Raw genomic sequence first — 57,671 nt, 5'->3', positions numbered from 1 at the left:
AGGTAAAAGCCTGGTAATGGGTGAGTTACGTGAATTGACAGAGCTCTTACCAAAACATGGTTCATTTCGCTATCTGCTGACCCAGTCATTTCGGGAAAAACTGGGCTTAGGCAAAAAATACACGCCACAAATCAGTCATGATGCATCGTTATCCTTTAACATCCAGACCAAGGATGAAGATTTTGCCGTGGCGATTTTGATGCACCACCCCTTCTTGTACATCCATTTTGAAGAGTTGCGTGCCGTCATTGACCAGAATGAACTGCTGGCAAAAATTCTGGCTGCCTTGAATATTGTATTTGATGATTTGCCGGATGATCAGGAACTGGCAACCTATTATGTGCTGGGGGCATGCAGCAGCTATAGCCATGAACTGGCCGATATCATGCAGCGTACTAACATCCAGACCCTTACCCAGGCTCCGGAAATAGCAGATAAACTTGCCAAGGAATATGCCTTGGGCCTACAAGAAAAATATCTGCGCTTAAAGCTTAAATCGCCGATTTCCTTGGTTGAGTCACGCAATCTGCGACAACAGCTGAACGAACTGACCAAACAGATAAGCTTGCGTTTACTGTCCTAACTACTCTGCCTTACTGTCTTGGCTTGCGTTCATGCTCGAATACATCTTGCAGATGCTGCTGTAACCATTCAAAGTAGTCCGGATTTTCAGCTTTGGCGGCTTCTCTTAATAAAATTGAAGTCGGATGCATCAGCTTCTGTGTTAAGCGATGCGCAAACTCCTGTAATACCTGCTCTGCAGCATGGCCATGCTGTAACGACTCTAAGGCATGGGCCAGTTCTTTCTGGCTGATTTCTTCACTATGCTGACGATAAGCCTGAATGGTACCACTGGCCTCTTTCACTTTTTGCTGGGTCATCAACTGGGTGGCCAACTGATTCACCATGATCTCGGCTTCCACCGCGGCCTGACGGCGCTGCGCCAGATTTTCATCAATCACGCTTTGCAGGTCATCGACTCCGTACAGATAAACGTTGTCCAGAGACTCGACTTTCGGATCAATATCACGCGGCACCGCCAGATCGACCATCAGCATCTGTTGATAACGGCGCTTTTTCAAGGCGGCCTTGACATCTGAATACTCAATCACTTGATGCAAACTACCTGTACAGCTTGAGATGACATCTGCCCGATACAGATTTTCTGAAAGTGCAGCAAAAGGAATAATTTCTACCTCGACCTGATGTGCAATCTCCCGTGCCAGCAACTCTGCACGTTCACGGCTCCGGTTACAGATCAGGATTCTGGCCACGCCCATTTCAGCCAGATGCTTGGCCACCAGACTATTCATTTCTCCGGCAGCCACAACCATTACAGTCAGTTTTTCAGGACGGCTAAACACTTGCAATGCCAGTTGAGCAACAGCATAACCCATTGAAACTGCGTGACTTCCGACTGAAGTTTCAGACCGGACCCGTTTGGCGGCATAAAAGGCATACTCAAACACACTGTTCAGTTCTGGTGATACCGTGTCTGCTTCCTTTGACAGTGCCAAGGCACTTTTTACCTGCCCTAAAATCTGTGGCTCGCCCAGCATCAGCGAGTCCAGACCACTGGCAACGCGCATCAAATGTGTAACAGCCTGGGCATTCTCGTAACGATAAACATGATGAATTAACTGTTTTACATCAATATTATTCACTTGGGCCAGCCAGTTCAGGACGCTATCCGCATCTTCTGTCATGGCATACACTTCGGTACGGTTGCAGGTTGATACCACCACCAGATCATTCAGCGATGAATCCTGGTTTTGTTCAAGCAATAGCGCAGCTAATCGCTCTGCATTGAAAGCAATTTGTTCACGAAGTTCAACAGAAGCTGTTTGATGGTTGACACCCAATGCAAAGAAAGACATATCAGATCATCATTTCGCTAAATTTATGTTATTGTGCAACATCGGTGTCATAAAAAGCATTACTTTGGATCAATAAAAATTGCGTCAGCTATATCGCCGTACCCTTTTCAGCGGCAAGACGATTAGACGGTATTCTACCACAATCTTGTTGTTAGGTAGCATGAGCTCTTATGTCTCTGCACAAGCAATACACGACATGTATGCAGACAAGAGCTTTGAAAATGCTTTAAAACAAAGCATGATTGCTGAATTCTCGCTTGCTTATGACGATATTGCAACAGCACTGCATAATTATACGGTGCTTGCAATTCGTAGCAACTCAACCACAATCAAGCAACGCGCCCTGGATGTTGCCTTAGAATATAACGACTTACAATCGGCTTTAAATATTGCCACGCACTGGGTTGAACAGGAACCCAAAGACGTACCGGCATTATTTTATTTATCGCATATTGCCCTGAAAACCCATGAATACGAACTTGCGGCCAAAACGCTAGATAAAATCCTATATATTGATCCGACTGCAGATCTGGAAGAGATTCTGGCCGGTATCGCACCGGAACAGGCACAAGACCGTGAAGTCCTGTTAAACGCCCTGCGTGCCAGTGAAGAACGTAACAACCCTTCCATTCTGGCCCTGATTGCAGGTCTGGAAGCCCAGGATGGCCTATACGAGCAGGCTCTCGGCAATATTAACCGGGCTTTAAGAAAACGCTCGAAAACCACCAGTTTCATTTTAATGAAAGCCAACCTGCTCATGGCCCTGCAAAATGATGAAGAAACACAAAAATGGTTTGCCAAGGCCAGCAGGAAGAATAAAAACAATATTGACATCCGTCTGGCAGAAGCACGCTACTACATCCAGATCAATCAGCAGCAAGTCGCTTTAGACAAACTTGAAGACATCATTAAAGATCATCCGCAAGCTGAAGAAGCCCTGTTTATTGCCGGTCTGACCAGTATTGATTTAAAACAGTATGAAAAAGCCGAGCAATATCTGGTGGAGTTACGTTCTTCGGCCAAATATCAAAACGAGGCATATTACTATCTGGCGATCAATGCGCAGCGCAAACAGCATTATGAAACCGCCAAGGCTTATTACCGTCTGGTTGATGGCAGTCTTTACATCGTATCGCGTCGTAACATGATTGCGATTTTCGAAAAACAGGACCAGCTTAATGATGCCCTACGCTTCCTGACGCAGGAACGTGTCAACTATCCACAGCATGCCAGTTTCTTGTATCAGGCTCAGGCCGACATCTTGAAGAAGATGGATAACAAGAAAGCGGCTTTAGCCCTGCTGGATGAAGCAATCAAGAATTTGCCGGATGATCCGGAACTGATCTATGCCGAAGTCCTGTTACTTGATCCATATACAGACCGGGACAAATTAGACAAGACCCTAAAGCAGCTCTTGAGTATCGAACCGAACAGTCCGACCTACCTGAATGCCTACGCCTATACCCTGGCCTTGCAAAACCGTCGCCTGAAAGAAGCCCGCCGATATGCAGAGCTGGCGCTGGATTTTGCACCAGAACAGGCCTCTATCCTGGATACACTGGGCTACATCGCTTTCTTGCAAAACGATTTTGATACTGCTGCCAAAGTGTTAGGTCAGGCTTATTCCATCAGCCAGAATATCAATATCGGCATCCGCTATGCCAAGGCATTGTATATGCAAGGTGCACTCACGCAATTTAGCGAGGTGTTACAGCAATTGAAACAAAAACATGCCAATGCCCCACAATTACAGCAACTTGATAGCTTAATCTTACCCATCACTGTAAAAAAGAGTTAAATCCATGCGTGTGTTTTCAAAATTATGCTTCGCCGTGTGTAGCAGTAGCATTTTGTTTTTAACCGGCTGTCAAAGTCTGAGCCAGCCGAATAAAGTGATTGCCTCTCCACAAGTACAGGACGAAAATAATTTTAACCTGCAAGGTAAAATCGGCGTACGTACCCCGCAGCAGTCAGGCAGTGCATTTTTTACCTGGGTACAGCAACAGGACCAGTTTGATATTGAACTGACCGGCATTCTGGGGGTCGGCAAAACCCAGATTGAAGGAAAACCGGGACAGGTCAGCTTGAACAGTGCCAAAACCGGCCTGATTACAGCCTCTACGCCTGAAGAACTCCTTGAAAAAGCCACTGGTTGGCAGGCGCCGATTATGCATCTTGCCTACTGGATTCAAGCCAAACCGGCGACACCAAATGCCCAAAGCAGCAAAGATGAGCAAAATCGTCTGAAACAGCTGGTTGAAGATGGCTGGACCGTGAATTTCAGTTATCACGATGCCCAAACCCTGCCAAATAAACTGTTATTGACGCAAGCGCTTGCCGACGGCAAAGAAAACCGTATTACAATGGTGATTCAAAACCGATAATTTTTTAGATTATTTTTTATGATTAGAGTGCCTTCCCCAGCCAAGCTGAATTTATTTCTGCATATTACTGGTCGTCGTGACAATGGTTACCATGAATTACAAACCATTTTTCAGCTGATTGATTTATATGACTGGATGACTTTTGAACCGCATGCAGAGGAACATATTCAGATTGAAGGACTGGCAGAAGTACAGCTTGAACAGAATCTAATCTACCGGGCTGCCCAGCTGTTACGTCCGCATGCCAAAAAACCGTGCGGGCTGAATATCCGGATTGAAAAAAATATTCCGATGGGAGCCGGTCTTGGGGGCGGTTCATCCAATGCTGCAACAACACTGATCGTGTTAAATCAGCTATGGCAATGTGACCTCAATGAACAGCAACTTGCCGATTATGGCGTGCAACTCGGGGCAGATGTGCCGATCTTTGTTTTTGGCCGCAATGCATGGGCCGAAGGCATCGGTGAACATTTATCATTCATAGACTTAGCTCAAAAAAAATTCATAATCTTGAAACCTGACTGTTTTATCAGCACTCAACAGCTTTTTTCGCAAAAAACATTGACAAGAGATTCTAAGACCACTACATTTTGCGCCTATCAGATGGAACCTTCTAATTTTGGAAATAACTTTGAACCTCTGGCTCGACAGTTATACCCTGAAGTAGAAGAAGCAATGCAATATCTGGATCAGTTTGGTCTGGCAAAGCTTACAGGTACAGGTGCCTGTGTTTTTATCGAAGTAACCAGTGAAATGGATATAGCGTACATTTTGCAGAACTCGCCTTGTAAAGCTTACTTGGTTAACAGTTTGGCAGAATCACCTTTAAGACATTTTGCAGTTACACGCTAGGGGCGTCGCCAAGTGGTAAGGCAGCGGGTTTTGATCTCGCCATCCGTTGGTTCGAATCCAGCCGCCCCTGCCAGTTTTCACCTGTAGATGTAGATGTAATAGGGGCGTCGCCAAGTGGTAAGGCAGCGGGTTTTGATCTCGCCATCCGTTGGTTCGAATCCAGCCGCCCCTGCCATTACATAACATCAAATCTAGGGGCGTCGCCAAGTGGTAAGGCAGCGGGTTTTGATCTCGCCATCCGTTGGTTCGAATCCAGCCGCCCCTGCCATTTCTTTAGACAGACTTGTTTTTTATTGATATTTGCTCAAGTATATTGACATTATCTTATAAAAAGATTAAAGTTCTGCCGCATTAGGGGCGTCGCCAAGTGGTAAGGCAGCGGGTTTTGATCTCGCCATCCGTTGGTTCGAATCCAGCCGCCCCTGCCATATAATATATTGTTTCCAAATTACCCGTTGGAAAAATTAAAAATTTTTCCCTTGCGCTCGGTCGAAGCTTGGCTTCGCTTAACCCTCGCTCAGGTGCTTCATGCCCAATCTTGTCGTTTTCAGTGGAAGTGCTCATCCACAGTTCGCCCAAAAAGTCGTAAGCCATTTACATATTCCGCTCGGTGCTGCTTCTGTAAGCAAGTTTTCTGACGGTGAAATTTCAGTTGAAATTACTGAAAATGTTCGTGGTAAAGACGTTTTTATCGTTCAATCTACTTGCGCCCCTACCAATGATAACCTGATGGAAATCCTGGTAATGGCTGATGCTTTGCGTCGTGCAAGTGCTGGTCGTATCACCGCAGTGATTCCTTACTTCGGTTATGCACGTCAGGATCGTCGTCCACGTTCTGCGCGTGTGCCGATTACTGCAAAAGTTGTTGCAGATATGCTGACCACTGTTGGTATTGACCGTGTGGTCATGATTGACTTACACGCAGACCAAATTCAAGGTTTCTTCGATATTCCGGTTGACAACATTTACGGTACGCCAGCGTTACTGGCTGACTTACGTCAACAACAGCACCACAACCTGGTAGTGGTTTCACCTGACGTAGGTGGTGTTGTTCGTGCCCGTGCTGTTGCCAAGCAAATGGGTGATATCGATTTGGCCATCATCGATAAACGCCGCCAAAAAGCAAATGAATCACAAGTGATGCATTTGATTGGTGATGTAAAAGATCGTGACTGTGTCATTGTTGATGACATGGTCGATACAGCAGGTACGCTTTGCAAAGCTGCGGACGCATTGAAACAGTTCGGTGCCCGCCGTGTGGTAGCTTATGCGACCCACCCTGTTTTATCAGGCAAAGCCATTGATAACCTTCGTAACTCTGTAATTGATGAACTCGTTGTTACTGACACGATTCCACTTTCAGATGATGCAATGAGCCTAGGCAAAATTCGCCAGGTTTCTGTTGCCAGCATGGTTGCTGAAACAATTCGTCGTATCAATAACGAAGAATCTATTAGCGCTATGTTCGATAGTTATCTATAATAGCCCAGCTTTTTTTCTTAAACCCTAGCTCGCTAGGGTTTTTCTATCACTAAACTGGTCGCAAGTTTAGTTACTTAAACTCCAATGAGGATATGCCCATGGCAAACTTCGTATTAAACGCTCAAGCACGTGAAGTCGCACAACAAGGGAAAGGTTCGAGCCGCCGCCTTCGTCACGCTTCACAAATTCCAGCAATCATCTACGGTGGTAGCGCTGAGCCTGTAGCAATTACTTTAGAGCTTCGTGAAATCGTTAAAGCTTTAGAAAACAACGCTTTCTTCGAAGAAGTAATCGAAATCAAAATCGGTGACAAAGTTGAAAACGTTAAAATCCAAGCGTTACAACGTCACCCAGCAAAAAACACACCTATGCACGCTGACTTCAAACGCGCGTAAGTGTTAAAGGCGTAAATTAGTGTCAAATATTTCGCTAATTGTTGGTTTGGGCAATCCCGGAAAGGAATATGCCCAAACCCGCCATAATGCAGGGTTCTGGTTCGTAGAACAGCTTGCAGACCGTTATGGCATTTCTTTAAAAGCTGATCCAAAATTTCATGGATACAGCGGTCGTGGCCAGATTGAAGGTCATGACGTCCGTTTATTACTTCCTACCACTTTCATGAACCGTTCTGGTCAAAGTGTTGCCCCTTTCGCCAAATTTTACCAGATTGCACCTGAAGCAATGCTAATTGCCCATGATGAACTGGATATGAACCCTGGCGTTATCCGTCTAAAAACAGGCGGCGGACACGGCGGACATAATGGTCTTCGTGACATCGTCCCTCATCTGGGTGCTAATTTCCATCGCCTGCGCATCGGTATTGGACATCCCGGGTCAAAAGAACGTGTTTCTGGTCATGTGCTCGGCAAGGCTCCTAGCAGTGAACAAGCGCTAATGGACGCAGCCATTGATCATGCCTTATCCAAAGTGAACATGCTTGTTGATGGACAAGTGTCACAGGCAATGAATCAAATTAATGCTTATAAACCCGCTTAAACCGGATTGTTGATCAATCACGCTTGCCATATTGCTTTTTTAGGCGCAAAATGCGCATCGAACCGCCCATAGCCCGCGGAAAACGTGACAAGTCAACCATAAGATATTGATCTTAGGTCTTACTCAGGAGACGCTAGCCATGCTATCTCGTTTATTAAAATGTAAAATTCACCGTGCAGTTGTGACGCATGCCGAGCTTCATTATGAAGGTTCGTGTGCAATTGATGGCGTATTGATGGACTTGGCAGGGATTCGTGAATACGAAGAAATCCACGTATGGAACGTCACGAATGGCAAACGTTTCACCACTTATGCAATCCGTGGTGAAGACGATTCAGGCATTATCTCGGTCAATGGTGGCGCAGCCCATCAGGCTGATGTGGGTGATTTGGTGATTATTGCGACTTTTGGTGACTTTACAGAAGCCGAAGCCAATCTGCATAAACCACGTCTGGTTTATGCAAATCCGGACAATACCGTGAATCACACAGCAAACTGTATTCCGGTACAAATTGCATAAAGCATAAAAGATTCCTAAAAAGCCATGAGATACTTCAGATGCAGCTCATGGCTTTTTTATTGCTCCAGCTCAACCCGCCCTTCTGCACATACAAAAACACGTCAAAACAACTGCCGCTTTTACGCAACCCGGCTTGTAAAAAGCCCCCATAATTTATTCAATAAATAGAAAACAAGCATAATTTGAATTATATGGATATTGTGAACATTTTGAGCAAAAGTGCTCTTTTTGCCGAGTTAGATCCGTCCGCGCTTGAGACACTGGGATCGTCTTGTCATATACGCCATCTACAAACAGGACAACAGCTCTATTGCACGCATGATATTGCCGATCATGTGTATATTGTGGCCTATGGCCGGGTCAAACTCACCACACCTGAAGGCTCGGTCACCTATTATGGCCGTCATGAAATTGTGGGGGAAACCGGCGTCATTTCCAACCAGCCTCATCACTGTACAGTCAATGCTGTGCGGGACACGGCCTTATTGGGCATACCACGTCAGCCATTTTTAGATTTTATCCATCAACACCCTAAAGTGCTTTTTGCCTTATCACGACTCATCATTAACCGCTCTCAACCGGAACAACAGCACCTCCATGCCATGGGACATAGCCGGACCCTTTCCGTCATTCCGGTCTCTCTTCATATTCCAGCCATCCACCTGGCAGAAAAGCTGACAGAACACCTGCAACGCTGGCCACAGGTACGTCTGGTCACGGCAGCCCATGTCGATGCGTTATTTGGTAGCGGGTTTAGCCAGACCCCGCTGGACTATGGCATGGATGATATCAAGCTGCGGCAATGGCTTGCCAGCCTTGAAGAAAAACATTGCTATGTGCTGTATGCGGCAGATAATAGCGAAGATGAATGGGCCAAACGTTGCCTGCATCAGGCAGACCGGATTCTGATTCTGGCAGAAGCCAGCCAGATACCGACCCAGACCCCTCTCTCGCATGCTCTCAACCGGCATGACTGGCAAAGCCCGATTGAACTGGTGTTACTTCGCTCCGAGGGTGATCCTTCGCCCCATACCCTGCTCTGGAAGCAGCTGTATCAGGCCCGCGCCCATTATTTTATTCATCCATGGGCCCAAGCCGATATCTGTGCAGTGGCACGCCAGATTTCCAGTCAGGGGGTTGGCTTGGTTCTTGGCGGTGGCGGGGCACGGGGCTTTGCACATATTGGCCTGATTCGCGCACTGGAACAGTTACAGATTCCCATCGACATTGTCGGAGGCACCAGTATGGGGGCTTTTGTTGCCGCACTGGTGGCCTGTGGTTTTGACAGCGTAGAAATGACCCATATCGCCTATGAAACTTTTGTGGCGCGCAATTATCTCAACGATTACACCATGCCACGGGTTTCACTGATTCGTGGACAACGCTTCCATAGCCGTCTGCATGCCATTTTTGGGCAGCGCCGGATTGAAGAGTTACGACAGACCTATTACTGCATCTCTACCAATCTGACCACTGGACAGGCCGTCATTCATGATCAGGGGGAACTCGCCACCTGGGTCGGCACCAGCATGAGTGTGCCAGGCGTTGCCCCGCCCGTAGCCTGGCATGAAAACCTGCTCTGTGACGGAGGTGTGATTAATAACCTGCCCACCGATGTCATGCAGAATCTGGAACGAGGTACCATTATCGCTAGCAATGTCAGTTTGCATGATGATATCCGGGTACCCGGAATTGGCCTGGAGGAGCCAGATCAGAGTGCCCTGCTCAACTGGAACAAGCTGATCAAGGATAAACTGTTACATGCACCAAGATTGGCCGAGATCCTGATGCGCACGGCAACCCTTGCCAGCGATACCATGATTCAAAGTGCAGCGATTGAACGGGCCAATTTGCATATCCGTATGCCGATTGAGGGTATTGGCATGTTTGACTGGCATAAACTGGACGAACTGGTCGAACGGGGGTATGAGCATGCACTCGAAATGCTCATGCCTGTTCGGGACACCCTTCCCTATTCCTGACCTTGACTCTCCCTGCCAGTAAATGATGACTGAATCTGGTACCGCTCCAGCAAGGCATCAAGATATTGATAGGTTTCCGGATCTAGCTGCTGCATATAGCTATCCAGTATCCGGTGACATTGCTGCTGTTTCCCTGCAGGCATACGCCGCATAATGTCAAAGGTGACTTCCCACTGGGAACGCAATAACGAAGCATAAGCAATATGATGTAATACATGCTCATCAATTTGGGCAATTGCTGCTGCAACCACATCTCTTGCTTCATCCTGCATATAATTGACTATCACCAGCATATCTGCCCATAAGTCACAACGATCAGCAGCCTCGACAATACTCCGGATAATCTCTACACGTCTTAAAGCCGGCAAATTGGCAACAAAATTCTGTGCCTGTGCTGACAGGCAAGCCACCACAGGCAGCATATCTTCCCATAACTGGTCTTCCTGAGTGGCCTGAATAATCGCATTGATCACCGGTTCACCCTGCTGAACTGCCAGATCTCCCAGCTCTTGCTTCAATCCATAGCTGATATAGCTCATCAGCGCCAGAACTTTTGGCCACATCTGCCTTTGTTCTGGGTCACCAATAATTAGCAATGCCTTTTCGATTCGCGGCCTTGGCAAGACATGTACCAGATGATCAATCTGTTCTCTGGATTCAATATAAAAAGCAATTTCCAACAGGTCACTTTCATTTTCCACAATCAGTGCAACATCTTGTAAAACCGTGTCGGACAGCATACTGACAAAACGCCCCATAGTGACAAAATCACGCTGTTGCAGCAGAACCCGGCTAATATCTGTAATCTGGTGTGTAGTGAGGTAACCCAACAGCTCTCTGGCCAGTCGTGGGTCAAGATGCACGGCAATGGCTGCAATGGTTTTGGCAGGTAAATGCCGGGCTATGCGGTATGAACTCTCGGTTGAGAGATAGACTGCAATTTGCGCAACAATAAAAGGATCTAAAAAATGCTTTACCCAGAACACACTGATCCAGCGTGGCAGCCAGCTCACCCAGACAGCCAGAGAACGAAAGCGTTTTTTCTGCTGGTTTTGCAAACGCTCCAGAATCGCAAAACGAAACTGCCTTAAACTTTCAGGTTCCAGAAAATGCATAAAAGCCAGCTGTTGCTCGGGTACATGCAAAATACGCGCAAGTTTAATAATTTCGGCCTGTACGGCAAGTCGTGCCATCCGATTTCCCCATCAGGCCCGGGTTCTGATTAACCAGCGCAAAAAAAAGGGAGTCTGATAAAGCCCCTGTTTCAGTTTTTGTTCTTCAATTTGAATGGTTTTTTCTAATTGCTGATTTAACCAGGCCAAATCCTGTTTAGACAGCTGCGAAAACGCTTTCAGGCTCATCACAGGCCGATGTAATTGTTGTGCCAATTGTTCCAGTTCAGCAGGATAATGCTTGTCCATATCAGGCGTGCTCCACATTATTGTTGTTGTATCTTTTTAGTCTATGCCCAATTCAAATGGATTACCAGCTTCAGCGACAAGGTGCAAAACGTCTTCTTGAGGCAACGGCCTTCCTGTTTTTTATAGAACGATACATTCTATAAAAAGTTCCCTTTTCATTTAAAAATCTGGCTATAATCGAAGACATCGCTTCAGGGCGGGGTGAAATTCCCCACCGGTGGTAAGTCAGGCATCACATTTAAATGACCTGACCAGCCCACGAGCCTGTATATATTGATATATACTCGCAGATTTGGTGAGATGCTAAAGCCGACGGTATAGTCCGGATGAAAGAAGACGAAACCACAAAAACACGCTTGCGCGTTGTTTTGGTGTGCGCTTATTTTTACATCAGTCCTGAAATGTTCAACCGTATCCTATTTACGAGAGCGTTTCATTATGTCAAGTTTAATTCAATCCGAACTGTTCTTTTCAGCCCTCTCCCCCGCTGAACAACGTATTCAACAAGCTTTAGAAGATATCCGCCAAGGCAAGCCTGTGCTGGTAATGGATGATTTTGACCGCGAAAATGAAGCCGACCTGATTATTGCTGCCGAGACCTTGACGGTCGAAACCATGGCACAAATGATTCGAGATGGTTCCGGTATTGTATGTCTATGTCTGACCGAAGCACTGGCAGATCATTTAGAACTTCCACCGATGGTGGTGGATAATTCCAGCCAGTTTAAAACCGCGTTTACCGTCACGATTGAAGCAGCCCAGGGTGTGACCACTGGCGTATCAGCCAAAGACCGTGTGACTACAGTTTTGGCAGCCACCAAAGAAGGTGCTGTGGCCAGCGACCTGAACCGTCCGGGCCATGTTTTTCCGCTACGTGCCCGTGAAGGGGGGGTTCTGACCCGTCGTGGTCATACCGAAGGTACGATTGATCTGGCCCGTCTGGCTGGTTTAAAACCCTCTGGCGTATTATGTGAATTGACCAATCCTGATGGTTCAATGGCGTCAGGTATTCAGGTATTGGCTTATGCACAAACCCATGGCCTGACCGTGATCAGCATTGAAGAACTGGTGCAATACCGTCTCAAACATCATATTTAATTAAAATAAAAAGCCTCGATATTTCGAGGCTTTTTATGACTTGGTTTTTAAGACACTTTCCGTTCTGCATCCAGCTCAGCCACCGTTTCAATCAGCTGGCTAAATTGAGAAATCTGCGTCACGGGCTGTGCCTGAGCCAGTTCTTCTGCCCGGCCATAACCATAATTGACCGCAATGGTTTCAATCCCGTTGGCGCGTGCGCCCATAATGTCATATTGACGATCCCCCACCATGATACATTGCTGGGCATCAAGATGTTCCTGCTCCAGGATATAAGCAATCAAGTCCGCTTTATTGGTTCGCTCGCCAGTCAGCTCACTGCCATAGATGGCGGTAAAATACGAATCGAGTTTGAAATGAGCCAGAATTTGTTTGGCAAAAACCACTGGCTTGGCGGTAGCAAGAAATAGTCGATAACCCTCAGCCTGTAATTGCTGCAAGGTCTCTGCAACTGACGGATAAACTTCATTTTCAAATAAGCCCGTCACTGAAAAACGCTCACGGTAAGCCAGTAATGCCTGCTCGGCCAGCTCATCATCTTGCGTATCGAGCAATTTTGCCAGAGAAGCTTTCAATGGTGGCCCGATGGTCCAGTCCAGATCAACATCCTCAGCCAAAGGACGGCCTAACTTTGTCAAAGCATAACGAATTGAACCATGAATGCCTGTTTTGGGATCAGTTAAAGTCCCGTCCAAATCGATTAGAATATTTTTGATCGTCATTCGTTCAATCTCTTACAGCCTTACACAACACAGTCGAGAGTTTCTCGAAACTTCCCTATACTACCGTATATTGAACTCTAAAAGGAAATTGCAGTGCGTCCGACCGTGCTTTGTTTTTCAGGTTTAGATCCCTCTGGCGGGGCTGGCTTACAGGCAGATATTGAAGCCATTGGACAAAGTGGCGCACATGCAGCCATTGCCTGTACCGCTTTGACCATTCAAAACTCTCAACAGGTATTTGGCTTTGAAGCCACTTCCAGAGAACTCTTGCTGGCTCAGGCCAATGCCGTGGTCGGAGATTTGCCAATTAAATGTGTAAAGTCCGGCATGCTGGGCACCACCGATAATATTGCAGCACTGGCCGAATTCTTACGCGCCCATCCCGATTATCTGTATGTGCTTGACCCTGTACTGGTCGCCAATAGTGGCGGCTCACTGGGCGATCAGGCCACACTAGTGCAAGCCTTTGTTGAATTGATTCCCTTAGCGACAGTCATCACCCCCAATACGGTTGAATTAAGAGCGTTAACAGGTCTGGAAGATATTGAACAAGCCACGCAAAAACTGTTTGAAATGGGTGCCAAAGCCATTTTAGTCAAAGGGGGTCATGAAGATACACCAGATCATATCCGTAATGTGCTGTATGCAGATGGAAAAATGATAGCCGAAAGCCGTTGCCCGCGTCTGGAAGGACAATATCATGGCTCAGGTTGTTCTCTGGCCAGCTTCATTGCGGGTCGACTGGCACTCGGGGATACATTGAAAATTGCCGTCCAGCATGCCGAAACCTGGCTATTTGGCGTACTTAAACAGGCCGAAACCCCAGTACCGGATGGGCAAAAGATTCCAAAACGCTTTTAAATACCGTATCAGTCGATGGGCTTATGAGCTAAGTAGCAATAAAAAAGGCGCATTTCGCGCCTTTTTTAGATACAGGGATTATTGTGGAATACGCAATACCTGACCCGGGAAAATGTCATCAGCATTTTTAAGGAGTGGACGGTTTGCTTCAAAAATCTTGTTGTACTGGTTTGGATCACCATAATATTCTTTTGAAATCTTCGACAGGTTATCGCCCGATTTCACTGTATAGAATTTACTTTCAGGTTCAGGTGCTTCTACCGTCATTTGATCATCTACTTGCGCAACATGATCAATATTTCCGACAGCCAATACAATCTTTTCTTTATCTGCCTGGCTCTTGACCTGACCTTTAATGGTTGCCGTATCTGTCGTACCGTTATAAGTCACCGACAAACCTTCAACCCCTAACCCTAAACTTTTAATCAAACCTAATAATTTATTGGCAATCTCTTGAGCTGACGGTTCAGCTGGTGTTGCCGGTGCAGCTTGCGGTTCTGCCGGTGCTGTATTTTTTTTACCGATACCTTTAACAAAATCAAAAAGACCCATTGTTATTACCTCTGTAATTATTAATCACGCATCGTCAAAATAGACTTACTTTAGTTATACAGAAAAAAAAAGCGACACAAGTTTCAATTTAAGGATGTCTTGTAAATATATGTATATAGGCGAAAACTCCAGTAGTTCGTGTTATTTTTATGTTTCCTGTAACCATAAAAAAGCCACCTGACGGTGGCTTTTTTATCATGCAAGATAATTAACCAAGTTTCTTGGTTACGTAATCGATTGCAGACTGAACTGTTGTGATTTCATTTGAATCTTCATCTGGAATCGTGATGTCGAAATCGTTTTCGAAAGACATTACAAGTTCAACCAGATCCAAAGAGTCAGCACCTAAGTCATCCATGAAAGATGCTTCGTTTTTAATCTCTTCAGCACGCATACCTAATTGTTCAGCTACTGCTTGTTTGATGCGTTGTTCGATATCGCTCACAGGAATTCTCCTCATTGCTTGTGGCGTTTTAATTTGCCACTAGTTTAATTGAATATAAAAATTTTTAAAAGTTTATACATCGCCAGTTAAGCCATGTATAGACCACCATTTACGTGTAAAACTGTACCAGTAATGTAACTCGCCTTATCGCTGGCAAGAAAACTCACCGCATCCGCAATATCTTGAGGTTCACCTAAACGATTTAAAGCAACTTGATCAGTCATTTTTTTACGAATCTCTTCGCTTAACTGTTCAGTCATTTCAGTGGCAATAAAGCCTGGGGCTACACTGTTCACTGTAATCTGACGGCTCCCCATCTCTTTGGCCAGGCTACGGCTGAATGCTTCAATGCCTGCTTTTGCTGCCGAGTAGTTCGCCTGTCCAGGGTTGGCAAAATGGGCAACCACTGAACTGATATTGATAATGCGGCCAAAACGCGCTTTGGTCATGCCTTTCAAGACACGCTTAGAGAGACGGTAAACGGCTTTCAGATGAATATTGAGAATGTCGTCCCAGTCATCTTCCGACATACGGAGCAGCAGGTTGTCTTTGGTAATGCCGGCATTGTTGACCAATACCAGTACCGAACCATATTTTTGCTCGATATCGGAAACCAGTGCGTCAATCGCAGCGCCATCACGAACATCAAGTACAGCACCTGCACCTTGTTCAGCAAAGCTTTCTGTCAGCTTTTGCGCGCCTGACTCAGAAGTTGCGGTACCCACCACAAAAAAACCGTCTTGAATGAGTTGCTGTGCAATCGCTGCGCCAATACCACGGCTCGCTCCTGTCACTAACGCAACTTTTCGTTGTTGTGTCATGCAATTTTTCCTTCTGCCACTAAAACTGCGTTCAGGGCATCTTCCATACGTGCTTTGCTATCAATGGCAAATGCTTTTTCTATGTTCGGTAATCGCTTGGCAAGATTGCTGAGTACAGTCCCCGGTCCACATTCAACCATGTACTGGATTCCCTGATCTTGCAGATATTGCATGGTACGTGTCCATTGAACCGACTGGTACAACTGGGCTGTTAATGCCTGACGTAACTGGGCAACATCTGTCGCGATTTCCGCGTTGACATTTTGTATTACAGGAAGGCATGGTAGCTCAATGGCAGTTTGTTCCAAAGCTTCAGCAAACTTCTCTGCGGCCGGCTTCATTAATGAGCAGTGCGACGGTACAGAGACAGGTAATGCAATGGCTTTACCAGATTGTTCCTTTGCCGCTGCCATCACCTGCTGAACCAGTGCTGCACTGCCGGCAATCACGACCTGCCCCTGGGCATTATAGTTTGCAGCTTCAACCGAGCCTGCTCCAGCCGCTGATGCCTGTTCACACAGCTCAACCACTTTTTCATCTGCCAGCCCAAGAATGGCGGCCATCGCGCCTTCACCTTGCGGAACAGCGCTCTGCATCAGCTTGCCACGTAAATGAACCAGCTTGACTGCATCTGCCAGCGTCATCGCATTTGCAGCAACAAGCGCACTGTATTCCCCTAAAGAGTGACCTGCCAGGTATTTAGGTGCAATTCCGCCCAGTTCCAGCCATACACGCCACAACGCAATGCTGGCAGTCAATAATACCGGTTGGGTATTTTCAGTCTGGTCTAAACCTTCACCGCTTTGGGCAATATGCCAAAGATCAAAACCCAGTGCTGCCGATGCTTCTGCAAATGTATCTTGAACGACACTAAACTGCTCTGCAAGTTCAGCCAGCATACCCGCTTTCTGTGAGCCCTGACCTGGAAAAACAAAAGCTGTTTTTGTTGCTTGAGCAGCCTGCTCAAGTCGTTTAGTCGACATATAAAAATCCTTAAAATGGTCTATCGCCAATTTGATCAACACGCATGATTTTACATGAGAATGACCACAGACTCTTTTCCGATGCGGCAATTTACCATTGATTAAATCGTTTTTTAATTGCGAAAAACAACAAAAAAGGGAGCTTTCGCTCCCATTTTTTCTATACTTTAAGCTAACGCTTAATGCATATGGTTCAATTATTCAGCATCAGCTGCTTTAGCGAATAATTGACGACCACGGTAAATACCGTCTTTAGTCACGTGGTGACGACGATGAGTTTCACCAGTAGTTTGGTCTACAGATAATGCATTCTCGGTTAAAGCGTCATGTGAACGGCGCATGTCACGGCGAGAGCGACTTTTACGGTTTTGCTGAACGGCCATGATGGCTCCTTACAAAGATCGAAAAAATGGATCAGAACAAATTCAGTTGTCTTAACTCAACATTATATCACAAATTATGAGTTAAGTTTACCCTTCAAACTTGCCAAAACATCAAACGGGTTATCCCGTTTCTCTTCGACAACGTCCTGAATGGCAGGTCGATGCTTATGCTCACAAACATCATGCTTGGGAGATAAAGGCATCAACAATAACAGTTCATCTTCTAGTAGTGCGAGCAAATCAATCGAAGCAGGTGTATCAAAATCACCTTTTTTCGAAGACTCGCTTTCACCTAGAACGATGAAATCAGCATCCTCATCCAAGCGCTCTATCAGTGACTCATCATCGATCAAGGCTAAATGAAAATCTGAAACAAGTTCGGTTTCAACGGTATCCAGACAGCGCTGGCATTCCATTGGTACCTTTGTTTCAATATGTCCATCTAGCCATACAATGCGATGATAGGCATCCATTGATAGCTTACAGTCTATGTTGATCAATTGATCATTAATTGATCCAACAGCTTCACGGGCAATACGAGCAAAGCGAGACAATGGCAGTGTACCTGACCATGTAAAGCCTTGTTCAGCCCATTTAAACGGCTCAATCTGTGCCGGAAAGGTATTTGCTGACATAATTAAGGCGGCAATTCTACAAATTCATCGGTACTCTGTCAAAGATTAAGATACAATTTTGTACTTCTTTAGACAGAACTCGGGGTAAATTAAGCAATGCACCTGTTGCAGCCGCAACTTGAAGTAACAACTTCATCACTTGTTAGCACCCATTCAACCTCTGTTCCCGTGTTAGCGCCAGATCAAGTGCAACGTTCATCTTGGCAAAAGTTAACTTCGGAACCAGAACAGGTCGATTGGCTTATTTTACACTTTAATCACTGGTTTTCCCACCATAATGTCATACTTGTTAAAGGTGATTTTGAACCAGAATATTTCCCGGCCTCAGCACAACAGCCTGCCCGTATCCAGTTTGCCCACGGTTTCTTCAATAGCGCACTGCATGAAATTAGCCACTGGAGCATCGCCGGTGAACAGCGTCGCCAGCAACCTGATCTGGGTTACTGGTATGCCCCTGATGGCCGCAGCGCAGAACAGCAATCCCTGTTTGAACAGGTTGAGATCAAGCCACAGGCAATTGAATGGTTATTTGCTACGGCTTTCGGACGCAAGTTCCGTGTTTCACTGGACAACCTGACTGGCGAAGGCGGAAATGGCCAGCAGTTTAAGGACAATGTCTTTGCCCAGGTCCAACGTTATTTTTCCGGTGAAGCCAGATTGCCACGTGATGCAGCGCTTTTCATTGACTATATCTGTATCTGCACACGTCACGGCCAGCCCTTACAGCTGGACGAATTTAAACGTGAAGACCTTGATTAAGGGACAAAAATATCACATGCAGTGCTTGCAACTTGACCTAAACCCGCTTCATACTCAATTTAGCCATATAGATCAGGGAGTTCTAAGATGTTGCATTTACATATTCATCCTGAAAATCCGCAGGCTCGCTTAATTAACCAGGCCGTTGAACGTATTCGTGCGGGTGATGTGGTGGTTTACCCGACCGATGCAGCCTACGCCATTGGCTGCCAGATCGGCAACAAAAATGCCATGGAGCGGATTGCCCAGATTCGTGGACTTGGCCCGAAACACCAGTATGCGATTATGTGCTGTGATTTATCTGATATTGCCACCTATGCCAAAGTCGATAATGCCATGTATCGCTTATTGAAAAATAATACCCCGGCAGTCACCACCTTTATTTTGCCAGCGACCAGCGAAGTTCCCAAGCGTCTAATGCATCCGAAGAAAAAAACCATCGGCTTGCGCATTCCAAGTAATCCTGTTGCTCAGGCGTTGCTAAAAGAACTTGGTGAACCGTTACTGACCAGTACCTTGATCTTGCCCGAACACAAAGATCCGCTAGATGATCCATACGATATTGAAAACCAGTTGGGTAAACGCATTGATGTGTTTATTGACAGTGGTTTCGGAACCTTATCAACCACCAGTATTGTCGACCTGTCCGGAGAAAATCCTGAAATCGTGCGTCGTGGTGTGGGCGATGTCAGTGCTTTTGAGTAAGTACTGACCTCTGTTTTTCATCTCCGCAGCTCAGGCATAGGGAAAGTGTGGGCATTCTGCCAGCACCTGCTGGGTACTTTGTATTTTCTGGCCAGCCCCATTAAAAATTTCAATTTCAAAGCTAAGCCGGTCTTCAATTAAAAGACCATACACCTTGGTTCTTGTGCTTTGTTTAAGCGTTTGAAAGTTTTTCAGAAAGATACAGCTTTGCTGCTGGAGCTGCGCAACACTGACCCCGTTACCCACGGGCTGGCCACGTAATTTCATCTTTACCCGGATCTTTGGATAATGATTGACGGCATGAATGTCCATATTCCATTTAAAAGCTGTCGGGTTGGCATGATGATTGATTTTGCTGACAATCATTCTGCCCAGATATTGCCTTAAAAGATCTTTTTGAACTGCCGGATTATTCCAGATCAAAAAACTCCCGATCAAGGCAAACAGCAAGGTCAGCCCGAGCACTACAATTATTTTTCTTTTCATTTAAATGTATTACCGCGATTTTTCTCACACAAGAATTATGCCTGAAACCCGGTTCAGCTTTCAAAGAATTCTGTCAGGCGCTGTTTTTGCAACCCTTGGGCATTAAAGTTCTCCGGCTTTAGCCATTGCTGATAACTCTGCATCAAAGCAGGCCACTCTTCATCCAGCATGGAAAACCATGCAGTATTGCGATTACGCCCCTTGGTGATACGGTCCTGCCGGAACAGACCTTCATACTGAAAACCAAAGCGTAAGGCCGCAGCTTTAGAAGGTGCATTGCAGTCATCGCATTTCCATTCTATCCGTCTAAAACCATGCTTAAAACATTGCTGCAAGAGCAGAAATATGGTCTCTGTCGAAGCTCGGGATTGTTTCATCTTATGTGAATAGTACACATTGCCGATTTCTATTGCGCCATATTCGAGCCGTGGATGCAATAATGCAATCCAGCCCTGCACTTGCCCTTCCACCTCAATCAGAAAATGCGCCCCCTCCCGAAAACCAAAAGTGTTGTCCAGAGTTTCTCTTAACTGTTCTTTGCTCGGTGGCGCAGGATAAGGTAAATATGTCCAGCAGCCTGCATTCGGTTCAGTGGCGACCGCTTGCCAGATCTCGGAGGCGGCCTGATCGGAAATCGGACCGGCAATATGGATCAGTTTTACATATTGTCCTGTCAGGTTTTGTTCAACAGGCTGACATGGTGGTTGATCAACACTAAAGCCTATCATTTGTCCAAACGGGTTCTGTTGCGTTTTTAAATATTGTTTCATAGCAGTTTATAATTGGGCAGCAGTTATGATTTTCGTTGCTCATTTAAGCACAAGTCTTTTCTATGGCCTAGCTGATCGTACAGAAATCAGAAAATACCCTGAGAAGTTTAAGGTTTTTGTAAGTCAGCAATTTATTAAATGGGGGAATTCGATTAGAATAGCCCTGCTCCTGTTAGCATGTGCTTTTTTCTGCACAAAAATTATATCTTTCATGCTTTTGAAAATTCGCGTGGCTTATAACGGTAATGAACCAAATTCTCCCCTCTCCACTGGAGTCCACTCCTTCCATTCGCGTGCTTGACGAGTGGCAGGAAGTCATACCTGAAGATTTGTATATTCCGCCGGCCGCGTTTGAAATTTTACTGGAACAGTTTGAAGGTCCGCTGGACTTCCTGATTTATCTGATCCAAAAAAACGGCTTTGACCTGTTACAGCTGGATATTTCTCCGATTGCCACCCAATATCTGTCTTATATGGACAGCATGAAGTCCTTGAATATTGAACTGACGGCGGATTATATGGTGATGGCGGCACTGCTGGCTGACCTGAAATCGCGCCTGTTACTGCCTAAACCGGCCTCTGTAGAGCAGTTTGAAAAAGATCCTAAACAGGAACTGATTGACCGGCTGGAAACGTATTTACGGATCAAGCAGGCGGCAGAACGTCTGGGACAAATGCCGATCTTCGAGCGCGACACCTTTAGCACCAATGTCAGTATTGGCCATATTGCCCCGGTGTATGAAGGCTATGATGTTAACACCTTACGTGACGCCATGTTTTGCGTATTTAACCGTCCTGAGCCGGTTACGCATGTGGTCGCACAAGAACCGGTCTTGCTCGAAGAACGGATTGCTTTTATTGAAAGCCAGCTTGCTTCAGGAGAAGCTTTGAGTTTTATTGAACTGTTAAATCCCAAGCAAGGCCGGATGGGAATGGTGGTGACATTTATGGCGGTACTTGAGCTTACCCGTCAGCAAAAAATCCAGATCATCCACACCGGAGTGGAAGCACCTTTAACCATTCAGGGAGCCGCCGCATGAGCCTAGACCCGCTGGAACAGAATGAAAACATTTCTCTGGAAGACATTCATCATGATGTTTTATTGCAGATTGAAGCAATCCTGTTTGCCAGTGACTCACCAGTCTCGCTTGCACGTTTAAAAGAAGCCTTTCAAAACCAATATAATAAGCAACAATTGCGTACCTTTGTGCAGCAACTCGCCATGTTGCAGCATGGCCGTTCGATTGAATTAATTGAAACCGCACAAGGTTTTCGTTTTCAGGTGCGCGCCAAATATCGCAATATCATTGCACAGGTCTGGCCGGAACGTCCGACCAAGTTATCGCCATCTTTACTCGAAACTGTCGCAGTGATTGCCTACCATCAGCCTGTAACCCGGGCAGATATCGAGCAGATTCGTGGTGTTTCAAACAATAGCCAGATTTTGAGAACGCTTTTTGACTGGAACTGGATCAAAGAAGCCGGTTTCAGAGATTTACCCGGAAGACCTGCGTTGCTGATTACAACGCCCCAGTTTTTAAATGCATTTGGTTTAGCCTCGCTAGGCCAGTTGCCTCCCCTGCAGAACGCCAAGGAAGCATTCATGGCTCTCGATGCACATGCACCGAAGTCTTGAGAGGTGAACTGTTGATCATTATGTCTAAGGTTGTGCTGTCATGAGTGAAAAATTACAAAAGGTTTTAGCGAGAGTCGGGTTAGGCTCGCGTCGCTATATGGAGGAGGTCATTGCTGCTGGTCGTGTCAGCATTAATGGCCGTATTGCCCAGGTCGGTGAACGGATCGAACCGGGTGATGAACTGCGTATTGATGGACGTAAAATACAGTTCCAGATTGAAGACGAAATCCGTCGTCGTGTATTAATTTACTATAAGCCGGAAGGTGAAATCTGCTCGCGCAATGATCCGGAAAAACGTCCGACCGTATTTGACCATTTACCACAAATTGCCAATGACCGCTGGGTCATGGTCGGTCGTCTGGATATTAACAGTACGGGCCTGTTGTTGTTTACCAACGATGGCGAGCTGGCCAACCGTTTAATGCACCCTTCAAATGAAGTGGAGCGTGAGTATGCCGTTCGCGTGATGGGCGAAGTGACTCCGCAAATTCGCAATAACATGCTCAAAGGGGTTGAGCTTGAAGACGGGCCAGCCAAATTCGAATCTTTCTCCGAAATTGGTGGTGACGGGATCAACCGCTGGTATCAGGTTGTGGTGAAAGAAGGACGGAATCGCGAAGTGCGCCGTATTTTTGAATCACAAGGCCTCAAAGTTAGCCGCCTGTTACGTACCCGTTATGGCACGGTGATTTTACCGCGTGAATTGCGTACTGGTCGCTGGATGGAACTGGATAAAACCGACATCGATAATCTGGCCAAATCTGTCGAGCTAAAACCGCGTCAGGGTACCGGCCTGTTCGGTATGGCAAAACGCCGTACCGAGCGTATGGCAGACAAGCCGATGACTGCACGCCGTGGCGGTTATTTACGTCAGCAACGCCGTGATGATGAACAGCAAGACCAACGTTCAGGTGGTCAGGGCGCCAATGGTCGTAAAACCATCGGCTTCAACAAGGGCTTCAAGAAGTTTTAAAGCTTTCGCCTGACAATAAAAAACGCCCGGCTCCGGGCGTTTTTTTATGCCTTGACCGAATGATGAGAGGCAACGCCTTGCGGAATGGCATTCAGCAGTTTTCGGGTATATTCGTGTTGTGGATGTAAATACAGCTGGTCTGAATTGGCAATTTCAACCAGTTCACCATGATTCATCACCATCACCTGATCTGAAATATATTTCACCACAGATAAATCATGGGAAATAAAGATATAGCTCAGTCCATATTCATCCTGTAGATCTTGCAGTAAGTTCAGAACCTGTGCCTGCACCGACACATCCAGCGCTGATACGGATTCATCACAAATCAGGATTTCGGGCTTTAAGGTCAGGCACCGTGCAATTGCAATCCGCTGCCGTTGTCCTCCAGAAAATTCATGCGGATAACGATCATAGGCATGTGCAGGCAGACTGACCCGCTCCAATAGTTCCAGCGCAATTTTTTTACGCTCGGCTTCATTGTCACCAATGCCATGTATCCGCATGGGCTCCAGCAAGATCTGTCCGACGGTAAAACGCGGGTTGAGTGAGGCATAAGGATTCTGGAAAATGATCTGGATCTTGCGTTGATACTGGCAAAACTCTTTCTCACTCATGGCCAGAATATCTTTTCCTCCCATCAGCGCCTGCCCACCGGTCGCTTCGTGCAAGCGCATCAACAGCAGTCCGATGGTGGTTTTTCCGGAGCCCGACTCACCGACCAGTGCCAGTGTCTTGCCTTTTGCAAGCTGAAAAGATACTCCCTTGACCGCCTGAAACTCCTCACGTCCCCATAATCCTTTACGGCTATAAAACGACTTTTTCAGGTCTTTGACTTCCAGAACAATCTGTTCATCGCCATTTAGACCACGAGAACGTTGCTTCAGGTTCAACTCGGACAAGTTGCTCACTTCAACCAGCTGGCCGTGTTCCTGCTTCATGAAATCGCTGGTCACAGGCAGGCGGTAAGGACGTGATGCCAGCTGCGGACGACACAGCAGCAAGGCTTTGGTATATACATCTTGTGGTCGTTCCAGCACTTGCCCAGCAGGGCCACATTCGCGAATTTCGCCGTGGCGCATGACAATCACCTCATCGGCAATTTCTCCCACCAGCGCCAGATCATGAGTAATAAACAACATCGACATTTCATGACGTTGCCGTAATGATTCCAGCAAGTCAATGATCTGCTTTTGAATGGTGACATCCAGCGCCGTGGTGGGTTCATCGGCAATCAGGAGCTTCGGCTCACAGGCAATCGCCATGGCGATCATGACCCGTTGCTGCTGCCCGCCAGAAAGCTGGCTGGGATAAGCATCTATTTTGGTTTCAGGAGCAGGAATACCGACTTCCTGAAGCAACTCCAGTACCCGTGCCCTCGCTTGCTTGCGCCCCATTCCCAGATGAATGCGCAAAACCTCGGCAATCTGGTCGCCGACAGTAAACACCGGATTTAATGAGGACATCGGCTCCTGAAAGATCATGGCGATGTCTTTACCACAAATCTTGCGGATTTCTCTGGCAGACAAGTTAAGCAGGTCTTTGCCTTCAAAGCAGATCTGGCTATGTGCTGCAATCTGGCTTTGTCCTTTGGGTAACAGCCCCATCACGGCCAGGGAAGTAACCGACTTACCGCTGCCAGACTCGCCGACCAGCGCGACGGTCCTGTTTTTAGGAATGGAAAATGAAATTCCCTTAACCGTCTCAATCCATTGTTTATTTTCACCCTTAAAGCTGACACGAAGATTGTCGACACGTAATAGCGCGGTTTCATTGTGTTGCTGCATTTTTTTCTCTCCGCTATTTCAACTTGGGATCAAGGGCATCACGTAATGCATCGGTAAACATTGAAAATGCCGTGACCAGAACAGCCATGGCAATCGACGCCGCTGCCAGTTGCCACCATTTCCCCAAAATCAGTTCACTTTGCGCTTCATTGAGCATACTGCCCCAAGACACCACACCGACCGGTACACCAAAACCAAGGAAGCTGAGGATCACTTCAGATTTGATAAATGACACCACCAGAATCGAGATCTGAACCAGCGCAATATGGCTGACATTAGGAAAAATATGCACGAACATACGGCGTAAGTGACTGACACCGATGGCTTTGGCAGCCAGCACATATTCACGCGACTTGTGTTTCATATATTCGGCACGAATCAGACGGAATACCCCGGTCCAGCCCGTCAGACCAAGAATGAGTACAATCGATAAAATCCCTTTTTGCTGCAATACCGCAGCAATTGCCAGCACCAGCAACAAATAGGGAATCGAGGTAAAAATGTTATAAAACCAGTTCAGGATGTCATCGACCCAGCCACCGAAATAACCGGCAATCGCACCGAGAACCGTCCCGATTACCACCGCCAGCACCGCCGACAGCAATCCCACCAGAATTGAAGTTTCAGCGCCCTTGATGGTTTTTAACAGGATATCCTGTCCCCATTTATCGGCACCAAAGGGTAACGTGGTTTTTAATTGCTGTTGTTGATCCAGCAGGTGGCCGCCCAGTTGCTGGTCAATCTGTTTCATGTCCTCCGCCAATGGATCAACCACGCCATAATGATCCACATAGCCGCCTTGCTGTTCGCTCTGGATCTCGCTATTGAGCTGGTGGATTACCTCTTTTAATGGATCAACCGGATTTTCCGGCAGCGTTTGCGTAAGCTCTGCTACTTTCTGCGCTTGTGAAGCCTCAGTATCGGCACCTAAAAACGTGGGAGGTGCATAACTGACCGCCACTTCCTTATTCCAGCTGGAGGCGATGACGCCGCTCATGGATAAAGCCAGCAAGATGAAATAGCACAGCACCACCAGAAATGAAATGACTGCTATGCGGTCCGATTTCAGTCGCTTTAATGCCAGTTGCCATAACCCTGTGGCTGCAGCGGGTTGTGCCGGGGAGCTTTTGCCTTTAAAAATTGTACTTAACATGGTGATTTCCCCTACTTCAACTGAACACGAGGATCAAGCAGCTTATAGATCAGATCGGCGATCAGGTTAAATATCATGGTCAAGGCCGCAATATAGACGGTGATGGCCTTGATCACGGGGAAATCACTGCGCTCAACCGCAATAATAATTTCACGTCCAATCCCGGGAATGCCAAAGAAACGCTCGATCAGGAATGCACCGATCAACAAGGCAGGCAAGCTGGCCATCACTTCGGTCACAATCGGAATCGCGGCATTACGCAACACATGTACGCCCAGCACCCTTGACTCTCCTACGCCTTTGGCCCGGGCCGTACGTACATAGTCCTGATTAATCTCATCCAGCACAAAACTACGATACAGCCGTAAGGTCGGGGCAATACTCACCACCAGCATGATCAGGATCGGTAGCAAGGCATACTGAAACAGGTTTTCTCTAAAACTGTCACTCCAGCCCTGCACCGGAAACCAGCTGAGCTGATAGGCCAGAACATACTGAAAAACAATGATATACACCAAAATACTAATCGACATGCCAATGGTACATAGCATCATCACCATACGGTCTGTCAGTGAGCCCCGCACCGAAGCAACCGCCAGAGCCAGGATGATTGAAATCACCGTTTGCAAGATTGTAAGCGGGATCAACAGGGTCAGTGACGGGCCTAAACGGGTCAAGATAATCTGTGAGACCGACTCGCCGGTACTCCAGCTTGCGCCATAGTCAAAGCTGAGAATCTGCTTGATAAAAATCCACAGCTGCACGTAATAAGGTTGATCTACGCCCAGCTGCTTGCGGATGTTTTCAATTTGCTCCGGGTTCGACATTTTGCCTGCCAGGATATATGCAGGATCGCCCCCCACCCAGTTAAATAAAAAGAAAATGAGCAAAATAACACCCAACATGGTCGGGATCATTTGCCATAGTCTGCGTACGACATAAGCAAGCATATTGGCAAATCCTTATTTGACCCGTTGGCCGGTAATTTCATTGAAGAAGGCTTTATTGTCCGGCGCTCTGCCGAGGAAGTCCTTGACCAGTTGAGCTGCACTCTTCTGGCTGCCCTGGGAAAGAATCTTCTGACGATAGCGCTGCCCGACTTCCGGATTATTCAGGTTATTGCCAAAGGCCGACAACATATCCAGCGCCAGTACTTCAGACCACATATAGCCATAGTAGCCAGCCTGATAGCCCATCAGATGACCAAACTGCCCCGGGAACTCGGTGTTGGGCACATAGCCCAGTGCCGTTGCCGATTCCATCTTTTTCCAGACTTCCATTGGCTGTACTTTCAGGGCATCAGCACCATGCAGCGCCATGTCATATTGTGCATACAGGGTTTGTCGCGCATAACGCATCCCACGGCCATAATTATGGACCGACTTCAGGCGCTCAATCAGGGCATCATCTACCCGCGGGCAGGCCGGATCACAATAGTCAGCAACTTTGGACAAGGTTTCCTTGCGGCGTGCCCATTCTTCATACATTTGTGAGGGTGCTTCAACAAAGTCACGCTCTACCGAGGTGCCAGACTGGCCTGCATAACGGGTTTTCGACAAAATGCCATGTAAGGCATGTCCAAACTCATGCACAAAAGTTTCCAGCTCATCGCTATTTAAGCCCTTGCGGTTAAAGTTGGTCACCAGTACCGAAATCGGTTTACGCTTGCTTAAAGTACTGCCTCCATAGACGCCCCACACCGCTGCATGGCCATATTTGCCTTCACGCGGGAACTTGTCCATGTACAGGCCACCCAGCACTTCGCCAGTTTTCTTGTCCGTGACATCGTAATATTCCACCTCATTCTGCCAGGTAGCGACTTTGGCGGGTTTAAACTCGATGCCATACAGATCGGAAGAAATTGCAAACAACCATTTTTGCGCAGCTAAAGTTGGAAAATAATCACGCAGTTTTTCCTGATCAATCTGGTATTTGGCTTTACGTAGCTTTTCACTCCAATAGCCCACATTCCAGCGATTGATGTCAGCCTTGTCCAAAGCGATATTTAATGTTTTGGCTTTAAACGCACGTAATTCGTCTACTTCTTTTTGCTCGAGCGGTGCCACCACTTTATGTACATCGGCCAAGAAGGTATTTACTGTTTCTGGTGTTTTGGCCATGCGTTTCTTTAAGGCCCAGCCGGCATAGCTTGGCTGACCGAACAACTGCGCCAGTTCATAACGCAAGTCGATAATCTGCTTGAGCAGGACGAGATTCTTTTCTGTACCACGACGGGTAAAGGCGGTTTGATAACGCTTACGGGCATCATCGCTGTCTGCCAGTTCCATGAAAGGCTGGTACTCTGGATATTCAAAACCTAGTAAATAATTGCCTTTGTCATTTTTCTTCAAACCAGCAATATAACTGTCAGGTAAGCCCTTTAATTCTGCAGGGGTAAATTCCAGTTTTTCCGGATTGTCACGGATATTGCGGGAGAATTCTTGCGAGAGTCTGGTCAATTCATCAAAAATCGTTTTAACCCGGGCCCTCTTTTCAGGCGCTAATTGCACCCCGGTATCTTCAAAGGCATCCAGAATATCCTGACGGTATTTGGCATCAATCTCGTCTACCGCCTGTGTATTTTTAATTCTTTGATAGAGTTTAGGGTTTTGGTAAATTTCAGTTTGCAGCTGGTTCAGTTTGACTTCACAGTCTTCAGCCGCTTTACGCAGTGTTGCATCCGGGTCAACATTGCTATACAGGCTGATCGGCCCGGCAAAATCCTCAAATGTTGCCATCAGCTGATCCCATTCAGCCAGTACAGGCGCTGCTGCTGAACGAGGTTTTACCTGTTGTTTTTCCAGCTGCTGGATACGTTGTTTTAGTTTGTCCAGATTGGCATCACACCACTGGGCACTGGTAGCCGTTGTTAAAACAGGTAAGCTGGTACGGGGATTTTCAGCCCAAATATTCTGGCTCATGCCGACAGCAGTCATGGATAACAAAGCCAGACTCGACAATTTCAATATTTTTTTCGCCATTCTTTCACTCCGATTTAATGTGTTTGTTATTTCTTGTCTTGAATATCGATGTACATCCACTCTGCCGGCAAGATAGGATGTTTTTTATAGCCCAGCACACGAGGCTGCGCGACCACAGTCCGGTAACGGGTCGAGATAAACTGTACAGGTGAATAGAACTCTAAAAGACGTGACATTTTGCGATATAGCAGGTCGCGTTCAGGGCCATCGTCCAGTTTCAGGGATTGTTCATATAAACGGTCATATTCCGGTAATTTAAAGCAGGTATGGTTGGTTGCATGAATATTGTTGCCATAAAACAGCTGCATAAAGTTATCGGCATCAGGATAGTCGGCAATCCAGGCAGAGGCCTTAAACATGGTTTTACATTGCTTTTCAGCCTTTAAACCTTCCGCAAAAGGCACTGGCTTGGACACCATGTTAATCTTGATACTGGTCAGGTCTTTCTTTAACAGCTCGGCCATTTGCATACTGCGGGCACTGCTGGTAGATGGCATGAACTCAATCACCAGTGGCTTGCCATCTGGCAGCCTGCGCCAGCCATCTGCCCCGACTTTATAGTGATAACGATCCAGTAACAGATTTGCAGCTTTCACCGAATAGGGCACGCTGCTTTTATAATCAGGATCATGGCCGGCCACACCATAAGGAATCGGCGTTTCCAGTTTTTTGGCATTGCCCTTGGCCAGAATCGTAATCATTTTGTCTTTGGAAATGGCCATTGCCATCGCACGGCGTAAGGCAATTTTATCTTTGCCAAAACCACCGACAACCGGATTCTGGATATTCCAGTAAAGATAATCGATTGAAGGGTCTGGTATGCGTGACAGCTGGATGCCCTTCTTGGCCAACTCGGGCTTTAAGCTGCCATCTTGCTGTAAGGCCTGTGCGGGCAACTCACCGTCCAGGGTAAATAAATCCAGCCCGTCTTTCTGAAAAGCAAGCCATCCCGATTGTGATTCTTCAATAACACGAATATCAATGACCCCGATCTGCGGCATTTTTTTGCCTTGCATCTGCTTGACGATGTTCTGGTCTTCCGGCTGGCTGGCCTTAAAATTCCAGGTAAAACCGCGATAATCAGGGTTGGCTTTCAAAATAATCCGTGAACCCGGCGTCCAGTGCGCCAGCACATAAGGCCCTGTGCCTACAGGATGTGCCATGGCATAGCCTGTCGTTTTTTCGCGATAATGCTCGATCACTTCACGTGCCACTGCGCCCGTTGGCTGATGGGCCAGCAACATCGGAAAATTATGATTCGGTTCTTTCAGGCGTATCACCAAGGTATAACGATCCGGGGTCTGTAATCCGCTGACGGGCTGATCGTAATTAAATTTTCCGGTTTTACCGGCCTGTTGAATCAACGCATCCATTCCGGCAATTTTACCTTCAAATAACCAGCTATTCGGTGAGCGCAAATTCGGATCAAGCAGTCGTTTATAAGAATAGGCATAATCCGCTGCCGTCAGCTCTCGTGGCTTGCCCTTAAACACCGGATCAGAGGCAAAATAAATCCCTTTTTTCAGCCGTATGGTATAGGTCAGGCCATCTGCACTCACTTCAGGTAAGGCAGCAGCAGTGTTGGGTACCAGTTGTGCTGGCGATGCCAGATAGTCATAGGTATAGAGCGTTTCAAAGACAGAATATAAAATATGGGCAGAATAGAGGTCCTGTACGGCTACCGGGTCAAAACCCGTTTCTGCCACCGGAAAAGCATAGCGAAGGACTTTTTTAGGATCGGCTGGGCTTTTGGCCTGAACTAAACCTGATCCTGCCCCCAATGCCGTTCCCAATAACAAAGCCAGTCCCGCACGCGAAAGAGAATTTTTTAAATTTTGCTTCATCGTACACACATCACTTATTTTGATTTGGTGCAGCAATATCCAGATATTGCCAATTGGTATTCATAATCGGATGGGCTTTAAACCCCTGAACTTCCGGCTGGATCAACCAGTTACGTATCCGTGTATCCTGTAAAATCCAGGTATTATCGGCCTCAATTTGCCGACTCATTTTTTCATAGAATGGCATGCGTTTTTCAGGGGGTTGCTGCATGGCCTGCTTATACAACTTGTCATAAGCAGTAGATTGGTAACAGGACTGATTACCGCGTCCAACATTGGGCCCATAGAGTAACTGGGTAAAGTTTTCTCCTTCCGGATAGTCGGCGTGCCATGCGCCACTCCACATCATATATTGACACTGCGTGGCAGCTTTCAGGTTATCGGCAAAATTACTGACCTTAAAATCAGCACGTATCCCGATTGCATCCAGATTTTTCTTCCACAGTTCAGAGTACATCACTGAAGAGGTGCCACTTTCAGTATTGATTTTTAAGGTTAAAGGCTTGCCACCCGGCAGCTGACGATAACCATCGGCCCCCTTTTTATAGCCGAAATGATCCAGTAGTTTATTGGCCAATACCGGATTGTAGCCAATGCTACTGCGGTAATCGGGGTTATGCCCGCTAATCCCTGCCGGAACCAGCATTTCAGCCTTTACCGCCTGACCTTTGCGTAATATGCGAATATATTCATTTACATTAAATGACATCGCAATTGCTCGCCTTAACGCAATTTTGTCCAGACTGTTTCCGCCCACCACCGGATCACGCATATTCAGCATCGAATAGGTAATCTCGGCCTCTTTATTGGCATAAAGACGGATGCCCTGTTGTTTCATGGCCGGCTTGAGCTGGTTATTTTGATCGAGTACCTTGGGAATGGCATTTGAAGTGACTTTGTCAAAATCGAGCTGCTTGGACTGAAATGCCAGCCAGCGTGACTGTTCTTCTTCAATAATACTGATATTGACCTTGCCGATTTGTGGCATCTGCTTGCCGCTCATTTCCTTGACCAGCTGATTGTCCCAGGCCGTACCCGTCGATTTGAAATTCCAGACAAAACCCCGGTAATCCGGATTGGCAACCAGTTCGATCTTGCTACGCGGGACATACTTACTCAGCATATACGGGCCGGTACCAACAGGATGCATGGCTAAACGATCTTTATAATATTCAACCACTTCACGGGCAGTCGCCCCAAATGAACTATAAGCCAGTATATAAGGGAAGTTATAATCGGGTTGCGTCAGCGTAAATTGAATCGTATATTTATCGAGTGCCTTGATCCCTTCGATTTTGGCATCATAGTTAAAATTTCCGGTTTTCTTTGCCTGTTCGACCAGTGCATTGGCACCAACAATTTTATGATCAATAAAAGAAAATGATGAAGCATGATTTTTAGGATCTAAAATGCGTTTAATGGAATAAACATAATCTTCAGCCACCAGCTCCCTGCGCTTGCCTTTAAATGCAGGATCATCTGTAAAATAAATACCTGACTTTATTTTAAAGGTATAAACCTGTCCATTTTTTTCGATTTTCGGCAAACTTTCTGCAGTTCCCGGGATCAGTTTAACCGGGTCTGCCAGATAATCGTACTGAACCAGTCTTTCAAAAATAACATCAGCAACATTACCGCTATAGTAATTGAAGGTTTTTACCATATCAAAACCATCATCGGGCGCCTCAAAAGCAACACGGAGTACTTTGTCGGCTTGAGCAGGTGTTTTTGCATATACCGTTGGCATCCATGCAATTACACTGGATATAACAGCGACCGTAAAAAAAATTGGCTTCAAGTTAATACTCACATCATCGTTTTTTAATAAATACTAGACTTTCGCATAGCATTCAACACCACTACCGTTTCTCTTGTCCTGATTAACATCCAGAATTTTTATCAAAAAATCATTTAGTTAATAAAAATTTATCATCTGGACAAAATTTACCCCAAGAAAAAATACGTTATGGCAGAAAATTAACTAGCGAATTTCATGCCACTTTTCAAATAAAAAAATAACGACTATTTTTTAACCAAAAATCTTTTTATGCAATTCCGGTTTTCAGGCATCTTAAATAAAAGTAATTTTATGCCAAATCATATTTTTTTATATTAATTTCCATTTCCATGAAAACAGAATAATAAAATACATGTTTTATAAGAATAGAGAAGCTTTTGCACCATAAAAAAGCAAAAATAAAACATTATGATTCATTTTAATGCGCCAGAGCGCCACCCATTTATTGGTACTTTATAACAATACCTCGGGACTGCTTATTATTTTCTGGTTTTAATATTTGGTAAAAATATGAAAAGCTTATAAATAAAAACTAAAACACTTTTACCCAATTTATTCTACATTAAGCCAAATCTAAAAATAGGGCTTGGCACAGGTCTTGCTAAAACGGATTTATCGAATTTTTAGAGTGGCAAACCATTAGGGGTTCAATAAACAATGAAAAAAGCCGACTTCACTCAACCTAGCGCTACGTCAAAAACGAGCAAAACCATACTTAAACTGAGCACCTTGAGTTTAAGTATGCTGTGTCTAACCATGGCACATGCTGCCGATGCGGACTCAACCACTGAAGAAAAACCCACCAAGGTGGTCAAGGTCGCCGTGACGGGATCTTCCATCAAAGGCGTTGCAGCTCAAAGTGCCTCACCGATCACGGTCGTCAAGGTTGATGAGATTCTAAAACAAGGGGTGACTACGACAGAAGAAGCTCTTTCAAAAATTACAGCAAACCAGTCTGGCTTTGTTACCGCCCTCAATGTTGGAGCCAGTAATACTGCAGGTTCGACCGCTGATCTACGCGGTATCGGAGATAATAAAACCTTGATTTTACTCAATGGCCGCCGTCTGGCTGCCAATGCGTTCGATAGTGGTGTCACCAACCTGAATATCATTCCGCTTGCCATGTTGGAACGGATTGAAATTGTGCGCGATGGTGCGTCTGCAATTTATGGTACAGATGCGATTGGGGGCGTGATCAACTTTATCACCAAAAAGCAGTTTACAGGACTCAATATCAGTGGCGGCCTGGTTCAGCCGGAACACAAAGGTGGCGATAAACAAGATATTTCGATTTTTGGCGGTTATGGCGATCTTGATGAACAGGGCTTCAATGTCTTTGGTGTGGTCGATTTTCGACATGCCAACGATATCATGGCAAAAGACCGCAAGACCAGCAAAAGAGGTGCTTACCTTCCAGAGCTGGGAGTAGACGGACGCAGCTCAGCCACCTTCCCGGCAAACTTTAATGGTAAAAACCCATACGCCTCAAATAACTGTAACAACATGCCGCATACCGAGGCAGTAGACGGCTTGTGCCTGATCAACACCCAGGCACTGATTGGGGTGGTGCCACAGACAGAAGACCTGTCTGTACTTGGCCGGGCAACGTTTAAACTCAATGATCACTTCAATGCCATTGGTGAATATGTCTATGCCAACAGCAAGGTCAAGGTTTCAATTGCCCCGGATGTATACAATGGCAATAACAAGGTACAGATCGGTAAAGAAAGTAAATATTATCCGGGCAACGGCATTGTCCCTGCTGTGGATGGAGTCACGGGTGAACCGCTATCGCTGTCTTTACGTTCACAAGCCGGCAACCGGGTAAACCAGTCTGAAAATGAATCTCATCGTATATTTGCAGGTATTGAGGGCGATGCCTATGGCTGGGACATTAATACCGGCCTGAGCTATGCCCGTAGTACCTCAAAAGATGAAGTACTAAGCGGTTATCTCAATAAAGGCGCCGTCCAGGATGCACTCGACGCCGGGATACTCAATCCATTTGGCCCGCAAGCTGCGGGAGATAACCCGAATATCTGGAATACCTTTTCACTTTCCGGTGAAACCAATAAGGCAAAAATCGAATCGACAACTGTCGACTTTACTGCAAGCCGCCCCATCTATACCCTCCCGGCAGGCGATGTCGGTTTTGCTGTCGGAGCCAGTTTCCGGCATGATGACTGGACTTCAGATGTGAATGCCAGCCTGGCTGCCCTGCTGCCGAGTATTGGTACAGACCCGACCAATCCGCATCAGGAAGGCAAACGCGATATTAGCTCGGCGTTTACCGAACTGCAGATTCCACTGCACAAAACCTTAGAAGCCCAGATTGCAGCCCGTTACGACAATTACAGTGATTTTGGCGATACCTTCAATCCTAAAGTCGCTTTCCGCTGGGAACCGATTAAACAGTTAATGTTCCGTACCTCTTATAGTACAGGCTTCCGGGCGCCAAACCTGTATGAAATCAACAAGAATAACAGCCGCACACTGACAGGCGGCAAATATGACGACCCGATCTTGTGTCCGGGTGGTCAGGTGGCACCGGGCGGCACGGCTACCGAAGACTGTGGCCAGCAGTTTGATCGTATGCAGGGGGGCAACAAAAATCTGGAGCCTGAAAAATCGACCTCAATCACGGCAGGTTTTGTATTAGAACCGGTTAAAAATCTGGTCTTCTCGCTCGATTATTACAATATTGAAGTCAAAAACCAGATTTCGGCATTGGATGCAAATACCATTTTTAACTCTCCAGACAAATACAAAGATAAATTTGTCCGTAAAGCCAACGGTTCTATCGACTACATCATTACCACCATGCAAAACATGGGCAACTTAAAAACCCAGGGGTTTGATGTCAGCTTGAATTACTTGACGCCAATGACCTCTACAGGACGGTTCGGTTTTGGAATTGACGGGACTTATGTCACCAAATATGACTACCAGAACGAAAAGGATGGAGAGTGGTTCAGCAGCTTGGGACAGTATCGTGATGCAGGCCCGACCATTCGCTGGAAACATGTGGCCAACCTGAACTGGAACTATGAAAACTGGGCGATGAATTTCCAACAGCAGTTTACCCGTGGCTATAAGGACCAGAATACAACAGGTGACGAGAAATATGATCACCATCGTGTCAGTGACTATACCCTCTACAACATTTCAGGAACCTATAAAGGATTTAAGAATCTGGACTTGACGGCCGGAATTAAAAATATCTTTGATGCAGAGCCTGCAGCTTCAAATGTGGGCGACAACTTCCAGTATGGATACGACCCGCGTTTTACCGATATTACAGGCCGTACCTACTTTGTTCGCGGTACTTATAAATTTTAAAGCGTTTCACCACTACGGCCAGATTGATTTCCTGTCGTAGTGGTTCACCGTAATCCTCTGATTCATCAGAAAAATTTAATAACGGTTTTCTGTTTCTTCATTGCGATGAATGCATGATTACAATTTCAGGAGAAATTATGGGCATCCCCTTTTCTGAGAGTGAAAATCAACCTGCCAAACGTCTGGTCGGCATTGGTCTGGTGTTATTTCTACATCTCGTTATCGCCTATATTCTGATGACCAGTTTAGCGCCGGACTTGAGCAAGCCTGTCGATAAGCCTGTCGAACTACAGATTATTCAGGACATCAAACCACCTCCTCCGCCCAAACCAGAGGAACCCAAACCCAAAGAAAAACCACCTGAACCACCGAAAATGGTAGAGAAAGTGGCAAAAATGCCTGATCCCCCCAAACAGGTAGAAAAAGCTGCGCCGGTACAAAAACCAGCACCTGCACAACCCGCCCCGACCGCAGTTGCGACACCCACACCTGCACCAGCAGCACCTAGCCCGAGCCCGGTTGCAGCTGCACCCGCGGCGGCTCCCGCTGCACCTGCAGCACCGGCCAAGCCAGCAGGTATTTCGCGTGGCGTTTCAGAAGGTGAAGCCGGATGCCAGAAGCCGGAATACCCGCGTGAAGCCCTGATGAATGAAGAAGAAGGTACGGTACGGATTCGTGTCTTGGTGGATGGCTCAGGCAAAGTCATCGATTCCAAGGTCAAAAAATCAAGCGGTAGCAAAAGTCTGGATAAAGCAGCGATCAAGGCCTATAGCCTGTGTACGTTTAAACCTGCCATGAAGGACGGCGTACCACAGCAGGAATGGTACGAGATCGAATATCCATTCACGCTTTCCTGATCAAATATATTGCAAAACCAATTTTTGGAGAATTTAAACATGAACAAGACAACAAAACATATTTCCCGAATCGCAGCAATTGGCCTGATTGCAGGAAGCACACTCCTGCCTGTAACCACCGTGTGGGCCGATGAAACCACGCCAACCACGGCAGTTACTTCGGTCAGCACAGAGGCAACCACACAGGCAACGCCTACACCACCGCCTCTGCCTGCAACAACTGAAAAAGTCCATAACCCTTACGGTCTGGAAGCACTCTGGCACGAAGGTGATCTGGTCGCCAAATCGACCTTGTTTATTTTGGTGCTGATGTCGATTGGCACGTGGTACATCATTCTGTCGAAATTATTCCAGCAAAGTAAAATCAAGCGCCACGGTACAGAAGCCGAGCGTAATTTCTGGGAAGCAGAATCGCTCAATAGCGCCGCGGCAAGTCTCAATTCCAATAGCAGTTATCGCTACATCGCAGAAAAAGGCATTCGTTCAACCCAGCATCATGATGGCACCTTATTAGAACGGATCGACTTCAATACCTGGGTCACCATTTCTATCCAGCGTGCCATTGAAAAAGTACAAAGCCATCTGAGCAATGGCCTCGCCTTCCTTGCCACCGTGGGGTCAACTGCACCATTTGTTGGCTTATTTGGAACCGTCTGGGGGATTTATCATGCCCTTACCGCGATTGGCATTTCAGGTCAGGCATCGATTGATAAAGTGGCAGGCCCTGTCGGTGAAGCCTTGATCATGACAGCCATCGGTCTTGCAGTCGCAGTCCCGGCTGTACTGGGCTACAACTGGTTAACCCGCCGCAATAAAGCCGTGATGGACAATGTCCGTTCTTTTGGCTCAGACCTGCACGCTGTACTCCTGAGCGGGGATCTAAACAGCAATCACCCGAACCGTGATTCTAAATAAGGAATAGCATTATGGGCATGATGATCAATTCAGATCAAAATGACGATGACGTCATCGGTACGATTAATACGACGCCGCTGGTCGACATCATGCTGGTACTGCTGATTATCTTCTTAATCACAGTACCAGTGGTTACACACACGGTTCCGGTAAAACTGCCTGAAGAAAAAAATACGCCTTATGCCACCACGCCACAAAATATCCAGCTTTCAGTCAATAAAAACGGCGATATTTTCTGGAATGAACAACATGTTGCCAATAAGGAAACCTTGCTGGCACGGTTACAGGTTGAAGCACAAAAACGCCCACAGCCCGAGGTTCATATCCGTGGCGATCAACTGACACACTATCAGGCAATTGATCAGGTTATCAGTACAACCCAGCAAGCAGGGATTGGCAAAATCGCCTTTGTCACCACCCCACCTGCGACAGCACCCTAACAGGAGGGATCAGATATGGGTATGAATGTCGGCCCGAAAAGTGATGAAGATGATGTGATGCTCGACGTCAACATGACACCTCTGATTGATGTCATGCTGGTGCTGTTGATTATGTTTATTATCACTATCCCGATTCCAAACAATGCCATTAACATTAATTTGCCAAATGGTACGCCACCACCGCCAACGGACCAGAAACCACCTGAGACCATCAATCTGCGGGTTGATGCACAAGGACATATTTTCTGGAACGATCAGCCGGTTGCAGACCGTCAGGCACTGAAAGTTTTATTTGAATCGGTTGCTAAAAAAGCTGATCAGGATCAAATCAAGTTTAAGCCCGATGCACAGGCGGAATACAAACATATTGCGATGGTGATGGCTTTAGCTCAACAGAGCAATGTCACCAAAATTGGCATCGTCAGTAATCACTAGACAATAACAACAAGAAATTAAACTAATAATAAGTTTACTCCTGCGCTAACAAGTTCGCTTGTTGGCTTTTTTTATGCTATGCAACTTAAAATCATTTTAACAGCATAATACTTATCTCAACATATAATATCCATCAAACATTTTAACCTATAAAACACACGACTTATATCTTGCATTTTCACGCTTATTATGTGACATTATATTAACATTTATTAAATCACCCCGCTTATAAATAAAAGCATATCAAGATGGTTTAGCTAATCAAGCATTTACTAAATATAATTTTTACTATTCATTCACTTAATAATCCATGAAAAAACTTGTTATTACTTTAATGCTGATTACCTGTTGTGGCCTGTCAAAATCGGCAGTAGCTGAGACTTCGTTCAACAATCAGCAATGCCAACAGGATTTTAATTTTATCGCAGATTTTTTATTGAAAAATGATGCAGGTATCAATGCAGATCAGTGGACGGAGTATCCAGAAAAAGTCAACAAAATACTGAAAATACAACAAAGTAAAATTACTCAAGTTCACTCTGTTCATGACTGTATCGAGATCATCAAACCTTTTTTACGCACAATACGTAAAGGACATCTTTCGGCATCTGATAAATCAGTATTTCATGATTTCCATATACAACCAGATTTAACCTCAGACAAAAAACTGATTGAAACCCAACAATTATCTGATTTAACAACGTATATCAAAGTTACCTCTTTTCGAGAAGGTATTAAAGAACAACTAGAATCTGTCATTTATAATAATCAGGACAATATTCGTAGTTCTCCCTATATTATTATTGATATACGAGAAGGTGATGGTGGCAATGACACAAACTATTATCCCTTACTCCAATTACTGGGCCAGTATAAATATTGGCTCAAAACTCCAAAAATATTTTCAACACCAGAAAATATAAAAGCATGGGCGATTTATAAAACATTATTAAACATTAGTGCAAATAATAAAAGAATTGATGAAATCATTGCAAAAATGCAAGCAAACCTTTGGAGTTGGGTTAGCCTGTTTAATGCAGATGAAGTCAAGCAAACCATTAGCCAACAAGAGGCTTTGGCCCAACCCAAAAGGGTAATGATCTTAACCGGTTCAGAATGTGGCAGCTCATGTGAACAATTCATATTAACCGTCAGACAAAACCCCAAAGTCATTACTATGGGACAGAATACTTATGGTGCTATTGCTGCATCCAATATACTTGAGAAGTTGACCCCCTCAAATAAAATCTATTTGGCTTACACTGCAACTTATACCAATTTAGGTATTAAGGATGTCGATCGCCTTGGTATTCCCCCACAGATTAAATTAGCTAAGCCCTTGGATAAACCAGCCTATGATCATGAAGTTTCTTTGGCACAACGTATACTAGAAAATCTACAGCAATAGCAACCTGAACAAATGAGTCCATAGGACTAGAATTTTTCCAACTCAATCCATTGCGAATCAGGAAAATGCTTTGCCAGATAAGCTTTTAAATAATCAGCGGTATCTTTAGAAATCACCGGATCTTTCGACTCATCCTTTAAGTTATAGACTAAAGCATGCAAACTCAAACCACGCTGCTTTAATGCCTCTAAACTTAATAACGTATGATTAATACTGCCCAAACGTCCCGAAGTCACCAGAATCACAGGAAATTGATGCTGCATAATATAATCGATGGTGAGCAGCTCTGTGGTTAATGGCACCATCAAACCACCTGCACCTTCTAGCAACACCACATCAAAACGCTGAGCCAGTTCTTGGGTAGCAGCTTCAATCTTGGCAAAATCAAGCTCGCGTCCATCCAGACGTGTCGCCAAATGCGGTGATGCCGGATAACTAAAAATTTCTGGCATGGTCAGCTTGTCATGGTCTTCCTGAAACCAGCCACAACCCATGATTTCACGATGCTTTTCAATATCTTCCGAAATATCGATATTGCCCGTCTGCACCAATTTCTGGGTAATGACACGTTGTCCTTGGGCAGTCCAGAGCTTGGCAAGATAGCCTGTGGCATAGGTTTTACCAATTTCGGTATCAATGCCGCTAACAAAATAAATATGACTCATTTACTTTCCTTTCCCTGAGTGGTCAAACTCATGGGATAAATATCATGAATGTAAGGATAATCACTGAAACGCTGATCTAAAGAATATTCAATACAGACCTGATTGCCTGAATCATCTTGTATCTGATCGGTATAAGGGAAAATTTGACGATTCTGTTCATTTACCAGTGTAAACTGACCACTACCCCGCCCTGGCTTTTTAATATTTTTAGCCCAGCCACACATGGTCTTGTGCGGCGCATTTTGTTTTATATAATCTGTTATCCAGCCAGCTGACCAAAAAGAACATAAAATCATCAATAAGACGGTCACTTCTACAACAGGATTGGGGATTTGATCTTTTTTCCAAACCCGGACATATCCCAAGCCAATCAGTAAAACACCCAAAATCAGGCAAACCAACGCCCAGAGAAAAGCAGAAAACATTAGAAAAATTAAACTTAGGGTTAATGCAAAATAACCATGCACGATATTCTTTCTGGGTGTTAACCGATCTGACATCTTCCTAATCAGTCCCCACTGTAAATGACGCTGCTCTACGTGCAATCACATATACCGGATGATAAGTCAGGCAAAATCCCTGCTCATCACGAAATTGTTGATAATCTGCATAAAACTGCTGCAAGGATTGCTTGGTCCAGCGATGTGACTTTGCTGTTGCAGTTACCCCAGTTGCTTTCAAATGCTGCAATACCGATTTGGGATGATCAAAATACACCTGCTGCAGTTCTTGCTCGATGAACAACACTTCAAAACCTTGTTGTTCAAGCTGCTGTTGCAAAACGTCGTGATCAATATAAGTTAATCCCTGTCCTGTCAGTTGTTTGATTTCAGTAAGATTATCTGGCCCAAAGGTAGAAAAACCGAAATATCCATGAGGGTTTAACGCCTGATGAATCCGTTGCAATAATGCAGGTAGATCCGTCATCCATTGCAAGGCAGAACTGGAAATGACGGCATCCAAACATTGCGGTAACACCAGTTGCTCAATATCACCGATCAACCAATTGATCTTGTCGTCGCTTGGAAAATACTGCTCCACATCTGCATATAAGTCATTTAAAAACAGCTGTTCAACCTGAAAATGGGACTGAAACAAATGAGTGAGATTGCCCGAACCGCAACCAATCTCGAGCACTGAACCCAAGCTGTGCGGATAATAGGCTTTCAGATAGTCAAACAATTGCGCACTAATCTGTTTCTGTACCACCGCATGCTCGACATAGCTGTGCCCTGCTTTGGCAAAACGTTGCGCAACCAGTGCTTTATTGATGCTCACAGACACTCCACCAATTGCTCCAATTCGTTTTTTTGTACCAAAGAGGTTAAAGAAATGCGTAGGCGTGAACTATTCTGTGGCACTGTTGGTGGGCGTACCGGCATGGCATACAAGCCCTGTTGTTGTACATGGCGCGCTTTTTCAATCGCAGCTTGGCTTTCCCCCACAATAACCGGAATGATATGACTGCTGGAAGGACTGGAGAATCCTTTTGCGATCACCGCCTGTTGTAAATACTTGCTCATCTCAGCCAAGTGCTGACGCTGCTGTTGCATACTCAATACTTTATTAAATATGAAATCTGACCACGCCATCGAGATTGGTGGTAACGCCGTACTAAAAATCAGTGGGCGCATTTTATTGATCAGATAGTCACGGATAATCGAATCACAAATGATATAACCACCGACTGAAGCAATCGCTTTGCCAAAAGTCCCTACCAGAAAATCAATCTGATCCATTACCCCATATTGTTCGGCACAGCCCAGACCGTGTTCACCCCGCACGCCAATCGCATGTGCTTCATCGACATACAACATGGTTTTGACAAAACGCTGTTTTAACTGCGCCAAAGCGGCTAAATCCGTCTCGTCGCCATCCATACTAAAAATACTTTCGGTCACTACAATAATGCGTTCAACTTGCTCATCTTGATGATACTTTTGCAATAACTGTTCCAGATGCTGCAAATCATTATGTCGATAACGTACATATTGAGCAGTCGATAGACGAATGCCATCAATCATACTGGCATGCACCAGTTTATCAGCCAGAATCATGGTCTTGCTATCACACAAGGCTGGCAAGATACCGATATTCATGTGGTAGCCACTGTTGAATAATAAGGCAGCACGACCAAAAGCTTTGCTTAGGCTATTTTCAAATTGTTCATATTCAGCAAAATTACCTGTGAGTAAGCGTGACGAAGATGAACTAAAGAGCGCCCGTTCGATGTTTAAAGTATCAAGAAATTCTTCTCTTAAATGTAAATCAGCGGCAAGGCCCAAATAGTCATTGGAGGCCAGATTCAACATGGTTCGATCCTGGATGGTGATCCATTTCCCCTGCTGCCGATTTGAGGTGAATTGACGGAAATTACCCTGTTGTTTGAGCTGGTCAAGCTGCCCGGCATAATGATCAAGCAAGGACATCCGCACTCACTCCCGGCATTTCTTTGACGACTTCAATCAGGTGCGTTAACAAGTAATTTAACTCATCATCCGTAATCACATACGGCGGCATGACATAGACCAGTTTCCCAAATGGCCGCACCCAGATACCACGCTCCACAAACTGTTGCTGTAGAGTTTTCATATCTACATTGCGGGTCAGTTCAACCACGCCAATCGCCCCTAAAACCCGTACATCCGCAACGTGGTCAAGCTGTGCCAAACCTGTTAATTGTTCAGCCAGAATCTTTTCAATCCGTTGAATATTGGCTTGCCAGTCCTGTTCCAGCAATAATTGAGTACTTCTTAAAGCAACTGCGCAGGCCAAGGGATTCGCCATAAAGGTTGGGCCATGCATAAATACGCCTGCTTCCCCTCGACTAATGGTTTCAGCCACCTGTTTGGTGGTTAAGGTTGCAGACAAAGTCATATATCCGCCTGTTAAGCCCTTACCCATACACATGATATCGGGTTCAACCTGTGCATGTTCCCAAGCAAACATTTTACCTGTGCGGCCAAAGCCGGTGGCAATCTCATCAAAGATCAACAGCACGTTGTACTGTTCACACAATGCTTTGGCCTGACGCAAATATTCAGGATGATAAAAACGCATGCCGCCTGCACCTTGTACAACTGGCTCGATAATCAGGGCTGCAATACTGTGATGATGCTGTTCAAACTGTTGCCTGAGTTGCTGAATATCCTCAGGATTCCATTCTCCGTCAAAGCGACTTTGTGGCGCAGGTACGAAAATGCGATTGGGTAAACTGGTACCAAAAATCTGATGCATGCCAGTCACCGGATCACACACCGACATCGCATTCCAGGTATCGCCATGATAGCCAGAACGGGTAGTAATAAAATTGGTTTTCTCGGGTTGGTTTAATGCAGTCCAATATTGCACGGCCATTTTTAAGGCCACTTCTACAGCAACAGAACCTGAATCGGCATAGAAAATCTTGTCCAGGCCCGGTGGCGTAATTTTTAATAAGAGTTTGCCCAATTCAATTGCCGGTGCGTGCGTCAGACCGCCAAACATGATATGTGCCATGTTCTGTAATTGATCTGCAACCGCCTGGTTCAGTTCGGGATGGTTATACCCGTGAATCGCACACCACCATGACGACATGCCATCCACCAGAGTCCGACCATCTTCCAGTTCGATGGTTGCACCATAGGCACGTTTCACTTTAAAAGTTGGCAGTGGATTTAACATCGAAGTATAGGGATGCCATATATGTTCTAAATCAAATAAATCGGTCATCCTTTACCTCATTTGCTGCTGTTTCAAAATTTACCATTTGCCTGATCACACTTTTCGATACTCGGAAATGTCATCTGCAACCTGAGCAAGCCAAAGCGATTAAAGCTTTGGCATAGCGCAAGACAAACGATGTGCATAGTTCACACGTAAGCAAAGCTTACGCCTTGCGGTACTGCAAAGATTCTTAATCTTTGCTATTCGTACCTCAGGTTTTGCCTACTTTTTCCGAAAGAAAAGTAGGTCGCCGAAGGCATATCCTGAAAATGGATGAGTACTCGGCACGATTCCGTTAGATCTATAAAATAGGTTTTATCTTAAACTTGTCAAAATCTAAAATATATTGCGAGAACTTTCAATTCAAGCAAGATTAAACTGTCTACTGAATAAAATCTTCAATTATTTGCACAGTCTGCTCCACCATAAAGCATGGAAAACCGTGTGAAGCCCCTTTAATAGAAACAACAGATAGATTTTTTGCAGCTAAATGATCAATATTTTGCACAACTTGGTAAGGAACTAAAGCATCATGCTCTGCAAACACATGCAACTGCTTGCCTTGACAATTTTTATACATCTCAACCAGATTTAATTGCTCCAGCAACTGTAATCCCTGCCGAAGCAAGGCAACTGGTTGTGGACGAATCAATTTTTGCATCGCCACAAAATCATTTTTTGCTGAACTTGCCCCCTGACAGACCAACCAGCCAAACCGCTTTAAGGTGCTAATCGCATCCTGCTCAAATGACTGCTTAAACTGCATAAAGGTTTCAACAGGCATGGCTGTGGTCCAATCTGCTTGTGCCACAAAACATGGATTTGACGCTAAAGTGATTAAAACCTTCTGCTCAGCATATTTTTTCCGGATTTGATCGACCAGTAAGGTCGCCAGTTGTCCGCCAAGCGACCATCCAACAATCACATCAAACTTCACTGCAAGTTCGACCTGCTGTTGCAAGATGTCATCATCCAGCGCATTAAAGATATTGATCCGCTCGACGCTATGTCCTTTTTGTTGTAAAGCCTCATGCAAGGGTTTTAATAATTCGGCACCACCGCCCCAGCCAGTAATCAGTAAAATCTTATAGGTCACGTGCTTGCTCAATTCCAAAAACTTCAAGGCAGTATACCCCGATTAACCCTCCTCATTATTTTCCAAATCTACCAAAAGCTGTGCGGGAATTCCTTGCTCCCATAGTTGCTTGAACTGTCGATGAACTTGATCAATCTCAAAGCAACTGTTTCTGGCGACCTGTCGTGCATGCGCAAGATCTTTAGCACGCATATAGGCAAGTAAATAATGGTCTCCATTCAGTTCAAGTTGAAACCAGGATTCAACGGTTACCCCTTCGGCTTGCAGTGTTTGAATCGCTTCGGCTTTACGTTGTTGAATTTCACGCTGCCAGGCTTCGACTTTTGCCTGCGAATTTGCTTTTAATTTAATGAGAACCGCACCAACATCCATTGATTTACCTTTTTTCAAGTCATTAGAATTCTTGCATAAGTCATTTTTTGAGCTATATTAAATTCTCAATGAAAGTTCCCTTCCCTTTTTAAAGGATGAGCGTAGTTACGCGCAAGAGGGAGAGGATTTATATGCAGAGTCTCCCTCATCTCCCAAAGGAGAAATGACCTTCAACATTCATTATTGATCATTTGTCTACTTTTGAAAGCGCCCTATTATTCGTTTTAAATATATAAAGCACAGCAAAACCCGGTAAAGAATTTTCTAACACACTCAATTGCTAAATTTGCTAAAGTAAACATCATTACACTTTGAGATCAACATGATGAATACGATAAAGTCCAAAGTTCTCGTTTTATGTAGTTCACTTTTTTTACTCAGCGCACCCACATTTAGTAATGCTCAAGGCAACTTATTTTCAAAGCAGGATACTGCACAAAAAGAATGGGTTGGGCAGTCTGCACCAGATTTCAAACTGCAAGATCAGAGTGGCAAATGGCATACATTAAGCCAGTATAAAGGTAAATGGGTGGTGCTGTATTTTTATCCTAAAGACAATACGGCGGGCTGTACCCAGGAAGCCAATCAATTTAAATTACTCTATCCTCAATTTAGCAAATCCAATGCTGTGGTGCTGGGTGTCAGTCTGGACGATGTGGCTTCACATCAAAAATTTTCAGAAAAACTCGGCCTGCCCTTCCCGATTCTGGCAGATGAACAAGGCGAACTGGCCACCAGGTTTGGCATTGTCCGAAACCTGGGTATTACTAAAATTGCCAAACGCGAGAGTTTTTTGATTAATCCTCAAGGTGCCGTGATGTATCACTACACCAGCGTAAATACGCAAACTCATGCCGATCAGGTCTTGAAAGATCTCAAAACTTTGCAAAGTAAATAAATTTAAGCTTTTGAATTTATTGATCCTTCCCGACTGTAGCTTGAGGAACCGCTATCTAAGCTCACTGTTTCTTCCCCACAAAAAAAGAGAACTTCAAATGAAGTTCTCTTTTATACATTTTCACGCTTTACGTGATCTATCAAATTTGTGATTGAATATAGTTTTGCAGACCAATCAATTCAATTAAACGTAACTGCTTTTCCAACCAGTAAGTATGATCTTCTTCTGTGTCCGAAAGTTGCTGACGCAACATGTCACGGCTAATAAAGTCGCCTTTTTCTTCACAGAGCTTGATACCTGCTGCAAGTTTTTCACGCACATGATATTCAAGCGCCAGATCTGCCTTTAGACAGCTTACAACATCAGTACCTACATTGATGTCTTCACGATGCATATTCGGTTGAGCGCCAAGGAACAAAACTCGACGAATGATCGCATCGGCATGAGAGGCTTCTTCCTGCATTTCATGGTCAATACGCTCATAGATCTTGTTCAGACCCCAATCTTCGTACATTCTTGAATGAATTAAATATTGATCACGAGCAGCCAACTCACCGCCAATGAGCATATTTAAATAGTCGATGACTTCTGGATTGCCACGCATAATATTTACTCCTATCGAATGCCAGTATTATGGTTAAATTAAAAAGGAAATGCAAAAACAAAAGTGTGTAAGTTTATGATTTTTATAAAATTAAAATGAGAAACATACGCATTTACAGTTTCCTTTGACCAAATTTATCCAAATAAAATAAGCCTTTGCATATCATTTCGCTTTCTAAAAAGTGATAATTCCATTGAAAATCATTTGTTTGATTTTTTGTAACCATTGGCAATGCTTCTTATTCCGCCGATGTTTTAAGCAAAAAATCATAAAAAAATGACTGCTCAGCTGTTGTTTGTTTAAACGAAATTCGGTAAATAACAGCAATCACAAAAACATAATGTGGAAACCACAATGGATAAAAGCAAACCAATTTTGGTAACGGGTGCGACGGGTTATATTGCAGGCTGGATCATTGAGCGTCTGCTCGGCCAGGGCTATACGGTACATGCAACTGTGCGTGACCCATCCAAGAAAAACAAGATCCAGCATCTATATGATCTGGCAGAGAAATCATCTGGAAACATCCAGTTTTTCAAGGCCGATTTGCTTGAAGCCAGTTCATTTGATGAAGCAATGAAAGATTGTGAAATCGTGATTCATACCGCCTCTCCATTTGTGGTCACCAATTATAAAGATGCTGTCAGGGACTTGATTGAACCTGCGGTGAAAGGTACAGAAAATGTATTGGACAGCGTGAACCGTACCCAATCGGTCAAACGTGTGGTATTGACCTCGAGCATTGCCTCAACCTATGGCGATGCGGTGGAAATACAGCATACCCCCAACAATGAATTTGATGAATATCACTGGAATACAACCAGTAGCGAAACCCATCAGCCGTATCCCTATTCAAAAGTCCTGGCAGAGCGCAAGGCTTGGGACATGGTCAAACAGCAAAAACGCTGGGATCTGGTTTGTGTCAATCCTGCGCTGGTCATGGGCCCATCTCTTACCGATGCCAGCCAGTCGGGCAGTATCGAGATTTTGCAACAATTTGGTAACGGCACCACCCTGTTTGGCGTACCCCCGATGTGGAATGGCATTGTCGATGTTCGTGATGTAGCTGATGCACACGTGGCAGCAGCCTTGAATCCACAGGCACATGGTCGCTATATCATCTGTGGCGGAACCCTGAGCCTGCTGGATATGGGTAAGGCATTAACCAAACGTTTTGGCTATAAATTTCCATTTCCGCATTTTACCGTACCGAAAACGGCCTTTGCTTTTGTGGCACCGATCCTTGGCCATTCACGTGAATTTGTACGCTTAAATATGGGCTATCCGATCTATTTTAATGCTCAACGTAGCATCAAAGAACTCGGCATTGAATATCGCGATGTGCGTGAAAGTGTCTGTGAACATTTCCAGCAATTGCTGGATGATGGCATTGTAAAAAAATATATTTAATACAACAACGTGTAGGCATTCGACTCAAGTTATAAAGTTGGATACCCGGAAACGTCATCCACAACCTGAGCAAGCCAAAGCAACTAAAGCTTTGGCGAAGCGCAAGGCAACAATCTACGTAGTCTATACGCAAGCATAGCTTTCGCCTTGCAGTGCGGCAAAGATAATAAATCTTTGCTATTCGCACCTCAGGTTTTGTGGTGAGCTGCGGTTATAGCAGCGCAAGATGCTTCGCTCTTACGAAGCTTCAAACGCTTCTCAGAGCAAAACCAAAGTAAGTCCAGCTGAAAGCTTATCCTGAGATTGGGTGCAAACTCGGCAAGACTCTGCCAAGATAATTATATCCCAGTCTCAGGATTTAATTGAATAGTCCCATTCAACTCACATCCATTGAATGTGCTTTTCTTGGTAGATTAAGTCTCGTATTGCGCCAAAAATTCTAAGAACTCTTGCTCATTCAATACTCGAATGTCTAACTTCTGCGCTTTATCCAGCTTACTACCCGCTTTCTCACCCGCCACCACGCATTTGGTTTTACTGGAAACACTACCACTGACACGTGCTCCCAAAGCCTGAAGCTTTTGTGTCGCTTCATCACGCCCCATACTTTCCAGAGTACCGGTCACCACCCAGCTCTCGCCATTCAGGGGCTGCCGTGTCGGTGCAGTCGGTGCATCCCAATGAATGCCTGCTGCCAACAAGCGATCCAGTACCTCAACGTTGTGTGGTGCCTGAAAAAAGTCAGCAATCCATTCAGCGGTAATATCCCCCACATCGGGCGTTTTCTTGAGTGCTTCAATATCCGCCGATTTCAATGCGTCAAAGGTCTGGAAGGTATTGGCCAGCATACGCGCTGTGGTTTCACCCACCCCACGGATTCCCAAGGCATAAATAAAACGGGCCAGTGTGGTTTTTTTACTGGCTTCAATCGCATCGATCAGATTTTGAACCGACTTTTCTCCCATTTTTTCGATGGTCAATAAGGTCGCGCGATGCTCGTGCAAATGGTAAATATCTGCAACATCCTTGAGCAGCTCAAGGTGCAGTAATGACTCAACCCAACGATCCCCCAGGCCTTCAATATCCATCGCCTTGCGTGATACAAAGTGACGAATCGCCTCGATACGTTGTGCAGCACAGTATAAACCGCCGGAGCAACGTGCCAGTGCCTCGCCCTCAGGCATGACCACAGGAGAGTCACAGACCGGACAGTTTTCTGGAAGATGAACAGTTTCTGCCTCGACTGGCCGGAACTCTGTCCAGACTTTCTCGACTTTGGGAATGACATCACCGGTACGGTAGACACTGACGGTATCGCCAACGCGCACATCTAAACGGTGGATTTCACCAATATTGTGCAAGGTCACATTGGATACCGTTACCCCGCCTACAAAAACAGGGGCTAAACGTGCGACAGGCGTCAAGGTACCAGTACGCCCAACCTGCCAGTCGATATTTTCAACTTTGGTCAGGGCAGCCTGTGCCGGAAATTTATAGGCTGTGGCCCAACGAGGTTCACGACTCAAAAATCCCAATTGTTGTTGCTGTTTAAGGCTATCGACCTTAATCACCATCCCATCAATTTCAACATTCAGGTCAGGACGCTCTTGTTGTATCTGTTCATAGCGTTGTTGAACTTCTTCAATTGAAGCGCACAGGAATTGACGTTCTGCAATTTCAAAACCGAATCTGGTTAGCCAGTGCAAGCTGTCATGCATGGTTTCAAGCCCATGATTGGGTACACACTGCGCAATCCCGTAAGCGTAAAACGCCAGTGGGCGTGAGGCTGCAATATTCGGATCGAGCTGTCGCAGGCTACCTGCTGCAGCATTACGCGGATTGGCAAAGGTCTTGTCCCCTTTGGCTTCCTGATCGGCGTTGAGCTTTTCAAAGCCCTGCTTCGGCATTAATACTTCACCACGAACCTCAAGAAACTGTGGAATGGCCTGATGCTGGCCAGATAATACTTTTGGCAAGTTGCGAATGGTTTTGACATTCTGGGTAATGTCTTCACCCGTCTCGCCATCACCACGGGTGACACCACGAACCAGTACACCATGTTCATACCATAACGAAATCGCCAGACCATCCAGTTTCAGCTCGACTTCATACTGGACTTTCTGGTTTGGTAAACGCTCATCAATACGGCGCGCAAAGGCAAACAGGTCTTCCTGATTAAACACATTACCCAATGACAGCATCGGCACTGCATGAGTGACACTTTCAAATTTTGATAAGGCTTGTCCACCGACTTTATTGGTTGGGGTATCGGCCTGAATACAGTCCGGGTATTGTTGTTCGAGTGCTTTCAGTTGATGAAATAAATGGTCATATTCACTGTCTGAAATGGAAGGCTGATCCATCACATAGTAAGCATGATTATGTTTTGCAATCAGCTGAATCAACTGACGCATTTGCTCAATAACCGAGTTGTGTTCCATTTAAATTTCACCATATAAAAGGGCGGAAAAACCGCCCTATAATTTTTACTAAATTTAGTATATCGAACCTGAGTTAGACATGAAATATGATACTCAGAAATGTCATCTGCAACCTGAGCAAGCCAAAGCATTTAAAGCCTTGGTGTAGTGCAAGACAAACGAAGTGCGTAGTTTATTGGTTAAGCAGGGCTTGCTTTTATCTTGCATTGAACTTCTAGCAAGTAGTGCAACAAAAATAGTTTGCCCTTGCCGAGCTTTCGCTCCTCATACCGAAATAAAAGTAAGTCGAACCTGAACAAACCAGAGTGTTTAAAGCTTTGATTGAGTGCAAGACCTAGTGGTTCAACCTAAAATAGGATAAGAACCTAACATGACTCTGTTAAGTTCTTTATTTTAAAATCTAAAAATATATTAATCAGTTTATGAAGAAACAACCAATTAGACTGCCGCCTGATTTGGACGATAATCAATCACGTGATGACGCCAATGTTCCTTTAACTGCGGGGTAAATTCCAGATTATTTTCATCATAAACCTTACCATCGACTTCACGCGCAATTAAACCGGCAATACTGGTCATCATGTCATAACCGGTAACGGCTTTGCTATTTGGTAAAGCCAGGAAGAATGCCAGACCCTGTACCTGTTCACCAGATAACGTTTCCAGATCAAAACCAGCCGGGCCATTATCGGTTATGCGCAGTACCGAGAACATCAAGGCACTTGGTTCTTCTGTATTCTCGTAACGGTGGAAGCATGACATTTCACCAAAACGCAGCCCGTATTTCAGCAATACCTTGAGTGCCTTATCACCAGATAATGCACGGCGAGGGTTTGGGTAAACATGCAGCGCAATAATCTGCTCTGCGGTGGCTAAAGCACTCTCGTCATCGTAGCGCTGCTGCTCATGTAAATGCACATCCAGAATATTACTTTCACCATCGAATTCCTCGATTGCCACTGTTTCGATATTTGGATTCAGGCTTAGCTCTGTTTCAGTCTTGGCTTCTTCAGGTTTCGGTACCGTTTCGGTCTGTTCCGCGGCAACTTCCGGCTCAGCAACTGGTGCCTGTTCATCTTGAAGCACTTCAGTGGCCACGGCAGGCTCGACTGCTTCTGTACTTGCGCCTTCTGCTGTAACTGTGGTTGCTGCTTTTTCTTCTTCGGTATTTACCGTCTCCACCGTTTTTGCTACCGGTGTTTCAGCTTCAACCGTCCCGGTATTCAGGTTTGGCTCAATACGTTCGGTTGTCGTAACAACCTCACTCGGTAAAACTTGATCCCGTACATGACGGGGAATCACAGGCTGCTGACTTTCAGGGTTAATATATAACTCTGTTTCCAGTGAAGGCTCAACCGGTTTCGGTTTTCTTAACACCATCATTAAACCAACGAGCATAATCACAACGGCAATAACAATGCCTATTATTGTATTCATTTCCATACTATGACTCCGCAACTAACCCGTATTCTTTTGCCTGCTCTAAATCGACAGTCACTAATTTTGATGTGCCTGGCTCTGGCATGGTCACTCCCAGTAAGTCAGTTGCCATTGTCATCGCCAATTTATTATGTGTAATGTAAATGAATTGCACCTGTTCAGAAAGCTCTTTTACCAAATTACAATATCGCTGCACGTTGGCATCATCCAGAGGCGCATCGACTTCATCCAGCACACAGAATGGCGCCGGATTTAACCTGAAAATCGCAAATACCAGTGCCAATGCCGTTAATGTTTTTTCACCACCTGAAAGCAAAGCCAGTGAGCTGTTGCGTTTACCCGGTGGACGCGCCATCAGTTTTACGCCAGATTGCCAGTCATCTTCAAGGCTCAAACTGGCCTCTCCGCCATTAAACACTTTCGGAAACAGCAACTGCATTTCCTGATTGACCTGATCAAAAGTACTCATAAAGAGCTTTCTGGTTTCCTGATCAATGCTTTTCATGGCATCTTTCAACTGATCAACCGTATTTTGCAAGTCCTGCATCTGATGATTCAATTCATCAAAACGCTGCGATACTTCTTCATATTCCTGCGAGGCAGCCAGGTTTACCGCACCAATTTTTTCAAATTGCTGCTGGGCCTTTTCCAGTTTCTGCTGATGCGCTTTAATCTCAATCGACAGATCAGACAACGCCTCTGCATTTAATTCTTTCAGCTGTTCCAGATAATGTTCCCGGTCCGATTTGGCTGCCTGCCAGGCCAGACGCTTTTGCTCTAACTGTTCACGCACCTGCTCATCTTTTTGCTGTAGCTGGTGACGCTGCTCAGTCAGTTGCTGTTGGCGCTCCTGTACCTGATTGAGTTCAAGCTGCCATTCATTCCAGGTTTTTTGCAGCTTTTCCGTTTGCTGGAATTGCTGCTGGAATTGTGACTCCAAATTTGGCAGTTCCAGCTGAATCGGATCAACAAACTTCTTGGCCTGCTCGATTTGTTCAATGATCTGCCCATATTGCGTTTTCAGGAAAGAAATATCTTTTTCCAGTAACTCGATCTGCTGACTGGCCTGAGCAGTCTGGCGACGCAACCCTTCACGTTGCTGCTGTTGCTGTTGCAGCTGTTGCTGTTGCTCATCCAGTTGCTCACTCAGGTTTTCAACCTGAAACTGCAAGGTTTTATAGTTCGGCAACACGGCTTCCAGCTTGATTGCAAGTGCATGCAGGTCAATCTCCAGATCATCACGTTGCATGGCATCTTCTTCAAGCTGCTGGTCAAGTTGCTGTAGCTGGTCTGCCAGTTGCTGCTGCTGCAAGACAAAGGCCTGTGCAGTACTTTGCAATTTGGCAATTTGAACATCAAGCTGTTGCAGCTGTTTCTGTTTTTGTTTCAGGCTGTGCTGCTGTTGCTGTACCTGCTGTTGTTGCTCTTGCAAATGCTGTTGCTGCTGAGAAAATAGCTGTTCCAATTCCAGTAACTTTGGCTGTTTCTGTGCCAGCTGCTGTTCAATTTCTTCTAAACGGACCTGATGGCTGAGCATACCTTGTGCGCTTTGGCTATCTTCATCGTAATGCAGACCAATCACCCAATCTGCGCCAACATGATAACCATCCAGCGTCAAGATCGACTGCATCGGGTCAAGATCTGCCTGATATTCCAGTGCCGTTGCCAAACTGTCTGCAACCGCGACATTGCTCCAGAGAGAGGATTGCGGGCTTTCGATCCAGTCTGATAGATATTTTAAATCTCCCCTGCCCCCTCTTTGAAAAAGAGGGGAACTCCTCCCTTTATCAAAGGAATGAGGAACGGTTGTAGTTCCGCAAGAGGGATTCTTTAACTGACGCGCCACACCTTCCTGAAATGGCTGTTCGCTCTCCAGTAACTGCGCCTGCAACCACTTGGCCAAAAACTTTTCAATGATACTGGCATGGCTTTTACCTTGCGCCGTTAAACGCAAGCTTTGCATCAGGCGGACTGCATTTTGATCATGCTTCGGACTTTGCTTGGCAACCAGCTGATTCAGGTTTTTTTGTTCAGCCAGTAAAACCTGTATTTCGGTTTTAAGTGTCTGCACATCGGCCTTATCTAGCTGTTGCTGGTCTTGCTGTGCCTGAATATCATGCTGTAATTGCTCAATCGCCGCCTCCAGCTCGCTAATCTCTTGCTGCAGTTGCTGCTGCATCTGTTCCAGTTGAGCCTGTTCTTCATCTTGAACCTGGGCACGAATCTGGGAGGTTTGGGTTTGCAAGGTCTGCTTTTGCTGTTCAATCCGTAGCACATTCTTGGCCAGTTGCTCAATTTGCGCCGCCATCTGCAACTTTTGTTGCTGCTGTCTGTCAACCTGAGCCTTGAGCTGTTCAAACTGCTGCAATGCCTGCTTGTGCTGGGCCTGGACATCCCCAAAATTTTGCTCGGCGGTCTGGGTTTGCTGCTCCAGGGCCAGCAAGCTTTCATTTTGCTCTTCAAACTGGGCGGTTAACGTTTCGACCTGTAACTCAGACAACTGTAACCGTTCTTTGGTTTGTAATTTCTGTTGTTCCAGCTGGACCAGACTGCTGCTATTTTGCTGGAAAAGGCTCTGCTTTTGTTCCAGTGTCATTTTTAGCTCAGCCAGCTTTTTCTCGGCCTGTTGCCACTCTTGTTGTAACGGTGAAGATTGCTGAATTAAACGCTGGAATAAGGCACTCGTCGCTTCAAGATCATGTTCAATGGTACTTGACTCAGATCGAACCAGCTTGAATTGCTCCCCCAGTGCCGTCATTTCAACTGTATATTCTTGTTGTAATTTCTGGCTTTGACTGGCCTGAAACGAAAGAATCTCGATTTTGAGGGTACGGATCTGGCCTTCGAGCGTTTTATACTGAATGGCTGCTTCTGACTGACGCTTTAAGCTTCTCAGCTGGGATTTCAGCTCAGCGGCAATATCCTCCAGACGGGCCAGATTCTGCTCTGTATGTTCCAGATGCTGCAAGGTCTCACGACGACGTGCCTGATAGCGGGAAACACCCGCAGCTTCCTCAATAAACACCCGCATTTCTTCGGGCTTGGCATCTACCAGACGGTTAATCATGCCCTGCTCAATCACAGCATAAGAACGCGGCCCTAACCCCGTTCCTAAAAAGATATCGGTAATATCGCGACGGCGGCAACGGGTACCATTCAGGAAATACTCGGATTTACCGTCACGCGTGACTTGGCGACGAACGGCAAGCTCACTATAGGCATTATAGGCCCCACCCAACTTGCCATAGGTATTGTCAAAACGCAGCTCGACACTGGCAACCCCTACCGGCTTACGTTTGGCGGTACCGGTAAAAATAACATCCTGCATGCTGCCACCACGCAACTGGCGTGCGTTGGACTCGCCCATGACCCAGCGAATCGCATCAATGACATTGGATTTACCACAACCGTTCGGCCCCACAACCGCAGTACGGTTTGCCTTAAAATGTAATGTTGTACTATCGGCGAAAGATTTAAAGCCTGAAAGTTTTAAACTACTTAAACGCATACTGCCCTAACTAGCGGCGTGAGCGTCTAGCCCAGGCCAATTCAATCTGTTTCATACGTGTTAGAGATTCCAACACAAGGTTACGCAAGTGTCGACAAAAATCTTCCATAAATAAAGCAGCTTGTTGTGATTTTCGGATCAAAATAGCATCAATCACCAGTTTAAACAGGGTAAAAGACTCCTGTAGCTCTCGCCGCGAGGTATTCAACGTTAAAAAATAGCTACGGCGTAATGAGGGTAACAGTTCCTTGTAAAACTGCATCAGGTAAGGATTGGCCACCATATCGTGCTGCTCAGCCAGATATTTAAAGATGGCATCATAAAACTTTTCAATATCGCCAGCGCGAACAAACTCGACCAACTGATCCAGTAAGGCCTGCAAATGTTCTGCTTCATTGACCCGCCAGGTTTCACTGATACGCTGGACAATATGCCCAAGCACCATGACATTGGTATCAAACAACGCCTTGACCTGTTGTGCCGACATTTCTGACACAATCGCACCACGACGTGGAAAAATCTCAATTAGATAGGTCCGTTCCAGTAATAGCAATGCTTCACGCACAGAGCCACGGCTGACATCCAGTTCTTTCGCAATGCGCAGCTCCTGAATACGCTCGCCTTCAACCAGCTCACCACTAATAATTTGTTCACTAATATACTTTGCAATCTGTTCAGAAAGACTATCCGCCTCTTCGAGATTCATGAGCGCCTCGCTATCTTTTGTTATACGCATCGTCCAATGCTATTTACGCTTTTTTGTTTTAACTGATCTCACCCTATAAATTCTATATCATTGTCTGACAATTTTATTGCTTTTTAAGCCAATCATGTCCTAAAAGCCGCTGCCGTCCCTGCGCATCAGCAAAAAACCTGTTTTTCCCATCTCAATATCAAAGAGTTAGTTTTTATTTTCAATTCACCCTTCGTCCGATGTCAGGTTATGCATCGCAGTCACATCACACAAATATTTTTATGCTTAACTCAATGCCGTCTTAATCACACTCACCTGATCAGACAATAGATGCACAAGTTCATAGTCTTCTTCATTCATCTATCACCCCGTGCCTATCTTGGGCATTATCTCAATCCCTTGTAAATAAAATAACAGCCTACAACGACCAGTAAGCCCGCAAAGCATTTTTTCAGCATGGCTGGCGATAAGCGATGGGCAACTTTGGCACCAAATTTCGCGGTAATAAAACTCATGACACTAATGCCCAGAAAGGCAT

The 57,671-nt window shown here is 45.5% G+C and carries 55 protein-coding genes, 4 tRNA genes and 1 riboswitch (2 of these 60 running past the window's edge); of the genes, 28 read left to right on the top strand and 31 right to left on the bottom strand.

Going from position 1 to position 57,671, the window contains the following annotated elements; translation table 11 throughout:
* Window positions 1-583: the final stretch of a DNA primase gene (locus OC23_RS04960; RefSeq protein ID WP_038343205.1), read on the top strand. Its footprint begins 1,301 nt before the window's first position; the window shows 583 of its 1,884 coding nt (coding positions 1,302-1,884); its start codon lies beyond the left edge, outside the window; the stop codon is at window positions 581-583.
* A gap of 10 nt (window positions 584-593) precedes the next feature.
* On the opposite strand, the gene hemA is transcribed toward OC23_RS04960, so the two are convergent.
* Entirely contained in the window at window positions 594-1,877 is a 1,284-nt protein-coding gene (gene hemA, locus OC23_RS04955; protein ID WP_038343204.1) for a glutamyl-tRNA reductase, read from the bottom strand.
* A gap of 79 nt (window positions 1,878-1,956) precedes the next feature.
* Between hemA and OC23_RS04950 the strand changes: the two genes are divergently transcribed.
* The 12 genes from OC23_RS04950 to OC23_RS04895 all read left to right on the top strand — a co-directional run bounded on the left by OC23_RS04950 (window position 1,957) and on the right by OC23_RS04895 (window position 10,093).
* Window positions 1,957-3,675, top strand: coding sequence for a tetratricopeptide repeat protein (locus tag OC23_RS04950; protein WP_038343203.1), 1,719 nt, complete (start codon window positions 1,957-1,959; stop codon window positions 3,673-3,675).
* Between the two features lie 4 nt (window positions 3,676-3,679).
* A complete protein-coding gene (gene lolB / locus OC23_RS04945) occupies window positions 3,680-4,261 on the top strand; it encodes a lipoprotein insertase outer membrane protein LolB (protein WP_038343202.1) in 582 nt (193 codons plus the stop codon).
* Window positions 4,262-4,279: 18 nt separating this feature from the next.
* Entirely contained in the window at window positions 4,280-5,113 is an 834-nt protein-coding gene (gene ispE, locus OC23_RS04940; protein ID WP_038343201.1) for a 4-(cytidine 5'-diphospho)-2-C-methyl-D-erythritol kinase, read from the top strand.
* A tRNA-Gln gene (locus OC23_RS04935) sits at window positions 5,112-5,186 on the top strand. The genes ispE and OC23_RS04935 overlap by 2 nt, the downstream gene beginning before the upstream one ends.
* Window positions 5,187-5,213: 27 nt before the next feature.
* Window positions 5,214-5,288 (top strand) — tRNA-Gln (locus OC23_RS04930).
* Window positions 5,289-5,306: 18 nt separating this feature from the next.
* Window positions 5,307-5,381: transfer RNA gene (locus OC23_RS04925), tRNA-Gln, on the top strand.
* 85 nt (window positions 5,382-5,466) lie between these two features.
* Window positions 5,467-5,541: transfer RNA gene (locus tag OC23_RS04920), tRNA-Gln, on the top strand.
* A gap of 100 nt (window positions 5,542-5,641) precedes the next feature.
* Complete coding sequence (locus OC23_RS04915; protein WP_038343200.1) at window positions 5,642-6,595, top strand: ribose-phosphate pyrophosphokinase; 954 nt, start codon at window positions 5,642-5,644, stop codon at window positions 6,593-6,595.
* 98 nt (window positions 6,596-6,693) lie between these two features.
* Complete coding sequence (rplY, locus tag OC23_RS04910) at window positions 6,694-6,990, top strand: 50S ribosomal protein L25 (protein ID WP_005229026.1); 297 nt, start codon at window positions 6,694-6,696, stop codon at window positions 6,988-6,990.
* 19 nt (window positions 6,991-7,009) lie between these two features.
* Complete coding sequence (gene pth, locus OC23_RS04905; protein ID WP_038343199.1) at window positions 7,010-7,591, top strand: aminoacyl-tRNA hydrolase; 582 nt, start codon at window positions 7,010-7,012, stop codon at window positions 7,589-7,591.
* A gap of 139 nt (window positions 7,592-7,730) precedes the next feature.
* On the top strand, window positions 7,731-8,111 hold the full coding sequence (gene panD / locus OC23_RS04900) for an aspartate 1-decarboxylase (RefSeq protein ID WP_038343197.1): 381 nt from the start codon (window positions 7,731-7,733) through the stop codon (window positions 8,109-8,111).
* Window positions 8,112-8,302: 191 nt separating this feature from the next.
* A complete protein-coding gene (locus tag OC23_RS04895) occupies window positions 8,303-10,093 on the top strand; it encodes a patatin-like phospholipase family protein (RefSeq protein WP_038343195.1) in 1,791 nt (596 codons plus the stop codon).
* On the opposite strand, the gene OC23_RS04890 is transcribed toward OC23_RS04895, so the two are convergent.
* Both OC23_RS04890 and OC23_RS04885 read right to left on the bottom strand, forming a co-directional pair.
* The gene (locus tag OC23_RS04890) at window positions 10,084-11,286 is read right to left on the bottom strand and encodes a hypothetical protein (RefSeq protein WP_038343194.1); all 1,203 of its coding nucleotides are present in this window, start codon (window positions 11,284-11,286) and stop codon (window positions 10,084-10,086) included. The two genes, OC23_RS04895 and OC23_RS04890, sit on opposite strands and share 10 nt — an antisense overlap.
* A gap of 12 nt (window positions 11,287-11,298) precedes the next feature.
* A complete protein-coding gene (locus OC23_RS04885; RefSeq protein WP_038343193.1) occupies window positions 11,299-11,514 on the bottom strand; it encodes a hypothetical protein in 216 nt (71 codons plus the stop codon).
* Between the two features lie 184 nt (window positions 11,515-11,698).
* A riboswitch (FMN riboswitch) is annotated at window positions 11,699-11,856 on the top strand.
* Window positions 11,857-11,952: 96 nt separating this feature from the next.
* Here OC23_RS04885 and ribB point away from each other — a divergent pair.
* Complete coding sequence (gene ribB, locus OC23_RS04880) at window positions 11,953-12,612, top strand: 3,4-dihydroxy-2-butanone-4-phosphate synthase (protein ID WP_038343192.1); 660 nt, start codon at window positions 11,953-11,955, stop codon at window positions 12,610-12,612.
* A 47-nt stretch (window positions 12,613-12,659) separates the two neighbouring features.
* Here the strand turns inward: ribB and OC23_RS04875 are convergent, their stop codons facing one another.
* Entirely contained in the window at window positions 12,660-13,334 is a 675-nt protein-coding gene (locus tag OC23_RS04875; RefSeq protein WP_038343190.1) for an HAD-IA family hydrolase, read from the bottom strand.
* Window positions 13,335-13,427: 93 nt separating this feature from the next.
* Between OC23_RS04875 and OC23_RS04870 the strand changes: the two genes are divergently transcribed.
* Complete coding sequence (locus tag OC23_RS04870) at window positions 13,428-14,195, top strand: hydroxymethylpyrimidine/phosphomethylpyrimidine kinase (RefSeq protein ID WP_038343188.1); 768 nt, start codon at window positions 13,428-13,430, stop codon at window positions 14,193-14,195.
* Between the two features lie 78 nt (window positions 14,196-14,273).
* On the opposite strand, the gene lysM is transcribed toward OC23_RS04870, so the two are convergent.
* From lysM to OC23_RS04840, 6 genes are all read right to left on the bottom strand, one after another.
* Window positions 14,274-14,747, bottom strand: a complete 474-nt coding sequence (gene lysM, locus OC23_RS04865) for a peptidoglycan-binding protein LysM (protein WP_004770891.1) — start codon at window positions 14,745-14,747, stop codon at window positions 14,274-14,276.
* Window positions 14,748-14,955: 208 nt separating this feature from the next.
* The gene (gene acpP / locus OC23_RS04860; protein ID WP_004655272.1) at window positions 14,956-15,192 is read right to left on the bottom strand and encodes an acyl carrier protein; all 237 of its coding nucleotides are present in this window, start codon (window positions 15,190-15,192) and stop codon (window positions 14,956-14,958) included.
* An 86-nt stretch (window positions 15,193-15,278) separates the two neighbouring features.
* Window positions 15,279-16,013 (bottom strand): 3-oxoacyl-ACP reductase FabG, encoded by a 735-nt coding sequence (gene fabG, locus OC23_RS04855; protein ID WP_038343185.1) that lies wholly within the window; start codon window positions 16,011-16,013, stop codon window positions 15,279-15,281.
* Complete coding sequence (fabD, locus tag OC23_RS04850) at window positions 16,010-16,996, bottom strand: ACP S-malonyltransferase (RefSeq protein WP_038343184.1); 987 nt, start codon at window positions 16,994-16,996, stop codon at window positions 16,010-16,012. The genes fabG and fabD overlap by 4 nt, the downstream gene beginning before the upstream one ends.
* 197 nt (window positions 16,997-17,193) lie before the next feature.
* Entirely contained in the window at window positions 17,194-17,379 is a 186-nt protein-coding gene (gene rpmF / locus OC23_RS04845; protein WP_004638135.1) for a 50S ribosomal protein L32, read from the bottom strand.
* A 74-nt stretch (window positions 17,380-17,453) separates the two neighbouring features.
* On the bottom strand, window positions 17,454-18,014 hold the full coding sequence (locus OC23_RS04840; RefSeq protein WP_038343182.1) for a YceD family protein: 561 nt from the start codon (window positions 18,012-18,014) through the stop codon (window positions 17,454-17,456).
* Window positions 18,015-18,110: 96 nt separating this feature from the next.
* Here OC23_RS04840 and OC23_RS04835 point away from each other — a divergent pair, with 96 nt between their 5' ends.
* Together OC23_RS04835 and OC23_RS04830 are read left to right on the top strand one after the other, a co-directional pair.
* Entirely contained in the window at window positions 18,111-18,773 is a 663-nt protein-coding gene (locus OC23_RS04835; RefSeq protein ID WP_038343181.1) for an elongation factor P hydroxylase, read from the top strand.
* 87 nt (window positions 18,774-18,860) lie between these two features.
* On the top strand, window positions 18,861-19,478 hold the full coding sequence (locus OC23_RS04830) for an L-threonylcarbamoyladenylate synthase (RefSeq protein WP_038343180.1): 618 nt from the start codon (window positions 18,861-18,863) through the stop codon (window positions 19,476-19,478).
* Between the two features lie 30 nt (window positions 19,479-19,508).
* Here the strand turns inward: OC23_RS04830 and OC23_RS19405 are convergent, their stop codons facing one another.
* Together OC23_RS19405 and OC23_RS04820 are read right to left on the bottom strand one after the other, a co-directional pair.
* Window positions 19,509-19,964: a hypothetical protein gene (locus OC23_RS19405; protein ID WP_227505537.1), complete on the bottom strand. Its 456-nt coding sequence runs from the start codon at window positions 19,962-19,964 to the stop codon at window positions 19,509-19,511.
* Window positions 19,965-20,017: 53 nt separating this feature from the next.
* The gene (locus tag OC23_RS04820; RefSeq protein ID WP_038343179.1) at window positions 20,018-20,734 is read right to left on the bottom strand and encodes a GNAT family N-acetyltransferase; all 717 of its coding nucleotides are present in this window, start codon (window positions 20,732-20,734) and stop codon (window positions 20,018-20,020) included.
* 245 nt (window positions 20,735-20,979) lie between these two features.
* On the opposite strand from OC23_RS04820, the gene OC23_RS04815 reads away from it, so the two are divergent.
* From OC23_RS04815 to rluB, 3 genes are read left to right on the top strand one after another with little or no spacing between them, the layout of a single operon-like run.
* Complete coding sequence (locus tag OC23_RS04815; protein WP_038343178.1) at window positions 20,980-21,774, top strand: segregation and condensation protein A; 795 nt, start codon at window positions 20,980-20,982, stop codon at window positions 21,772-21,774.
* Window positions 21,771-22,370: an SMC-Scp complex subunit ScpB gene (gene scpB, locus OC23_RS04810; protein WP_038343176.1), complete on the top strand. Its 600-nt coding sequence runs from the start codon at window positions 21,771-21,773 to the stop codon at window positions 22,368-22,370. The genes OC23_RS04815 and scpB overlap by 4 nt, the downstream gene beginning before the upstream one ends.
* Window positions 22,371-22,410: 40 nt before the next feature.
* Window positions 22,411-23,343, top strand: coding sequence for a 23S rRNA pseudouridine(2605) synthase RluB (rluB, locus tag OC23_RS04805; RefSeq protein WP_038343174.1), 933 nt, complete (start codon window positions 22,411-22,413; stop codon window positions 23,341-23,343).
* Between the two features lie 44 nt (window positions 23,344-23,387).
* Here the strand turns inward: rluB and OC23_RS04800 are convergent, their stop codons facing one another.
* From OC23_RS04800 to OC23_RS04775, 6 genes are read right to left on the bottom strand one after another with little or no spacing between them, the layout of a single operon-like run.
* A complete protein-coding gene (locus tag OC23_RS04800; RefSeq protein ID WP_038343172.1) occupies window positions 23,388-25,130 on the bottom strand; it encodes an ABC transporter ATP-binding protein in 1,743 nt (580 codons plus the stop codon).
* 13 nt (window positions 25,131-25,143) lie between these two features.
* Window positions 25,144-26,283 (bottom strand): ABC transporter permease, encoded by a 1,140-nt coding sequence (locus tag OC23_RS04795; protein WP_038343170.1) that lies wholly within the window; start codon window positions 26,281-26,283, stop codon window positions 25,144-25,146.
* An 11-nt stretch (window positions 26,284-26,294) separates the two neighbouring features.
* Window positions 26,295-27,233 carry an ABC transporter permease gene (locus OC23_RS04790; RefSeq protein ID WP_038343168.1) on the bottom strand — a complete coding sequence of 313 codons (939 nt, stop codon included), beginning with the start codon at window positions 27,231-27,233 and terminating at the stop codon, window positions 26,295-26,297.
* Between the two features lie 12 nt (window positions 27,234-27,245).
* Window positions 27,246-29,264 (bottom strand): M3 family metallopeptidase, encoded by a 2,019-nt coding sequence (locus OC23_RS04785; RefSeq protein ID WP_038343167.1) that lies wholly within the window; start codon window positions 29,262-29,264, stop codon window positions 27,246-27,248.
* 26 nt (window positions 29,265-29,290) lie between these two features.
* Window positions 29,291-31,108: an ABC transporter substrate-binding protein gene (locus tag OC23_RS04780; protein WP_038343166.1), complete on the bottom strand. Its 1,818-nt coding sequence runs from the start codon at window positions 31,106-31,108 to the stop codon at window positions 29,291-29,293.
* Window positions 31,109-31,118: 10 nt separating this feature from the next.
* The gene (locus OC23_RS04775) at window positions 31,119-32,906 is read right to left on the bottom strand and encodes an ABC transporter substrate-binding protein (protein ID WP_038343248.1); all 1,788 of its coding nucleotides are present in this window, start codon (window positions 32,904-32,906) and stop codon (window positions 31,119-31,121) included.
* Window positions 32,907-33,563: 657 nt separating this feature from the next.
* On the opposite strand from OC23_RS04775, the gene OC23_RS04770 reads away from it, so the two are divergent.
* The 6 genes from OC23_RS04770 (at window position 33,564) to OC23_RS04745 (ending at window position 40,300) form a co-directional block, all read left to right on the top strand.
* Entirely contained in the window at window positions 33,564-36,245 is a 2,682-nt protein-coding gene (locus tag OC23_RS04770) for a TonB-dependent receptor (RefSeq protein WP_038343164.1), read from the top strand.
* Window positions 36,246-36,382: 137 nt separating this feature from the next.
* Window positions 36,383-37,102, top strand: a complete 720-nt coding sequence (locus OC23_RS04765; RefSeq protein WP_038343163.1) for an energy transducer TonB — start codon at window positions 36,383-36,385, stop codon at window positions 37,100-37,102.
* Between the two features lie 39 nt (window positions 37,103-37,141).
* Window positions 37,142-38,017 carry a MotA/TolQ/ExbB proton channel family protein gene (locus OC23_RS04760; protein ID WP_038343162.1) on the top strand — a complete coding sequence of 292 codons (876 nt, stop codon included), beginning with the start codon at window positions 37,142-37,144 and terminating at the stop codon, window positions 38,015-38,017.
* An 11-nt stretch (window positions 38,018-38,028) separates the two neighbouring features.
* Window positions 38,029-38,457: an ExbD/TolR family protein gene (locus tag OC23_RS04755; RefSeq protein WP_038343161.1), complete on the top strand. Its 429-nt coding sequence runs from the start codon at window positions 38,029-38,031 to the stop codon at window positions 38,455-38,457.
* Window positions 38,458-38,472: 15 nt separating this feature from the next.
* Complete coding sequence (locus tag OC23_RS04750) at window positions 38,473-38,892, top strand: ExbD/TolR family protein (RefSeq protein ID WP_038343160.1); 420 nt, start codon at window positions 38,473-38,475, stop codon at window positions 38,890-38,892.
* Between the two features lie 310 nt (window positions 38,893-39,202).
* Complete coding sequence (locus tag OC23_RS04745) at window positions 39,203-40,300, top strand: S41 family peptidase (RefSeq protein ID WP_038343159.1); 1,098 nt, start codon at window positions 39,203-39,205, stop codon at window positions 40,298-40,300.
* Window positions 40,301-40,326: 26 nt separating this feature from the next.
* Here the strand turns inward: OC23_RS04745 and bioD are convergent, their stop codons facing one another.
* The 7 genes from bioD to OC23_RS04710 all read right to left on the bottom strand — a co-directional run bounded on the left by bioD (window position 40,327) and on the right by OC23_RS04710 (window position 46,138).
* Window positions 40,327-40,965, bottom strand: coding sequence for a dethiobiotin synthase (gene bioD / locus OC23_RS04740; protein ID WP_038343158.1), 639 nt, complete (start codon window positions 40,963-40,965; stop codon window positions 40,327-40,329).
* Entirely contained in the window at window positions 40,962-41,432 is a 471-nt protein-coding gene (locus tag OC23_RS04735) for a hypothetical protein (RefSeq protein ID WP_413772398.1), read from the bottom strand. Before OC23_RS04735 ends, bioD begins: the two co-directional genes overlap by 4 nt.
* Window positions 41,433-41,469: 37 nt before the next feature.
* Entirely contained in the window at window positions 41,470-42,243 is a 774-nt protein-coding gene (gene bioC, locus OC23_RS04730; RefSeq protein ID WP_038343156.1) for a malonyl-ACP O-methyltransferase BioC, read from the bottom strand.
* Complete coding sequence (locus tag OC23_RS04725; RefSeq protein WP_038343155.1) at window positions 42,240-43,394, bottom strand: 8-amino-7-oxononanoate synthase; 1,155 nt, start codon at window positions 43,392-43,394, stop codon at window positions 42,240-42,242. The genes bioC and OC23_RS04725 overlap by 4 nt, the downstream gene beginning before the upstream one ends.
* Window positions 43,381-44,676 carry an adenosylmethionine--8-amino-7-oxononanoate transaminase gene (bioA, locus tag OC23_RS04720; RefSeq protein ID WP_038343154.1) on the bottom strand — a complete coding sequence of 432 codons (1,296 nt, stop codon included), beginning with the start codon at window positions 44,674-44,676 and terminating at the stop codon, window positions 43,381-43,383. The genes OC23_RS04725 and bioA overlap by 14 nt, the downstream gene beginning before the upstream one ends.
* Window positions 44,677-45,052: 376 nt before the next feature.
* Window positions 45,053-45,766: an alpha/beta fold hydrolase gene (locus OC23_RS04715; RefSeq protein ID WP_038343247.1), complete on the bottom strand. Its 714-nt coding sequence runs from the start codon at window positions 45,764-45,766 to the stop codon at window positions 45,053-45,055.
* Window positions 45,767-45,808: 42 nt separating this feature from the next.
* A complete protein-coding gene (locus tag OC23_RS04710; RefSeq protein WP_038343152.1) occupies window positions 45,809-46,138 on the bottom strand; it encodes a DUF6176 family protein in 330 nt (109 codons plus the stop codon).
* A 322-nt stretch (window positions 46,139-46,460) separates the two neighbouring features.
* On the opposite strand from OC23_RS04710, the gene OC23_RS04705 reads away from it, so the two are divergent.
* The gene (locus tag OC23_RS04705) at window positions 46,461-47,036 is read left to right on the top strand and encodes a peroxiredoxin (RefSeq protein ID WP_038343151.1); all 576 of its coding nucleotides are present in this window, start codon (window positions 46,461-46,463) and stop codon (window positions 47,034-47,036) included.
* A 139-nt stretch (window positions 47,037-47,175) separates the two neighbouring features.
* On the opposite strand, the gene ftn is transcribed toward OC23_RS04705, so the two are convergent.
* A complete protein-coding gene (ftn, locus tag OC23_RS04700) occupies window positions 47,176-47,640 on the bottom strand; it encodes a heteropolymeric bacterioferritin subunit Ftn (protein ID WP_038343150.1) in 465 nt (154 codons plus the stop codon).
* Between the two features lie 354 nt (window positions 47,641-47,994).
* Here ftn and OC23_RS04695 point away from each other — a divergent pair, with 354 nt between their 5' ends.
* The gene (locus OC23_RS04695; protein ID WP_038343149.1) at window positions 47,995-49,050 is read left to right on the top strand and encodes an SDR family oxidoreductase; all 1,056 of its coding nucleotides are present in this window, start codon (window positions 47,995-47,997) and stop codon (window positions 49,048-49,050) included.
* A gap of 413 nt (window positions 49,051-49,463) precedes the next feature.
* Here OC23_RS04695 and ligA read toward each other — a convergent pair whose 3' ends face one another.
* From ligA to OC23_RS04670, 5 genes are all read right to left on the bottom strand, one after another.
* Entirely contained in the window at window positions 49,464-51,491 is a 2,028-nt protein-coding gene (gene ligA / locus OC23_RS04690) for an NAD-dependent DNA ligase LigA (RefSeq protein ID WP_038343147.1), read from the bottom strand.
* Between the two features lie 438 nt (window positions 51,492-51,929).
* Window positions 51,930-52,934 (bottom strand): cell division protein ZipA C-terminal FtsZ-binding domain-containing protein, encoded by a 1,005-nt coding sequence (locus OC23_RS04685; RefSeq protein ID WP_038343146.1) that lies wholly within the window; start codon window positions 52,932-52,934, stop codon window positions 51,930-51,932.
* A 1-nt stretch (window position 52,935) separates the two neighbouring features.
* The gene (gene smc, locus OC23_RS04680) at window positions 52,936-56,439 is read right to left on the bottom strand and encodes a chromosome segregation protein SMC (RefSeq protein WP_038343144.1); all 3,504 of its coding nucleotides are present in this window, start codon (window positions 56,437-56,439) and stop codon (window positions 52,936-52,938) included.
* A gap of 10 nt (window positions 56,440-56,449) precedes the next feature.
* Window positions 56,450-57,145: a GntR family transcriptional regulator gene (locus OC23_RS04675; RefSeq protein WP_038343142.1), complete on the bottom strand. Its 696-nt coding sequence runs from the start codon at window positions 57,143-57,145 to the stop codon at window positions 56,450-56,452.
* Window positions 57,146-57,519: 374 nt separating this feature from the next.
* On the bottom strand, window positions 57,520-57,671 hold the 3' portion of the coding sequence (locus OC23_RS04670) for a sulfite exporter TauE/SafE family protein (protein ID WP_038343140.1). The gene runs 649 nt beyond the window's last position; the window shows 152 of its 801 coding nt (coding positions 650-801); the start codon falls outside the window, past its right edge — the gene reads right to left on this strand; it ends in the stop codon at window positions 57,520-57,522.

Origin of the sequence: Acinetobacter sp. A47 (genome assembly GCF_000805455.1) — a bacterium.
Taxonomy (GTDB): Bacteria; Pseudomonadota; Gammaproteobacteria; order Pseudomonadales; family Moraxellaceae; genus Acinetobacter.
Note: the sequence above shows the minus strand (reverse complement) of the source record. Positions and strands in the feature narration are given on the sequence as shown.

Bases quoted from the DNA above. Each gene is read 5' to 3' on its own strand.
- hemA (WP_038343204.1), bottom strand. From the start codon at position 1,877: ATGTCTTTCTTTGCATTGGGTGTCAACCATCAAACAGCTTCTGTTGAA.
- lolB (WP_038343202.1), top strand. From the start codon at position 3,680: ATGCGTGTGTTTTCAAAATTATGCTTCGCCGTGTGTAGCAGTAGCATT.
- ispE (WP_038343201.1), top strand. From the start codon at position 4,280: ATGATTAGAGTGCCTTCCCCAGCCAAGCTGAATTTATTTCTGCATATT.
- OC23_RS04915 (WP_038343200.1), top strand. From the start codon at position 5,642: ATGCCCAATCTTGTCGTTTTCAGTGGAAGTGCTCATCCACAGTTCGCC.
- rplY (WP_005229026.1), top strand. From the start codon at position 6,694: ATGGCAAACTTCGTATTAAACGCTCAAGCACGTGAAGTCGCACAACAA.
- panD (WP_038343197.1), top strand. From the start codon at position 7,731: ATGCTATCTCGTTTATTAAAATGTAAAATTCACCGTGCAGTTGTGACG.
- OC23_RS04895 (WP_038343195.1), top strand. From the start codon at position 8,303: ATGGATATTGTGAACATTTTGAGCAAAAGTGCTCTTTTTGCCGAGTTA.
- OC23_RS04890 (WP_038343194.1), bottom strand. From the start codon at position 11,286: ATGGCACGACTTGCCGTACAGGCCGAAATTATTAAACTTGCGCGTATT.
- OC23_RS04885 (WP_038343193.1), bottom strand. From the start codon at position 11,514: ATGGACAAGCATTATCCTGCTGAACTGGAACAATTGGCACAACAATTA.
- ribB (WP_038343192.1), top strand. From the start codon at position 11,953: ATGTCAAGTTTAATTCAATCCGAACTGTTCTTTTCAGCCCTCTCCCCC.
- OC23_RS04875 (WP_038343190.1), bottom strand. From the start codon at position 13,334: ATGACGATCAAAAATATTCTAATCGATTTGGACGGGACTTTAACTGAT.
- lysM (WP_004770891.1), bottom strand. From the start codon at position 14,747: ATGGGTCTTTTTGATTTTGTTAAAGGTATCGGTAAAAAAAATACAGCA.
- fabG (WP_038343185.1), bottom strand. From the start codon at position 16,013: ATGACACAACAACGAAAAGTTGCGTTAGTGACAGGAGCGAGCCGTGGT.
- fabD (WP_038343184.1), bottom strand. From the start codon at position 16,996: ATGTCGACTAAACGACTTGAGCAGGCTGCTCAAGCAACAAAAACAGCT.
- rpmF (WP_004638135.1), bottom strand. From the start codon at position 17,379: ATGGCCGTTCAGCAAAACCGTAAAAGTCGCTCTCGCCGTGACATGCGC.
- OC23_RS04840 (WP_038343182.1), bottom strand. From the start codon at position 18,014: ATGTCAGCAAATACCTTTCCGGCACAGATTGAGCCGTTTAAATGGGCT.
- OC23_RS04835 (WP_038343181.1), top strand. From the start codon at position 18,111: ATGCACCTGTTGCAGCCGCAACTTGAAGTAACAACTTCATCACTTGTT.
- OC23_RS04830 (WP_038343180.1), top strand. From the start codon at position 18,861: ATGTTGCATTTACATATTCATCCTGAAAATCCGCAGGCTCGCTTAATT.
- OC23_RS19405 (WP_227505537.1), bottom strand. From the start codon at position 19,964: ATGAAAAGAAAAATAATTGTAGTGCTCGGGCTGACCTTGCTGTTTGCC.
- OC23_RS04820 (WP_038343179.1), bottom strand. From the start codon at position 20,734: ATGAAACAATATTTAAAAACGCAACAGAACCCGTTTGGACAAATGATA.
- OC23_RS04815 (WP_038343178.1), top strand. From the start codon at position 20,980: ATGAACCAAATTCTCCCCTCTCCACTGGAGTCCACTCCTTCCATTCGC.
- scpB (WP_038343176.1), top strand. From the start codon at position 21,771: ATGAGCCTAGACCCGCTGGAACAGAATGAAAACATTTCTCTGGAAGAC.
- rluB (WP_038343174.1), top strand. From the start codon at position 22,411: ATGAGTGAAAAATTACAAAAGGTTTTAGCGAGAGTCGGGTTAGGCTCG.
- OC23_RS04800 (WP_038343172.1), bottom strand. From the start codon at position 25,130: ATGCAGCAACACAATGAAACCGCGCTATTACGTGTCGACAATCTTCGT.
- OC23_RS04795 (WP_038343170.1), bottom strand. From the start codon at position 26,283: ATGTTAAGTACAATTTTTAAAGGCAAAAGCTCCCCGGCACAACCCGCT.
- OC23_RS04790 (WP_038343168.1), bottom strand. From the start codon at position 27,233: ATGCTTGCTTATGTCGTACGCAGACTATGGCAAATGATCCCGACCATG.
- OC23_RS04785 (WP_038343167.1), bottom strand. From the start codon at position 29,264: ATGGCGAAAAAAATATTGAAATTGTCGAGTCTGGCTTTGTTATCCATG.
- OC23_RS04780 (WP_038343166.1), bottom strand. From the start codon at position 31,108: ATGAAGCAAAATTTAAAAAATTCTCTTTCGCGTGCGGGACTGGCTTTG.
- OC23_RS04770 (WP_038343164.1), top strand. From the start codon at position 33,564: ATGAAAAAAGCCGACTTCACTCAACCTAGCGCTACGTCAAAAACGAGC.
- OC23_RS04765 (WP_038343163.1), top strand. From the start codon at position 36,383: ATGGGCATCCCCTTTTCTGAGAGTGAAAATCAACCTGCCAAACGTCTG.
- OC23_RS04760 (WP_038343162.1), top strand. From the start codon at position 37,142: ATGAACAAGACAACAAAACATATTTCCCGAATCGCAGCAATTGGCCTG.
- OC23_RS04755 (WP_038343161.1), top strand. From the start codon at position 38,029: ATGGGCATGATGATCAATTCAGATCAAAATGACGATGACGTCATCGGT.
- OC23_RS04750 (WP_038343160.1), top strand. From the start codon at position 38,473: ATGGGTATGAATGTCGGCCCGAAAAGTGATGAAGATGATGTGATGCTC.
- OC23_RS04745 (WP_038343159.1), top strand. From the start codon at position 39,203: ATGAAAAAACTTGTTATTACTTTAATGCTGATTACCTGTTGTGGCCTG.
- bioD (WP_038343158.1), bottom strand. From the start codon at position 40,965: ATGAGTCATATTTATTTTGTTAGCGGCATTGATACCGAAATTGGTAAA.
- OC23_RS04725 (WP_038343155.1), bottom strand. From the start codon at position 43,394: ATGTCCTTGCTTGATCATTATGCCGGGCAGCTTGACCAGCTCAAACAA.
- bioA (WP_038343154.1), bottom strand. From the start codon at position 44,676: ATGACCGATTTATTTGATTTAGAACATATATGGCATCCCTATACTTCG.
- OC23_RS04710 (WP_038343152.1), bottom strand. From the start codon at position 46,138: ATGGATGTTGGTGCGGTTCTCATTAAATTAAAAGCAAATTCGCAGGCA.
- OC23_RS04705 (WP_038343151.1), top strand. From the start codon at position 46,461: ATGATGAATACGATAAAGTCCAAAGTTCTCGTTTTATGTAGTTCACTT.
- ftn (WP_038343150.1), bottom strand. From the start codon at position 47,640: ATGCGTGGCAATCCAGAAGTCATCGACTATTTAAATATGCTCATTGGC.
- OC23_RS04695 (WP_038343149.1), top strand. From the start codon at position 47,995: ATGGATAAAAGCAAACCAATTTTGGTAACGGGTGCGACGGGTTATATT.
- ligA (WP_038343147.1), bottom strand. From the start codon at position 51,491: ATGGAACACAACTCGGTTATTGAGCAAATGCGTCAGTTGATTCAGCTG.
- OC23_RS04685 (WP_038343146.1), bottom strand. From the start codon at position 52,934: ATGGAAATGAATACAATAATAGGCATTGTTATTGCCGTTGTGATTATG.
- smc (WP_038343144.1), bottom strand. From the start codon at position 56,439: ATGCGTTTAAGTAGTTTAAAACTTTCAGGCTTTAAATCTTTCGCCGAT.
- OC23_RS04675 (WP_038343142.1), bottom strand. From the start codon at position 57,145: ATGAATCTCGAAGAGGCGGATAGTCTTTCTGAACAGATTGCAAAGTAT.